The organism is Anaeromassilibacillus sp. An172 (genome assembly GCF_002160515.1).
Classification (GTDB): domain Bacteria; phylum Bacillota; class Clostridia; order Oscillospirales; family Acutalibacteraceae; genus Limousia; species Limousia pullorum.
Window position 1 is genome coordinate 115,344 of sequence record NZ_NFKS01000003.1, and the last position, 47,393, is coordinate 162,736.

General features: G+C 40.9%; 39 protein-coding genes and 1 pseudogene (1 of these 40 only partly in view). 36 read left to right on the forward strand and 4 right to left on the reverse strand.

Going from position 1 to position 47,393, the window contains the following annotated elements; translation table 11 throughout:
• Nucleotides 1-523: the 5' portion of a YebC/PmpR family DNA-binding transcriptional regulator gene (locus B5F08_RS02685; protein ID WP_087376281.1), read on the reverse strand. The gene continues 230 nt to the left of window position 1, outside the view; the window shows 523 of its 753 coding nt (coding positions 1-523); it begins with the start codon at nucleotides 521-523; the stop codon falls past the left edge of the window.
• A gap of 268 nt (nucleotides 524-791) precedes the next feature.
• Between B5F08_RS02685 and B5F08_RS02690 the strand changes: the two genes are divergently transcribed.
• The 14 genes from B5F08_RS02690 (at nucleotide 792) to B5F08_RS02755 (ending at nucleotide 14,524) form a co-directional block, all read left to right on the forward strand.
• Nucleotides 792-1,670, forward strand: coding sequence for a YicC/YloC family endoribonuclease (locus B5F08_RS02690; RefSeq protein WP_087376282.1), 879 nt, complete (start codon nucleotides 792-794; stop codon nucleotides 1,668-1,670).
• Nucleotides 1,671-1,681: 11 nt separating this feature from the next.
• Nucleotides 1,682-1,933 (forward strand): DUF370 domain-containing protein, encoded by a 252-nt coding sequence (locus tag B5F08_RS02695; RefSeq protein ID WP_087376283.1) that lies wholly within the window; start codon nucleotides 1,682-1,684, stop codon nucleotides 1,931-1,933.
• The gene (gene gmk / locus B5F08_RS02700) at nucleotides 1,926-2,504 is read left to right on the forward strand and encodes a guanylate kinase (RefSeq protein ID WP_242968219.1); all 579 of its coding nucleotides are present in this window, start codon (nucleotides 1,926-1,928) and stop codon (nucleotides 2,502-2,504) included. The genes B5F08_RS02695 and gmk overlap by 8 nt, the downstream gene beginning before the upstream one ends.
• Nucleotides 2,505-2,581: 77 nt before the next feature.
• Complete coding sequence (gene rpoZ, locus B5F08_RS02705; RefSeq protein ID WP_087376285.1) at nucleotides 2,582-2,788, forward strand: DNA-directed RNA polymerase subunit omega; 207 nt, start codon at nucleotides 2,582-2,584, stop codon at nucleotides 2,786-2,788.
• The gene (gene priA, locus B5F08_RS02710; RefSeq protein WP_087376286.1) at nucleotides 2,778-5,270 is read left to right on the forward strand and encodes a primosomal protein N'; all 2,493 of its coding nucleotides are present in this window, start codon (nucleotides 2,778-2,780) and stop codon (nucleotides 5,268-5,270) included. The genes rpoZ and priA overlap by 11 nt, the downstream gene beginning before the upstream one ends.
• A 58-nt stretch (nucleotides 5,271-5,328) precedes the next feature.
• Nucleotides 5,329-5,796, forward strand: a complete 468-nt coding sequence (gene def / locus B5F08_RS02715; protein WP_087376287.1) for a peptide deformylase — start codon at nucleotides 5,329-5,331, stop codon at nucleotides 5,794-5,796.
• Between the two features lie 41 nt (nucleotides 5,797-5,837).
• Complete coding sequence (gene fmt, locus B5F08_RS02720; protein WP_087376288.1) at nucleotides 5,838-6,764, forward strand: methionyl-tRNA formyltransferase; 927 nt, start codon at nucleotides 5,838-5,840, stop codon at nucleotides 6,762-6,764.
• An 18-nt stretch (nucleotides 6,765-6,782) separates the two neighbouring features.
• Nucleotides 6,783-7,481 carry a zinc metallopeptidase gene (locus B5F08_RS02725; protein ID WP_087376289.1) on the forward strand — a complete coding sequence of 233 codons (699 nt, stop codon included), beginning with the start codon at nucleotides 6,783-6,785 and terminating at the stop codon, nucleotides 7,479-7,481.
• On the forward strand, nucleotides 7,481-8,830 hold the full coding sequence (gene rsmB, locus B5F08_RS02730) for a 16S rRNA (cytosine(967)-C(5))-methyltransferase RsmB (protein ID WP_087376290.1): 1,350 nt from the start codon (nucleotides 7,481-7,483) through the stop codon (nucleotides 8,828-8,830). Before B5F08_RS02725 ends, rsmB begins: the two co-directional genes overlap by 1 nt.
• Before the next feature lie 4 nt (nucleotides 8,831-8,834).
• Entirely contained in the window at nucleotides 8,835-9,956 is a 1,122-nt protein-coding gene (gene rlmN, locus B5F08_RS02735) for a 23S rRNA (adenine(2503)-C(2))-methyltransferase RlmN (protein WP_087376291.1), read from the forward strand.
• 1 nt (nucleotide 9,957) lies between these two features.
• On the forward strand, nucleotides 9,958-10,689 hold the full coding sequence (locus B5F08_RS02740) for a Stp1/IreP family PP2C-type Ser/Thr phosphatase (protein WP_087376292.1): 732 nt from the start codon (nucleotides 9,958-9,960) through the stop codon (nucleotides 10,687-10,689).
• 14 nt (nucleotides 10,690-10,703) lie between these two features.
• Nucleotides 10,704-12,878, forward strand: coding sequence for a Stk1 family PASTA domain-containing Ser/Thr kinase (gene pknB / locus B5F08_RS02745; RefSeq protein ID WP_087376293.1), 2,175 nt, complete (start codon nucleotides 10,704-10,706; stop codon nucleotides 12,876-12,878).
• Nucleotides 12,879-12,973: 95 nt separating this feature from the next.
• Nucleotides 12,974-13,864 carry a ribosome small subunit-dependent GTPase A gene (rsgA, locus tag B5F08_RS02750; RefSeq protein ID WP_087376294.1) on the forward strand — a complete coding sequence of 297 codons (891 nt, stop codon included), beginning with the start codon at nucleotides 12,974-12,976 and terminating at the stop codon, nucleotides 13,862-13,864.
• 3 nt (nucleotides 13,865-13,867) lie between these two features.
• The gene (locus B5F08_RS02755) at nucleotides 13,868-14,524 is read left to right on the forward strand and encodes a thiamine diphosphokinase (RefSeq protein WP_087376295.1); all 657 of its coding nucleotides are present in this window, start codon (nucleotides 13,868-13,870) and stop codon (nucleotides 14,522-14,524) included.
• A gap of 45 nt (nucleotides 14,525-14,569) precedes the next feature.
• Here B5F08_RS02755 and B5F08_RS02760 read toward each other — a convergent pair whose 3' ends face one another.
• Nucleotides 14,570-15,739 carry a tRNA(Met) cytidine acetate ligase gene (locus B5F08_RS02760; protein WP_158096191.1) on the reverse strand — a complete coding sequence of 390 codons (1,170 nt, stop codon included), beginning with the start codon at nucleotides 15,737-15,739 and terminating at the stop codon, nucleotides 14,570-14,572.
• 148 nt (nucleotides 15,740-15,887) lie between these two features.
• Here B5F08_RS02760 and B5F08_RS02765 point away from each other — a divergent pair, with 148 nt between their 5' ends.
• The 11 genes and pseudogenes from B5F08_RS02765 (at nucleotide 15,888) to B5F08_RS02810 (ending at nucleotide 24,530) form a co-directional block, all read left to right on the forward strand.
• Nucleotides 15,888-17,102, forward strand: a complete 1,215-nt coding sequence (locus B5F08_RS02765; RefSeq protein WP_087376297.1) for an acetate/propionate family kinase — start codon at nucleotides 15,888-15,890, stop codon at nucleotides 17,100-17,102.
• Nucleotides 17,103-17,216: 114 nt separating this feature from the next.
• Nucleotides 17,217-17,357, forward strand: a complete 141-nt coding sequence (locus B5F08_RS13215; protein ID WP_158096192.1) for a hypothetical protein — start codon at nucleotides 17,217-17,219, stop codon at nucleotides 17,355-17,357.
• A 6-nt stretch (nucleotides 17,358-17,363) separates the two neighbouring features.
• The gene (locus B5F08_RS02770) at nucleotides 17,364-18,953 is read left to right on the forward strand and encodes a recombinase family protein (protein WP_087376298.1); all 1,590 of its coding nucleotides are present in this window, start codon (nucleotides 17,364-17,366) and stop codon (nucleotides 18,951-18,953) included.
• A 23-nt stretch (nucleotides 18,954-18,976) separates the two neighbouring features.
• Nucleotides 18,977-19,189, forward strand: a pseudogene (locus tag B5F08_RS02775) (manganese catalase family protein); the annotation flags it as partial.
• Nucleotides 19,190-19,401: 212 nt separating this feature from the next.
• Complete coding sequence (locus tag B5F08_RS02780) at nucleotides 19,402-19,929, forward strand: hypothetical protein (protein WP_087376300.1); 528 nt, start codon at nucleotides 19,402-19,404, stop codon at nucleotides 19,927-19,929.
• A gap of 5 nt (nucleotides 19,930-19,934) precedes the next feature.
• Nucleotides 19,935-21,206 carry an O-acetylhomoserine aminocarboxypropyltransferase/cysteine synthase family protein gene (locus tag B5F08_RS02785; protein WP_442856054.1) on the forward strand — a complete coding sequence of 424 codons (1,272 nt, stop codon included), beginning with the start codon at nucleotides 19,935-19,937 and terminating at the stop codon, nucleotides 21,204-21,206.
• Nucleotides 21,207-21,247: 41 nt separating this feature from the next.
• Complete coding sequence (locus B5F08_RS02790) at nucleotides 21,248-21,904, forward strand: nucleotide-binding protein (protein ID WP_087376302.1); 657 nt, start codon at nucleotides 21,248-21,250, stop codon at nucleotides 21,902-21,904.
• Between the two features lie 22 nt (nucleotides 21,905-21,926).
• Nucleotides 21,927-22,133 (forward strand): 4Fe-4S binding protein, encoded by a 207-nt coding sequence (locus tag B5F08_RS02795; RefSeq protein WP_087376303.1) that lies wholly within the window; start codon nucleotides 21,927-21,929, stop codon nucleotides 22,131-22,133.
• A gap of 47 nt (nucleotides 22,134-22,180) precedes the next feature.
• On the forward strand, nucleotides 22,181-23,242 hold the full coding sequence (locus tag B5F08_RS02800) for a 3-methyl-2-oxobutanoate dehydrogenase subunit VorB (protein WP_087376304.1): 1,062 nt from the start codon (nucleotides 22,181-22,183) through the stop codon (nucleotides 23,240-23,242).
• Nucleotides 23,242-23,997 (forward strand): thiamine pyrophosphate-dependent enzyme, encoded by a 756-nt coding sequence (locus B5F08_RS02805; RefSeq protein ID WP_087376305.1) that lies wholly within the window; start codon nucleotides 23,242-23,244, stop codon nucleotides 23,995-23,997. Before B5F08_RS02800 ends, B5F08_RS02805 begins: the two co-directional genes overlap by 1 nt.
• Entirely contained in the window at nucleotides 23,994-24,530 is a 537-nt protein-coding gene (locus B5F08_RS02810) for a 2-oxoacid:acceptor oxidoreductase family protein (RefSeq protein WP_087376306.1), read from the forward strand. Before B5F08_RS02805 ends, B5F08_RS02810 begins: the two co-directional genes overlap by 4 nt.
• Before the next feature lie 76 nt (nucleotides 24,531-24,606).
• Here the strand turns inward: B5F08_RS02810 and B5F08_RS02815 are convergent, their stop codons facing one another.
• Nucleotides 24,607-24,792 carry a DUF1540 domain-containing protein gene (locus B5F08_RS02815; RefSeq protein ID WP_087376307.1) on the reverse strand — a complete coding sequence of 62 codons (186 nt, stop codon included), beginning with the start codon at nucleotides 24,790-24,792 and terminating at the stop codon, nucleotides 24,607-24,609.
• A 214-nt stretch (nucleotides 24,793-25,006) separates the two neighbouring features.
• Between B5F08_RS02815 and B5F08_RS02820 the strand changes: the two genes are divergently transcribed.
• The 7 genes from B5F08_RS02820 to B5F08_RS02850 all read left to right on the forward strand — a co-directional run bounded on the left by B5F08_RS02820 (nucleotide 25,007) and on the right by B5F08_RS02850 (nucleotide 40,413).
• Nucleotides 25,007-25,339, forward strand: a complete 333-nt coding sequence (locus tag B5F08_RS02820) for a hypothetical protein (RefSeq protein ID WP_143256349.1) — start codon at nucleotides 25,007-25,009, stop codon at nucleotides 25,337-25,339.
• A 142-nt stretch (nucleotides 25,340-25,481) separates the two neighbouring features.
• Complete coding sequence (locus B5F08_RS02825; RefSeq protein ID WP_087376309.1) at nucleotides 25,482-26,810, forward strand: Mur ligase family protein; 1,329 nt, start codon at nucleotides 25,482-25,484, stop codon at nucleotides 26,808-26,810.
• 13 nt (nucleotides 26,811-26,823) lie between these two features.
• Nucleotides 26,824-27,630 (forward strand): hypothetical protein, encoded by an 807-nt coding sequence (locus tag B5F08_RS02830; RefSeq protein WP_158096193.1) that lies wholly within the window; start codon nucleotides 26,824-26,826, stop codon nucleotides 27,628-27,630.
• 26 nt (nucleotides 27,631-27,656) lie between these two features.
• Complete coding sequence (recD2, locus tag B5F08_RS02835; protein ID WP_242968220.1) at nucleotides 27,657-29,909, forward strand: SF1B family DNA helicase RecD2; 2,253 nt, start codon at nucleotides 27,657-27,659, stop codon at nucleotides 29,907-29,909.
• A gap of 234 nt (nucleotides 29,910-30,143) precedes the next feature.
• A complete protein-coding gene (locus B5F08_RS13615; protein WP_087376311.1) occupies nucleotides 30,144-31,490 on the forward strand; it encodes a YARHG domain-containing protein in 1,347 nt (448 codons plus the stop codon).
• 318 nt (nucleotides 31,491-31,808) lie between these two features.
• On the forward strand, nucleotides 31,809-35,780 hold the full coding sequence (locus B5F08_RS02845) for a discoidin domain-containing protein (RefSeq protein WP_158096194.1): 3,972 nt from the start codon (nucleotides 31,809-31,811) through the stop codon (nucleotides 35,778-35,780).
• Between the two features lie 184 nt (nucleotides 35,781-35,964).
• Entirely contained in the window at nucleotides 35,965-40,413 is a 4,449-nt protein-coding gene (locus B5F08_RS02850; protein ID WP_087376313.1) for a beta-N-acetylglucosaminidase domain-containing protein, read from the forward strand.
• Between the two features lie 117 nt (nucleotides 40,414-40,530).
• On the opposite strand, the gene B5F08_RS02855 is transcribed toward B5F08_RS02850, so the two are convergent.
• On the reverse strand, nucleotides 40,531-41,688 hold the full coding sequence (locus B5F08_RS02855; RefSeq protein WP_087376314.1) for an iron-containing alcohol dehydrogenase: 1,158 nt from the start codon (nucleotides 41,686-41,688) through the stop codon (nucleotides 40,531-40,533).
• Between the two features lie 257 nt (nucleotides 41,689-41,945).
• On the opposite strand from B5F08_RS02855, the gene B5F08_RS02860 reads away from it, so the two are divergent.
• The 4 genes from B5F08_RS02860 (at nucleotide 41,946) to B5F08_RS02875 (ending at nucleotide 47,224) form a co-directional block, all read left to right on the forward strand.
• Nucleotides 41,946-42,875, forward strand: coding sequence for a 4Fe-4S dicluster domain-containing protein (locus B5F08_RS02860; RefSeq protein WP_087376315.1), 930 nt, complete (start codon nucleotides 41,946-41,948; stop codon nucleotides 42,873-42,875).
• A gap of 244 nt (nucleotides 42,876-43,119) precedes the next feature.
• Nucleotides 43,120-43,560: a MarR family winged helix-turn-helix transcriptional regulator gene (locus B5F08_RS02865; RefSeq protein ID WP_087376316.1), complete on the forward strand. Its 441-nt coding sequence runs from the start codon at nucleotides 43,120-43,122 to the stop codon at nucleotides 43,558-43,560.
• Nucleotides 43,561-43,629: 69 nt separating this feature from the next.
• The gene (locus B5F08_RS02870; RefSeq protein WP_087376317.1) at nucleotides 43,630-45,360 is read left to right on the forward strand and encodes an ABC transporter ATP-binding protein; all 1,731 of its coding nucleotides are present in this window, start codon (nucleotides 43,630-43,632) and stop codon (nucleotides 45,358-45,360) included.
• Nucleotides 45,353-47,224 carry an ABC transporter ATP-binding protein gene (locus B5F08_RS02875; RefSeq protein ID WP_087376318.1) on the forward strand — a complete coding sequence of 624 codons (1,872 nt, stop codon included), beginning with the start codon at nucleotides 45,353-45,355 and terminating at the stop codon, nucleotides 47,222-47,224. Before B5F08_RS02870 ends, B5F08_RS02875 begins: the two co-directional genes overlap by 8 nt.
• The last annotated feature ends 169 nt before the right edge of the window (nucleotides 47,225-47,393 follow it).

The following is a 47,393-nucleotide window of genomic DNA, read 5'->3' on the forward strand; positions in this document are numbered from 1 at the left end:
TATAGATATCCTCGTCTGCTTCAAAATCAGCAGCGCCTGCTTCCAAAGCGTCCTCCATGAGTTTATCCTCTTCAACCTCGTTGTCCTCTTTGTCGAGAACCAAAACGCCCTTCTGCTCAAACATAAAGCTAACGCATCCAGGTGTACCCATGTTGCCGCCGAACTTATCGAAATAGTGTCTTACATCGCCGGCAGTTCTGTTTCTGTTGTCTGTAAGAGCCTCAACAATAACAGCGATACCGCTTGGGCCGTAGCCTTCGTATGTTACAGCCTCGTAGTTTGCGCCGCCTGCTTCACCTGCGGCTTTCTTAATAATTCTTTCGATGTTTTCGTTGGGCACGTTGTTTGCCTTTGCTTTTGCGATGCAGTCACGAAGCTTTGAGTTAGCGGCTGGATCTGCGCTTCCGCCGTCACGAACTGCAACGATAAGCTCTCTGCCTATCTTTGTAAAAATCTTTGCTCTAGCAGCGTCGTTTTTACCCTTTTTCTGCTTAATAGTACTCCATTTATTATGTCCGGACATTTATTACCATTCCCTTGTAAATAAAATTGTATTAAAAATTGCAATCTATTATACCATGAAATCACAGTTAATGCAAATGTTTTTTAATGTCGGTTTGTGTTAAACAGGGAAATATAAAGAAGATTTACAAATAAAAGGTTACAATTTTGTAACTTTTCTATTGTCAAAATAATATAGGGGTGATATAATTATCTGTGGAAAAGCTGAAAACGAAGGGAATATCAGCTTACCACAGAAATTATCATAGAGTAAGAAAGGAAAAATTATTATGGCAAGGTCAATGACCGGCTTCGGAAGATGTGAAGCCACCATAAACGGACGTGACATTGTGGTTGAAATTAAAAGTGTCAACCATAAGTATTTTGAGTTTTTTTGCAGAACCTCAAGAGGATATTCATTCCTTGAGGAAAGACTTAAATCAGAGATAAACAGTAAGATAAGCAGAGGAAAGCTGGATGTTTTTGTTTCGGTTTCCGTACCTGAGGATACACAGGCAAATGTTACCGTTAATCATAACTTGGCGGCAGGATATGTAAACGCTCTTAAAGAGCTTGCGCAGACATATGATTTGACATATGATATAACCGCTTCCATGCTTTCAAGATATCCGGATATTTTGACAGTTCATAAAACACCTGAGGATGAGGACGAAGTTTGGGCAGCAGTAAAGCCTGCTTTGGACGAGGCTCTCAACAGATACATAGAGATGAAAAAGTCAGAGGGTGAAAGACTTAAAGCTGACGTTTTGGGCAGAGCCGGGCATATTCTGGAAATCGTATCAAAAATAGAAGAGCGTTCTCCTCAAACCGTAAAAGAGTACGAAGCAAGACTAAAAGAAAAGATAAAGGATTTCCTCCAGGGAGCTACAGTAGACGAGCAGAGACTTTTGACAGAGGTTGCAATATTCTCGGATAAGGTTGCCGTGGCAGAGGAAACCGTAAGACTTAGAAGCCATTTTGAAGAGCTTAAAAATGCTTTGGACACAGACGGCGCAGTGGGCAGACGACTTGACTTTATAATTCAGGAAATGAACAGAGAGGCAAACACAATAGGCTCTAAGGTGTCTGACGCAGAGCTTGCCCACAGAGTTGTAGATATAAAGGTTGAAATAGAGAAGATAAGAGAGCAGATACAGAATCTTGAATAAGAGGGAAAATAATGAAACTTATAAATATAGGATTTGGCAATACAGTGTCATCTGCAAGGATTGTTGCGGTGGTTTCTCCTGACTCTGCGCCTATAAAAAGAATTGTACAGGACGCAAAAGCCAAGGGAACACTGATAGACGCTACCTACGGCAGAAGATGCAAAGCTGTTATTATAACCGACAGCGACCACATCATACTGTCAGCCATTTCCCCTGAAACTATTGGAAACAGAAATGAAGAAGGAGCTGAGCAGATTGACTAACAATACTGTAAACAAGGGAGTTTTGATTGTATTTACCGGAGCGTCAGGAGTCGGCAAGGGAACTGTAATGAAAAAAATTCTTGCAGCAGACCCAAACAACTGGCTTTCGGTTTCTATGACCACCAGAGCTCCGAGAGCCGGTGAAGTTGCCGGAGTTGACTACAACTATATTTCTGTTGAGGAGTTTAAAAGCATGATGGCAGAGGACGCTTTTTTGGAGTCCGCATGCTACTGCAAAAACTATTACGGAAGTCCAAAAGCTCCGGTTGAAGAAAATCTCAAAAACGGCAAGAATGTTTTTCTTGAGATTGAGGTTCAGGGATTTGAGCAGGTAAGAGAGCTTTATCCGGATTGTTTGAGCATTTTCCTGCTTCCTCCGTCAATAGAGGTTTTGGAGCAAAGACTCAGAGGAAGAGGCACAGAGAAAGAAGAAGTAATTCAGGATAGACTCAATACCGCTTTAAGAGAGATTTCAAGATCAAACGAGTATAAATACAATGTTGTAAACGACGACATAGACAGAGCAGTTGAGGAAATACTCAATATTGTAAAAAATGAACGTGCAAAGTGATATTTTAACATGAATTTCACAGCCACAACACAGAATAAGACTATACTATAATTTAAAGAATAAAAAGGAGAATAAGTATGCATAAGGTTTCAGTAGATGATATGTTCAGCGGAAAGAAGAGCAGATACGCATTGGTAATAGGTGTTGCAAAGAGAGCACGTGAGATTGCAACATATTTTAATGAAAATGAGATTGTAACAAAAGATAAGCCTGTGCTTTTGGCTATTGAGGACTTCAAACAGCACAGATACAATATTTTAGAGCCTGACACAGATGAGGAATAATAGAGAAGAGGATTACTCTCTTGTAGCGGCTGTTGCCGTTGAAAAGACAGTTTACCACTTTGATAAACTTTTTGATTACAGAGTGCCGAAAAAGCTTGAAAAGTCCATAGAAAAGGGCAGACGTGTCTATGTTCCCTTTGGAAAGGGAAACTGCCTGCGTCAGGCAATGGTTTTTTCGGTGGATAAAGCGAAAGCTTCCGATATGGAAAACTTAAAGGAAATAAGAAGGGTTTTAGATAAGACAGCGGTTTTAACCGATGAAATGCTGGAACTTGCCCTTTTTATAAAGGACAGATGCTTCTGTACAATTTTTGAAGGTGTAAAGGCAATGCTTCCGGCAGGCCTTATGTTCAAAATGAAGCTGTACTATAAGCTTTCGGAAAAAGGCGAAAAGCTTGTAAAATCGGAAAGCCTTGAAGATTTTTCACAGGAAGAAAAAAATATACTCCTTGCAATTTTTAAAAGCAAGGGACTTGAAAAGGAAAAAGTTGCCGATACTTTCGGAAAGGACGCCGAAGAGGTTTTTGAAAAGCTTTGCCGTGAGGGACTGGTTCTTGAAACAGAAAAAGCCAAAAGGAAAACCGCCGATGCCACCGTAAAGTGTATGGCGCTTACCGATGACGCATTTGATTATGAGGACTCACTTACCGAAAAACAGGAAGCGGTGTTTGAAATATTATCAATGTGCAAGGGCGCATCGGTAAAGGAAATTTGCTATTATACAGGGGTTACAACTGCGGTAGCCGACGCCCTTGTGAAAAAGGGCATAGCCTATTATTACGAGGAAGAGGTTTTCAGAACACCTAAAAAAGTGTCTGTAAACACCGGATTGCCGGAAAAGAAAATGACCCTGTCAGAGGAACAAAACAGAGTTTTTGAAAATATATACGGAAGATTTAAAGAGGATAAACCGTCGGTAACACTGCTTTTCGGAGTTACCGGTTCGGGAAAAACTTCGGTATATATTAAACTTATAGACAGCGTTCTGAAAGACGGAAAAACCGTAATTTTTATGGTTCCGGAAATTTCATTGACGCCTCAGTTTACCGAAAAGTTTGAAAAGCTTTTCGGCAGCGACGTGGCTGTTTTTCACAGCCGATTGTCATTAGGGGAAAGGCTTGACGAGTATAAAAGAGTGCTGAGAGGCGATGCAAAAATAGTTGTAGGCACAAGGTCTGCGGTTTTTGCGCCCCTTAGAAATATAGGTCTTATCATTATGGATGAGGAACACGAGCACACATATAAATCCGAAAGCACCCCAAGATACAACGCCTGTCAGGTTGCAAAATTTCGATGTACAAAGAACAACAGCCTGCTTCTGCTGGGTTCGGCAACGCCGTCGGTTGAAAGCTATTATCATGCACTAAACGGCACTTACTCATTGGAGATGCTGAAAGAGAGATACGGAACCTCGGTTTTGCCGGATGTTATGATTGAAGATATGAACCTTCAGACAGCAGAGGGAAATTTCGGAAACTTTTCTTCCGGACTTGCGCTGGAGATAGAAAAGAATCTTGAAAACGGAAAACAGTCCATACTGCTTTTAAACAGAAGAGGTCACAACACCTTTGTGGCGTGTACAAGGTGCAAAGAGGTTGTAACCTGTCCCAACTGTTCAATATCATTGACCTTTCACAGCGCCAACAACAGGCTTATGTGTCATTACTGCGGGTACTCAATACCCTATACCAACACATGCCCGTCCTGTCATCAGGATGGTTTGAGGTTTTCGGGTGCAGGAACTCAGCGTGTTGAACAGGAGCTGGCGGAGCTTTTTCCGTCGGCGAGAATTTTAAGACTTGATACAGATTCCACCATGGGAAAGTATTCCCACGAAAGAAAGCTATCGGCTTTCGCCGCTGGGGATTACGATATACTGGTTGGTACTCAGATGGTGGCTAAAGGTCTTGATTTTCCGAAGGTCACATTGGTGGGAGTAATAAATGCGGACACCATGCTTTATTCCGACGATTTCAGAAGCTATGAAAAGACCTTTTCCCTGCTGACCCAGGTGGTTGGAAGAAGCGGAAGAGGAGAGGAAAAGGGCAGAGCGGTTATACAGACATTTACTCCCGATAACCCCATAATTTACCTTGCTGCAGAGCAGAACTATGAGGCTTTTTATCAAAGCGAAATAGAGATACGCAGAGGTATGCTGTATCCGCCTTTTGCGGATATCTGTTATATAGGCTTTGTGGGATTAAACCATGACGCCGTAAGGCGGAAAGCTATGGAGTTTTCCAAGTCTTTGGCGGAAACCGCAAGACTTCGCTACAGTCATATTCCCATGAGAGTTTTAGGGCCGTCGCCATCTTCGGTGACAAAGGTAAACAACAAGTACAGATACAATATAATTATAAAATGCAGGGACAACAGGGAAACCAGAAGTCTGATAACCCTGATGCTCTGCGAATTTGGAAGAACCAACAACAGGGGAAAAGGCGTGAGAATTTTTGCCGACATGAATCCCCTGTCAATATAGAGTATGAAGAATAAGCAAATTGATTTTTGAAAGATTTTATTGGATTGGATGATGAAAAATGGCAATTAGAAATATAGTAAAAGAGGGCGACGAGGTACTGAGAAAAAAGTGCCGTCCCGTTGAAAAATTCGACCAGCACCTCTGGACTTTGCTTGACGATATGGCAGAAACCATGCACCAGGCAGGCGGCGTAGGCCTTGCAGCTCCTCAGGTAGGTATAATCAGAAGAGTTGTGGTAATTGATGTGGGCGATGGTGTTATCGAGCTTGTAAACCCAAAGATTATTATGAAAGCCGGCGAGCAGATTTCCGCAGAGGGCTGTCTTTCCTGCCCTGGTGAGTACGGAATTACAAGCCGCCCGATGTTTGTAACTGTTAAGGCTCAGGACAGATTCGGCAACGAGTTTACCAAAGAGGGCAAGGAACTTTTGGCAAAGGCATTTTGCCACGAGCTTGACCACCTTGACGGAATTATATTCAAGGATATAGTTCAAAGAATGTTAAGACCGGAAGAACTGGGCGACTGATTTACTGAAATTATAAAACAGTTTTGAAATGGAGATAATTTATGAAAGTAGTTTTTATGGGAACTCCGGACTTTGCCGTTCCATGCCTTGAAAGACTTGTAAGCGACGGTCATGATGTGGCGGCGGTATTTACTCAGCCGGACAAACCAAAGGGCAGAGGATATACATTGACGCCTCCTCCGGTAAAAGTGTGCGCCATGGAACACGGCATTGAGGTTTTCCAGCCAAAATCCATGAAAGACGGCGAAGCCCTTGAAATACTTAAAAAGATTGAACCTCAGCTCATTGCGGTTGTGGCTTTCGGAAAAATTCTTCCTAAAGAAATCCTCGATTTGCCGCCTTACGGCTGTATAAACGTACACGGTTCATTGCTTCCTAAATATAGAGGAGCTGCCCCAATACAGTGGTCGGTATTAAACGGAGATAAAATAACCGGAATTACCACAATGTATATGGACGTGGGACTTGATACAGGCGATATGCTTTTGAAGTCTGAAACCGAAATCGGAGAAAACGAAACCTCCGGAGAGCTTTACGACAGAATGAAAGTTATGGGCGCAGACCTTCTTTCCGAAACAATAAAGAAACTGGAAGATGGAACTGTAACAAGAACAAAGCAAAAGGACGAGGAAAGCTCATACGCTTCCATGCTTGATAAATCCATGTGCCGCATAGACTGGAATCAAAGTGCTGATAAAGTCCATAATAAAGTGAGAGGTCTTTCACCATGGCCTGTAGCTGTGGCTGAGCTTAACGGAAAAAAAGTAAAAATCCACAAAACACTGCTTAACAGCGTAAGCGGTAAAAAAGGTGACTGCGGAGAAATAATCTCCCTTAACCCATTTGTGGTGGCTTGTTCCGACGGTGCGGTTGAAATTCTCGAGCTTCAGCTTGAGGGCAAAAAGAGAATGAACAGCAAAGATTTTCTCATGGGTCACAGACTTAATGTAGGTGACAGATTTTCATAAACAAAAGGAGAATAGAAAATGCCTTTTTTATATTTTGACTGGACATATCTTGTGTTTGTAGTACCATGCCTTATAATTTCAATTATATGCAGTGCCAATGTACAGACAACCTACGCTAAATATTCTCAGAGAATGAACTCAAGAGGAATGACAGGAGCGCAGGCGGCTGAATATGTTTTGAGAAGCAACGGCGTAACCGGTGTTAGAATTGAAATGGTTGAGGGAAAGCTTTCCGACCATTTTGATCCGAGAACAAATGTTATAAGACTTTCAAGGGATGTATATATGAATTCATCTATCGCTTCTGTAGGTGTTGCCGCCCACGAGGCAGGTCATGCTGTTCAGCATGCGGTGGGATATTTTCCAAATAAATTGAGAAGCGCAATCCTTCCAGCTGCAAATATCGGCTCATCCTTGGGCTGGATTTTGGTAATTGTTGGATTGATTTTGCCGGTTCAGTATTCCTTTGTAGTGACATTGGGAATAATTTTCTACAGTGCGGCTGTATTGTTTACAATAGTGACTCTTCCTGTAGAGTTTAACGCATCTGCCAGAGCTTTGGCTTGTATTAAAAACACAAATCTCCTTTACGGCGAGGAATACAACGGAGCAAAAAGGGTTTTGCAGGCTGCTGCGATGACTTATGTTGCCTCAACACTCACATCTGTTCTCCAGCTTCTCAGACTTATTGTTATCGCCAATAACAGAAGGAGATAATGATGACGCAGAACAGTTCTATAAATCCCAGAACCTTGGCGTTTAATATACTTTATAAGGTGTCTGAGGATAAGGCTTATTCCAATATCGCTGTAAATACAATGCTGAAAGAAAGCGGACTTTCAGGACTTGACAGCGCCTTTGTTTCAGCAATAGTTTACGGTGTTTTGGAAAAACAGATTACAATAGATTATATAATCAGGCAGTATTCAAATCTGCCTATGAGAAAAATAGAGATAAAGACATTGATAATTCTCAGAATGGGAATTTATCAGATGCTTTTTATGGATAAGGTTCCCGACAGTGCGGCGGTCAACGAAAGCGTTAAAATCGCAAAAAAGAAAGGACTTATGAAGTCCTGCGGTTTTATAAACGCTGTGCTGAGAAATTTTGTGAGGGCAGATAAAAAATACAGTCTGCCACCTGAAAATGAAAGGGGAAAATATTTAAGCGTTAAGTATTCCTGTCCTGAGAGCCTTATAAGCCAATGGCTTGATGCTTACGGATACAACGTAACAGTTGATATGCTTAAATCCCTTGAGGGCAGACCGCCTGTGACTGTAAAAGTAAACACATTGAAAATTACTTTAGAGGAGCTTATAAAGATCTTTGAAGAAGAGAGCGTAAAAGCCGAAAGAAACTTAATTCCTCAAAGTCTCAATATTAAGTTTTCAGGTTCAATAGAAAATTTAAAATCCTTTAAAGAGGGATATTTCCATGTGCAGGATGGCGCAGGCACACTGTGCGCTTTGACGGCAAATCCTAAAAGGGGCGATGTGGTTTACGATATCTGCTCTGCTCCGGGAGGAAAAGCTTTTTCAATGGCAGAGATTATGGAAAACGAAGGTGAGCTTTATTGCTTTGACCTTTACGAGCATAAGCTCAGGCTTATTGAAAAGGGCGCAAAACGATTGGGACTTAATATAATAAAAACAGCTGTGAGAAACGGCGCAAATCCTCAGAATAAAGAGGAAAAACCGGCAGACGTAATTTTATGCGATGTGCCATGCAGCGGTACGGGTATTTTGAGAAGAAAGCCGGAAATAAGATATAAAGATAACCAGTATGATGAAAATTTAACTGATATACAATATAAGATACTTTCAGAAAGCGCAAAGCTTTTAAAAGAGGGCGGAAAGCTGGTTTATTCAACCTGCACCCTCAATCCTTTGGAGAATACCAATGTGGTAAAAAGATTTTTAGAAGAAAACAAGAATTTTTCAGGAAAAGCCTTAGAGCTTCCAAAGGATATAAAAAGAACGATAAAGGAAGAGGAGTACGAGATAACTTTGTTCCCACAGACAAACGGAACAGACGGATTTTATATTGCTCTTTTGCAGAAGGGATAAAGACATGATACAAAGGGAAGAACTACCGGTCATAGATAAAGCATCAGAAAAGACACATGAAGGATTTGTGCCGGCTTTTGACAAAGAAGGCAGGATTGATATTAAATCCTTAAATGAACAGGAGATTTTAGACCTGCTTTTAAAGCTGGGACAGCCCAAGTTTAGAGCCAAACAAATTTTTGGCTGGATAAACAAAGGTGTGGAAAATTTTGAAGAAATGCGAAATATTCCCCGCAGCCTTATAGACGAACTGAATAAAAAGTGCTATATTTCTGTTGCAGCTATTGAAAAAAAACAAGTTTCATTATATGATGGTACAGTAAAATACCTGTTTAGATTAAATGACGGTGAATATGTAGAGTCCGTCCTTATGAAATATCATCACGGATATTCCCTTTGTATTTCCACCCAGGTGGGATGTAAAATGGGGTGTACCTTCTGCGCCACAGGCAGAAGCGGCTTTACCAGAAGCCTTACACCCTCTGAAATGATTTGTCAAATAGAAAAAGCAGAAAAGGATTGTCAGATACGAGTTTCAAATATTGTTCTTATGGGAATGGGAGAACCTCTTGATAACTTTTATAATGTGGTGAGGTTTATTCAGCTTGTAACATCTGACGACGGACTTAATATAGGTGTCAGACATATATCTCTGTCAACCTGCGGACTTGTTCCGAGAATTTACGACCTTGCAGAATATAATTTTGGTCTTACATTGTCGGTGTCGCTCCATGCGCCGAACAATACTATAAGAAGTGCAACAATGCCGGTTAATAAAAAATATCCGGTTGAAGAATTACTTCAAGCATGCAGATATTATGCAGAAAAGACCAAAAGAAGAATCTCCTTTGAATACGCCATGATAAGCAAGGTCAACGACATGGACGAATGTGCCCACGAGCTGGGCAGAAAACTCAAAGGCATGCTTTGTCATGTAAACCTTATACCTGTAAATAACGTTGTAGAAACGGATTATAGAAAGAGCAACAAGGACAGACTGGAGTCATTTGTAAAAATTTTAGAAAAATACTCCGTGACTGCGACGGTTAGAAGAACTCTCGGCAGCGATATTGACGCTTCCTGCGGACAGCTGAGGGGAAAACATATAAGAAAAGGAGGAGTTTAGCTTGAATATATTCGGTAAAAGCGATATAGGTCTGGTGCGTCAGACAAATCAGGATTCTTTTTCCGTGGGGAAAATCAACGATGATATTGTTTGGGCGGTAGTCTGCGACGGAATGGGCGGAGCCAGCGGGGGAAATGTTGCAAGCTCCGAAGCGGCAAAAGCTATTATTGAGCGGATCAAAACACTTGATATACCGGAGAATATTATCAGCAACGAGGAGCTATCCTTGTTTATGACAGACGCTGTAAAACATGCAAACACAACAGTCTTTGAGATGGCTCAAAACAATGTTGAGTTAAGCGGTATGGGTACAACCTGTGAATTTGTATTTGTGATAAATCATAGGGTACATGTTGCCCATGTAGGTGACAGCCGCACATATCTTATAAGAAACAATCGTATAATTCAAATTACGGAGGATCACTCTTTTGTACAGGAGATGGTCAGACAGGGTCAGATAACTCAGGAAGAAGCAGAAAAGCATCCCAACAAAAACATCATTACCAGAGCGGTGGGCGTAGGCGCTGATGTAGATGTGGATTATATAGAAACTGAATTTGAACAGGGGGATAAAATACTTACCTGTACAGACGGTTTAAGCAATATGGTGTCTGCCGCTGAGATGCTCTCTATTATAACTGAAAACGACGGAAAAACAGCCGTCGGAAAGCTTGTGGAGAGAGCAGTGTCAGAGGGCGGCTATGACAATATAACCGTAACCGCTATATACTAAAGGAGGAAACAACTTTGGATAAATACACAGGCAAAAGGCTTGACGGAAGATATGAAATCCGTGAGCTGATAGGTGTGGGTGGAATGGCATACGTTTACCGCTGCTATGACATCATTGACGACAGAGAAGTTTCAATAAAAATATTAAAGGACGAATATCTGCACAATGCGGATTTCAGCAGAAGATTCAAAAATGAATCAAAAGCGATAGCAATGCTTTCGCATCCCAATATTGTAAAGGTTTATGACGTAAGCTTCGGCGATGTTATCCAGTATATCGTAATGGAGTACATCGACGGCATAACCCTTAAAGAGTACATTTCCCAGCAGGGAGTTGTGGATTGGAAAACCACAATACATCTTGTGTCACAGATTTTGAGCGCTTTGCAGCATGCCCACCAGCACGGAGTAATTCACCGTGATATAAAGCCTCAGAATATTATGCTTACAGAGGACGGAACAATTAAAGTTACGGACTTTGGAATTGCAAGATTATCTGACAACAACACACGTACAATGACTGACCAGGCAATAGGTTCTGTGCATTATATTGCACCGGAACAGGCAAGGGGAAGCGTCACAGACGGTCAGTCAGACATTTATTCAGTAGGCGTAATACTTTACGAAATGCTTACAGGAAAACTTCCTTTCGACGCCGAAAACGCCGTGTCTGTAGCTATAATGCAGATGCAGTCAACACCGAAAATGCCGAGAGAAATAAACCCCAATATCCCAAAGGGACTTGAGGAAATCACCTTAAAGGCTATGCAGAAAAATACCGGTCTTCGTTATAAAAGCGCCGCAGAAATGCTTCAGGCTTTAAAGACCTTTGAGGAAAATCCTGACATAACCTTTGAATACAGATGTTTTGTGGATAATCAGCCCACAAGATATGTTGAAAAAATTCCAAAAACACAGCCACAGCGTCCTCAGCCTAATCCTACAAATGCAGAAGAGGGCTACGGCGATGATTTTGACAATATGGATTTCGATAACAGAGGTCCTGAGGTTCAGAAGCGCCCGGCATCGACTGTAAAATCAGAAAATAAACCGCAGCGCCAGCCTGTTGCGACAGCTACAGCGGTTAAGGAACCAAAAAAGAACACAGGCAAGTTTATTGCTGTGGGCGTATCCATAGGCGTCGGTGTAGTGGCAGTTATAATATTACTTTTTGTTTTCCTTGGAAACATGGGCTCAAACAGCCAGCCGGAAGTTGAAGTTCCAAACTTTGTAGGTCAGCAGCTTGTGGACGTTCAGAGCAACCCGGATTATTCCTTTAACTTCAAGATTGAAAAACAATATGATGAGGATAAAGAGATGGGAGAAATCCTTGACCAGGACCCGAAAGCCGGTTCAATGAAAGTTAAGGCAGACGCTACAATTACTCTTTATGTAAACGGAAGCGATACACCTATAACCGTTCCTTCAATAATCGGAGATACGGAAGATGTTGCAAAACAGAAGGTTATAGACGCTAACCTCTATCCTCAGGTTTATTATATCGAAGATGAAACCGGAGAGGCAGGAAAAGTAAAGAGCACATATCCGAATGTAGGAGAAGAAGTTGAAATAGGCTCTGTAGTAAATATCTATGTTGTAAGAGAATCTACAGAAAACGATATTGAAGTTCCTAATGTTATAGGAATGACTTTGGAAGATGCTAAGAAAGAGCTTGATAAGAGAGGCTTGAAATATTCTGTTTCAACAGATAAAAACAGTGATAAGCCTAAGGATGAAGTTATTGACCAGTCACCGCTTGCAGGAGGAATGGTAGAAAAGGATTATGTTGTTAATCTTACAGTAAGTGAGGGAATACCTCAGAGCAAGTCATATGTGTTCTATGTAGACCTTCCGGCAGCAGAAACAAATCCTGTTGATATCAGAGTTGTAGTTGATGGAATTGTTGACACTACAAATTCAAGAAGCAACGTAATTCCTGCATACAACAGCACATTTACAATTGAGCTTGAGGGAACAGGCACATCAAGCGTTGTTGTAGAGATTGACGGCAAGAAGTACAGAGTTTACGAAGTAAATTTCGATGACCAGAGCGTGAGAAATACTGAGTCATATGATTATGTTCCTCAGCATACCGAACCTGCTGTAACGGATGAACCTACAACGGAACCTCCGACAACAGAACCGCCAACACAGGCAACAACAGAGCCAGGCGAGGAGCATGTCGAATAGTCTGTAAGGCAGTAGTTTGTAAATTTTAATTTAATCAGGATTCCGGCTGTAATAGATTTTACAGCCGGATTTTAATAATGATTTAAGGAGAAAATATGGAGAATACCAGAAAAACAGGAGTGCTGATTTCAGTTTTAGGCGGATTTTATTATGTTGAATCAGAAGATGAAATATACGAATGTAAGGCAAGGGGAGTTTTCAGAAAGAAAAATAATTCCCCTCTTGTAGGTGATAAGGTGGAGTTTTCCCTGCAAAAGGAGGGTTACTGCGCCATAGAAAACATTCTTCCCAGAAAAAACAGCCTTATAAGACCGCCTGTAGCCAATATAGATACATTGGTTATTGTGAGCTCGGCGGTTGACCCAAAGCCCAATACTTTTATTATTGATAAAATGACAGCGGCGGCTGTGAATAAGGGAATTGAGCCGGTTGTGGTTATCACAAAAACAGATTTGGCTGACTGTGAGGAAATTTTAAATATATACAGAAGCTCGGGTATAAAAACTATAGCCTTTTCAAAATTTGAGGGCGATGAGAAAAAGGAGATTTCAAACCTGTTTCCGGGAAAAATTGTTGCCTTTACAGGAAACAGCGGCGTGGGAAAATCCACATTGCTCAATACAATTTTCCCGGAGCTTGGACTTGAAACAGGTGATATAAGCAAAAAGCTGGGACGTGGAAGACATACTACACGTTCTTCAAGGCTTTATAAGGTAAACGGAGGCTATGCCGTCGATACACCGGGATTTTCAACCGTTGACCTGGAACGCTATGAGATTATAAAAAAAGACGAACTGCAATACTGTTTTCCTGAGTTTAAAGAGTATCTGGGAAGCTGTAAGTTTGTGTCCTGCGCCCATGTGTGCGAAAAGGGATGCAGTATTATTGAGGCGGTAAACGATGGTAAAATTCAGAAATCCCGTCACGATAGCTATGTGGCTATGTACAACGAGGTTAAAGACATTAAGGAATGGGAGAGAAAATAACTTATGGAAAATCTACATAAGAAAGACCGATGCATAATAGTCTGCGCTTCTCCCGACTGTGATAATTCTTATCTTGAAAAAGAAATAGATACCGAAAAAGATTTTATAATCTGTGCCGACGGCGGCATGAAGCATTTAAAAAATGCGGGATTAACTCCGGATGTATGGATAGGTGATTTTGACTCATGGCATGGCGAAGTAAAAAGCGATAAATCTCAAATTGTAAGGCTGAACCCGGAAAAGGACGATACCGACACAATTTCCTGTGTAAATAAAGCATATGAGCTGGGATTTAAGAAAATAGCTTTGCTTTGCGCCCTGGGCGGAAGAATAGACCACACATTTGCAAACCTTTCTGTTTTGCTGTACGGCTTAGAGCGTGATTTGGATGTTTCAATAATCACGCCTACAGAGGAAATAAAGGCTTTAAAAGAGGGCGAATATCTTATTGAAAATCAAAAAGGAAAAACCTTTTCCGTTTTTGCTTTTGGCTGTGATACTGCGGATGTGTCCTATGAGGGCGCAAAATACCCGTTAAATCACTATAGGATGAAAGCCGCTTACCCTATAGGAATATCAAATATTTTTACTGAAAATAAAGCTATAATAAAAATCCACAGCGGAACAGTACTTTATGTTAGAAATAAATATGAAATCTAAATGTAAAAAAGCGTGACATCATGGCGTGTCACGCTTTTACTTTTATCATATAACAATAAGTCCGTTTGTAAAGTCCCTGCCGGATTTTCCTTTTTCTTTTAATGCAAGCTCTCTGATATCGGTGGCAAGGATGTCCTTTTCCAAAACTCTTCTTGCCTCATGTTCAAGGGTTTTAATGGAGTCCGAGGGCTTTACAATTATTGGCAGAGTGGCTGTGTCCTTTGCCCTTGATAAAATTTTACGTCCTGTTTCGTTAAATCCCAAAACACGGATGTATGGGAGCGGCGTTCTTTGAATTTCCTTAGTTACTCCCAAAAGGAGATGAACCATAATTCTTCGAAGCCTTGCCATTGTGTAGCGTTTGGTTTTTACCTTTTCGATTATCTCCTGAACGCTTGAGCAGGTTCCTGCGGCGGCAAGTATTCTGTGTTCCAGACCCTCGGAAACATCCGGAAGAGAAGCCAAAAAGCTTGGTGTGGTTATCTTTAAAATATATCTTATAACCGTATCAAACATATCAAAAAATACAGGGTTTTCCGCCATTTCCATTTCCGGTGTAAAACGTGAATAATCCTCGGTGTCTTTGTTTTCAAAAACCATACTGCGGATTTTCGAGGCTGAGGCGATATTTCCTAAAATTTCAGGACTGTCGTGTTCAGCTCCTTTTCTTTTAAAGGCTATTGGAATTATGTCTGTGTGTTCCAAAGCCTTGCAGTACTCCACCCCTAAAATATTGTTTGGTGCGGCTAAAATTTTTCCGGTTTCCTCGCCGTAAAGCTCGTTAATTGATGTGGTCAAGGCTCTTGGATAGTAGTCACCCTTTTTCATGTGAAGTCTTACCTGTTCCTGAACCTGAGGGTCGGAGGTTGCCCTTGCGGCTCTTATTATGGCTTCAGTGTCACCGCATTCGCTTCCAAAACAGAGGTAATTAACACAGCCTAAAGCAGATGCCGCCATAACTCCGTTTTCCGAAAATATCTGAGCATTTGATACAGCGTAAGGAACAGGAAGTTCAATTACCAGGTCGCTTCCGTTTTCAAGGGCGGTTTTAGCTCTTGAAAATTTTGAAAGGAGAGCTACGTCGCCACGCTGGGTAAAGCTTCCGCTCATTATGGAAATAACTGCGTCGGCGTAATGTTCTTTTATTGCTGTGTTCAGATATTTGTGGCCGTTATGAAATGGGTTATATTCGCTGATTACTGCGGCTGTTTTCAAAATTCATTACCTCGATTCGATTTATTTCTTCAAATTTACCTGCTGAATATAAAAAGGTCTTGAAAAATTAAACTTATTGTATTACAATTATATTGTATTTTTATTATATATGAATTTTTTTATAAGTTCAACAGAGGAGGAGATTGCAGTGAAAATTCTTGTTATCAATGCAGGAAGTTCATCACTTAAATATCAGCTTATCGATATGGAAAACGAGCAGGTTATTGCTAAAGGTAACTGCGAAAGAATAGGCATGGACGGTTCTTTCATCGGACATAAAACCTTCGACGGCAGAAGCCGTACAGATACAGTTCCAATGCCAGACCACAGATCTGCTTTTATGCAGGTTAAAAAGGCTTTGACAGACCCTGAGGTTGGCGTAATCACAGATTTGCACGAGGTTTCCGCAGTAGGTCACAGAATAGTTCAGGGCGGTGCTTTGTTCAGCAAATCAGTTCTTGTTGATGAAAAGGTTATTAAGGGTATTGAAAGTCTTATTCCTTTGGCACCTCTCCACAATAAGGGTCATGTTCAGGCTATCAGAGCTTGCCGTGACGTTTTCGGACTTGACGTTCCTGAGGTTGTTGTTTTCGATACAGCTTTCCATTCAACAATGCCTCCAAAGGCATACATGTACGCTATCCCTTATGAGTATTATGAGAAGTATCAGGTTAGAAGATACGGCTTCCACGGTACATCCCATAGATATGTAAGCGGAGAGATGGCAAAAATTCTCGGCAGAGATATTAAAGAACTCAAGCTCATCACATGCCACATCGGCAACGGTTCTTCAATTACAGCTATTGACAAGGGCAAGGTTATAGATACATCGATGGGTCTTACACCTCTTGACGGATTTATGATGGGTTCACGTTCAGGTTCTCTTGACCCTTCTGTTGTAACTTTCATTGCAGAAAAAGAAAATCTCACTCCACAGGAAATGAACGAAATTCTCAATAAAAAGTCAGGTCTTTTGGGTATTTCAGGTGTTTCCAGCGATGACAGAGATGTTACATCTGCTGAAAAGAGCGGAAACAAGCATGCTCAGCTTGCTCATGAAATGCTCTATTATCAGATTGCAAAGACAATTGGCGGCTATTATGTAGCTCTCGGTGGCTGTGACGGTATCGTATTTACCGCAGGCCTCGGCGAGCATCAGTCTCCATTGAGAGCTGCTGTCTGCAATTATCTCAAATGCCTCGGCGTTTCTCTTGACGCTGCTGCAAATGACAGCGCAAAGAGCGGAGAGAACGTTTGCATCACAGACATCACATCAAAGATTCCTGTATATATCATTCCTACTAACGAGGAGCTTGTTATCGCAAGAGATACAAGAGATATTGTTGAGGGTTTGAAGAAATAATATAAACTACAATAAATAATATTTACATATCCCGTTTTATTTATCCCGTGATAGATAAAACGGGGTATTTTTTTTGGCTTACCTGCGTAAAATGTCTTGAAAGGAGAGATACTTATGAATCAAACAACAAAAAATAGGGAAGCCCAAGTGACAAATAAATATAAGTCAGAGGACGCAGTCCAGAGAAAAGAAAACCTGCTTTCAAAACTCAAGAAGATTTTGGAGCGTTCAAAAAAGAAAATATTTAAGGACTGAAAATAAATGAGCGGCGAAAAAGCGGCCGTTTATGTAAGGCTTTCCGAAGAGGATAGAGATAAGGAAAAGAATTTTCAGGAGAGCAGAAGTATAATAAATCAAAAATCACTGCTTTTTACATATGCCGAAGAAAACGGATTTCAGGTTGTGGGAGTGTACAGTGACGAGGATTACGCAGGCTCCGACAGAAATCGCCCTATGTTTAAAAAGCTTATAAAAGACGCCTCTTTGGGAAAGTTCAGCGTTGTGCTTTGTAAAAGCCAATCGAGATTTACAAGGGAAATGGAGCTTGTGGAAAAATACATCCATGGGCTCTTTCCCCTGTGGGGCGTGAGATTTATCGGCGTTGTGGACAGAGCGGATACCCTTGTGCCGGGAAATAAAAAAGCCAGACAGATTAACGGACTTGTCAACGAGTGGTATTTGGAGGATTTGTCCGAAAGCATAAAAAGCGTTTTAAATGATTTGAGAAGCAAGGGAAAGCATATAGGAGCTTTTGCCCCTTACGGCTATAAAAAAGATAAGGATAATAAAGGCCATCTTGTGCCGGACGAGCCGGCGGCAAGGGTGGTGAGAAAAATTTTTTCTATGTATGTTGAGGGTACAAGTAAAATAAATATAGCCAGATATTTAAACGATAAAAATATTCCCACGCCTGCACTCTATAAAAGACAGCAAAACCTAAACTGGAAAAATTCAGAAGCCGAAAACGGTTTTTATTGGCGTTACTACACTGTGTCGTCAATTTTGGAAAATCAAGTTTACACAGGCACAATGGTGCAGGGAAAGAAAAAGAGTCTAAGTTATAAATCATCAAAAACAGTAAAAACAGACCCAAAGGACTGGTTTGTAGTGGAGAATACCCATGAGCCTCTTATTGACAAAGAAACATGGGAAAAAGCCGAGAACATGAGAAAATCAAGTGCAAATCCTGCATACAAAACAAAAAACATGGATGTTTTTTCAGGAATAGTTTACTGCGGCTTCTGCGGAAAAAAGCTTAAAAAGTCGTATCACTGCCGTAACGGTATAAAAAAGGTTTACTACCGCTGTCCTATGAGATTGTTAGGAGAAAAATACTGTCACGGAACAAGCATATTGTCAGAAAAACTTAAAAAAACAGCGGTCAAGGAATTTATTGATATTTGTAATAGCCTTTTAGGAAAAGAATATACGGAACAGTTGGCAATCTCAGATAAAAGCTTTGAGCTTGAGCAAAAGGAAACCCTTGAAAACAAACTTAAAAGCATAATTTCCAATGAAAAAAAGCTTAAAAATATTTTCGCAAAAGCCTATGTGGATAAATATACGTGTGTTATAAGCGATGAAGAGTATTTAGCAGTAACCGAAAAGCTGAAATCCGAAAAATCTGCTCTTGAGGAAGAAAAAAGCACCTTGAAAAATCAGATAAAAACACTTGATGAAAATATTGAAAAACAAAAGGCTGAGGGAGGTCAAAACTCCTTTTTAAAAAAGCTTGAAACAAACCAAGAGTTTGCAGACGACATCTGCCGGGAATTTATAGAAAAAATTACCCTGTTGGGACATGAAGAAAATTCAAGAAAGGCGATAATAGAAATTATCTGGAATATTTAGGTGGTATTTTTAAAGTACCGCCAGAGCAGAAAGCGAGAACTACCTATGATAACATTCTCAGATTCTGCGACGACTATGATGTAAGGGACGCAATACGCTTTTTGAGAGAACGTGAGATTGTCCATTATCAGCGTTTCGGAGAAAACCTGAGAATACTCACAGATAAGCTTGACGAGCGCAACTTCTATGCATTTAACCCGTCTTTCGATAAATGTCCGGTAAAGAAACCTAAATAAAAGAGGAAAAACTTAATGAAGAATCGTCCGTAAAATTCGGGCGGTTTTTCTTTTTGTTGGACTTCAATGTATAAATATACGAATTTTGACAAATATATATTGCAATTTACCGAAAAATTTGTTATTATATATAAGCGTACATTTTTATTGTTGCAAGTTAGCATGTGTTTTGCCTCAAAATGGGGCGAAATGAGATTTGGGAGGTTGAACATATGAAAATATGTCCACGCTGTAAAAGACTTCACTCGGATACATATACAGAATGTACAGAGTGCGGAAAGCCTCTTAGAGGTATAGAAAGCGAGAACGAAGAAACATATCTTATTACGGCAGAGGGATTTGAAAGAGAACATATAAGAGCATCTTTACAGGATGCGGGGATTCCCTGTGTTCCGAGATTTAGAAATGATATGTATTCCTCTGATGAGGTGACGGGAAAGGGTACATCTCTTGCAGAGATAAATGTTCCGTTTTCGGCTTTTACCAAGGCTTACGACACATGCGTTATGATAGGCGCTATTGACCCGGAGAAACCGCTTACTTTCGATATGGACGAGGCGGAGAAAATGTGCCGGGAAATAGGGGAAAAGAATAAGGATAAGATTAAAGAGGAAATGAGTCCTTCAAAACGAACAACATATAAAGTTTTGGGCGCAGTCTTATTTTTGCTTTTAGTCGCAGTGGTTGTTTGGGGAACAGACTTCATCACCGCATGGATTAAGGGATTATTCGGAGGTTGAGTATTATGAAAATCGAAACAAAATGCATTCAGTCCGGCTGGCAGCCAAAAAACGGAGAACCAAGAGTTCTGCCGATTTACCAGAGCACAACTTTTAAATATGAAACCAGCGAGCAAATGGGACGTTTGTTTGACCTTGAGGAAAGCGGATATTTTTACACAAGACTTCAAAACCCTACCAATGATACGGTTGCCGCAAAGATTTGCGACCTTGAGGGCGGTGTAGCCGCAATGCTCACATCTTCAGGACAGGCGGCAAACTTTTATGCTGTAATGAATATCGCCGAAGCAGGCGACCACATTATCTGTTCTGCAACAGTTTACGGCGGAACCTATAACCTCTATGCCCACACAATAAGAAAGATGGGAATAGAAGCAACTTTTGTTGACCCTGACTGCACAGAGGAAGAATTGAACGCTGCATTTAAACCAAACACAAAGTGCGTTGTAGGTGAAACCATTGCAAACCCTGCACTTGTTGTTTTGGATATAGAAAAATTTGCAAAGGCTGCTCATGCTCACGGTGTTCCTCTTATTGTGGACAACACATTTGCAACACCGATAAATTGCAGACCTTTTGAGTGGGGCGCAGATATTGTAACCCATTCCACAACAAAATATATGGACGGCCACGCAACCTGCGTAGGTGGCGCTATTGTGGATTCAGGCAACTTTGACTGGGACGCTCATGCCGACAAATTCCCGGGACTTACAACTCCAGATGAAACATATCACGGCGTTGTATATACACAGAAATTCGGAAAGGGCGCATTTATCACAAAGGCTACAGCTCAGATGATGAGAGATTTGGGTTCAATCCAGTCTCCGATGAACGCTTTCCTTCTGAATTTGGGACTTGAAACACTTCACCTGAGAGTTCCAAGACATTGCAGCAATGCACTTGCAGTTGCAAAGTTCCTTGAGAACCACGAGAAGGTTGCATGGGTAAATTATCCTGACCTTGAAAGCAACAAGTACCATGAGCTTGCAAAGAAATATCTTCCTAACGGTTCCTGCGGCGTTGTAACCTTCGGCGTTAAGGGCGGCAGACAGGCAGCTTCCGAGATGATGGACAATTTGAAGCTTGGAGCTATCGTTACTCACGTTGCAGACGCAAGAACCTGCGTTCTTCATCCTGCAAGCCATACACACAGACAGATGAACGACCAGGAGCTTATCGAAGCAGGCGTACAGCCTGACCTTATCAGACTCAGCGTAGGTATTGAAAACGTTGACGATATTATCGAGGACTTGGCTCAGGCTCTTGAGAAGTGCTGATTTAAGATTTATATAAAAGATAAAACCAGAGGTAAGGGTTTATGAGTAAAATAATAATCATATATGGACATTACGGCTGCGGAAAGACAAACTTGTCCTTGAATTTGGCTATAGATTTGGCTTTAAAAGGCGAAAAGGTCACCATTGCAGATATGGACGTGGTAAACCCTTATTTTCGCAGCGGAGATTACAAAGATTTACTTGCAAAATACGGAATAGACATTGTTGCCAGCGACTTTTCCCATACAAATCTTGATTTGCCGTCAATTCCGGCTACAATGTATTCCATATTTGTAAGAGAGGGAACAGTGATTATCGATGTGGGAGGAGATGACGCAGGAGCCTACGCTCTGGGACGTTTTTCCTCGAAGATTAAGGAAGCAGGCTACGAGGCTTATTATGTGGTCAACGGCAAGAGAACGCTTACGACAACCCCGGAAGAGGCTGTGGAGATTTTAAGAGAAATCGAAAGCGCTTCATCATTGCCGGCAACCGGGGTGATAAACAACACCCACCTTCAGAACTTTACCACATCTGAAATAATTAAAGAGGGATATGAGTTTGCAAAGAAAACGGCAGAGCTTCTGTCTTTGCCCCTTGTTGCCACCACTTATCCCAAAGAGTATGTTAATGAAAATAAATTAGAGGCGGTGGGCAGGCTTGTTCCTGTAGAGGTGCTTGTAAAGCCTCCCTTTTGACCTTTTTAAGGAGATGTGAACAATGGCAAGAATTATCATCAATCAAGATGGCTGCAAAGGCTGCGAGATGTGCGTAAACGCATGTCCCAGACATATAATCGCCCTTGATAAAGAGAAGATAAACGCAAAGGGTTACCACCCGGCAAAGCTTCTCGATGAAGAAAAGTGCACCGGCTGCTGCTCCTGTGCAATGATGTGCCCGGACTGCATGATAGTTGTGGAGAGATAAGGGAACATCACCACTATATTTTTGGATTAAGAAAGGAAATGAGTTGAATGTCCGAAAGATTTCTTATGAAGGGCAACGAAGCGCTGGCAGAAGCCGCAATACGTGCGGGCTGTAAGCACTTTTTCGGATACCCAATAACACCTCAGACAGAGCTTGCGGCTTATATGTCAAAAAGAATGCCCAAAATAGGAGGAACATACCTCCAGGCAGAGTCAGAGCTTGCCGCAGCAAATATGGTTCTCGGCGCATCTGCCGCCGGTGTAAGAGCAATGACCTCTTCATCTTCACCGGGAATAAGCCTTAAAACAGAGGCTATTTCTTACATGGCAGGTTCAGATGTTCCTGCACTTATTATAAATGTTCAGAGAGGCGGCCCGGGTCTTGGCGGTATTCAGCCTTCACAGGCTGACTATTGGCAGGCAACAAAGGCAACCGGCCACGGCGATTTCCAGATTCTCGTTTTCGCCCCTGCAACAGTTCAGGAAATGGTTGACCTTGTAAGCGACGCCTTTGATATGGCTGATAAATACAGAATGCCTGCAATGATTTTGGCAGACGGTATGCTTGGCCAGATGATGGAGCCTGTTGAGTTTAAGGACGAGGGAGAAAAGGTTCTTCCTGAAAGACCTTGGGCTGCAAGCGGTCATCAGAACAAGAGAAAACACAATGTAGTAAACTCACTTTATCTCACACCTCAGGCACTTGAAAGCCTTGTTGTGGAGAGATTTGAAAGATATGAAAAGATTAAAGCCACAGAGCAGAGAGCTTCCGAGTATCTCACAGAGGACGCAGACATCATCCTTGTAGCTTTCGGCGCATCCGCCCGTGTTGCCCACAGTGCGGTAGATATGGCAAGAGCACAGGGCATAAAGGCAGGTCTTATCAGACCTATCACACTTTGGCCTTTCCCAACAGACTGCCTGAAGAAAGCCGCAAAGACAGCAAAGGGATTCCTGTCTGTAGAAATGAACATGGGACAGATGGTAGACGATGTAAAGCTTGCCATTGATTGTTCCCGTCCGGTAGAATTCTTTGGCAGAACAGGCGGAGTTATCCCAACGCCAAACGAAATTCTTGAGAAAATCATTAAATTCGGAGGTGAGCTGTAATGGCTGTTGTATTTGAAAGACCACACGCCCTTGCAGACGTTCCTATGCACTACTGCCCGGGCTGTACTCACGGTATAGTACATAGATTGGTTGCAGAGGTAATAGACGAACTGGGTGTAGAGGGTAAGGCTGTAGGCGTTGCCTCCGTTGGCTGCTCAGTTATGAGCTATGACTATTTTAACTGCGACATGGTTCAGGCTCCTCACGGAAGAGCTCCGGCTGTTGCCACAGGTATTAAGAGAGCAAAGCCTGAAAACGTAGTATTCACATATCAGGGCGACGGTGACCTTGCCGCAATCGGAACTGCCGAAACAATCCACAGTGCAACAAGAGGAGAGAACATAACTGTAATCTTCATTAACAATGCAATCTACGGAATGACCGGCGGTCAGATGGCACCTACAACACTTCCTAACATGGTTACACAGACCACACCATACGGACGTGACGTAAACACAGCAGGTTATCCTATAAGAGTATGTGAGATGCTTTCAACACTTGACGGTGTAGCACTTGCACAGAGAGTTACTGTTGACTGTGTTAAAAACGTAATCAACGCCAAAAAGGCTATCAAAAAGGCTTTCCAGAATCAGATAGAGGGAAAAGGTTTCTCAATAGTAGAGGTTGTTTCAACCTGTCCTACAAACTGGGGTATGTCTCCGTTCGAGGCAATTCAGTGGCTCAGAGATAATATGCTTCCTTACTATCCTTTGGGAGTTTATAAAGACGAAACAAAGGGGGACAGACTGAAATGAGCAGAGATTTCAACATGGTCCTTGCCGGATTCGGAGGACAGGGAATTTTGTTTGCCGGAAAGGTAATCGCTTACGGCGGACTTAACGACGGAAAAGAGATTTCATGGCTTCCTTCCTACGGTCCTGAAATGAGAGGCGGCACAGCAAACTGCAGCGTATGTATTTCAGACAAGACAATCGGTTCACCCCTTGTTTTAACTCCTGATGTTTTGATTGCTTTGAACCTCCCTTCCTTTGAAAAATTTATCGACACAGTAAAGCCGGGCGGAACAGTAATCATAGACAGCTTCCTTATCAATAAAAAGGTAGAGCGTGAAGATGTAAACGTATTTTATGTTCCGGCTACAAAGCTTGCCGAGGAAAACGGAATTAAAGGTCTTGCTAACATTATCCTTGTAGGTAAGCTCTTTAAAGAAACAGGCTTCTGCACAGAAGAGGCTCTTTATAAAGCTATCGAAAAGTGCGTTCCTGCAAGAAAAGCAAATATGCTTGAGTTTAATAAAAAAGCTATAGAAATAGGAATGAATTCCTGATTATAAAAATAACCGCTTTGACAGTTTTTTCTGCCAAAGCGGTTTTCTTATAGGTCTATAATCTCAAGGTTTGGGATTATTTCTGCTTCTTCATAACGAAGCTCTGACAGTCAACGCACTGGCACTGTGTAGGATTAGCCTCGTGTGTGCCGATTGTAACGCAGTTGAGTGTGCAGTAATTCTCTGATGGGTTGTGGTTTTCGCAGTTTGATACTGTGCATTTGATGCACTGGTTTGAGTGACAATTACAATTGTTGTTCATTTTTTTCACCTCTGAAATATTTAGCGGAAATCTATATCAATTTTCAAAGGTCAAAATCGCTTTCATTACCGCCGTTGTGAAAGGCGCTTTTGACTTTTGCGGACGCTTTGTCCGAATATATTATTGCACCGTTACAGATTTTTATTATAAAAAATTAAATGAAAATTTTAACATTATTTTGTTCAGCTGTATAAAATATGTAGAGGTGAATTTTATGGTATACATGTTTTTATACATCATAATAGGCGTGTTTGCGGTTGTGGGAATTGTAAATCTCATAACAGAACTGGTGCACTGGATTTTTGATTATAAAAAGGAAACAAAAACATTTCTTATGACTCCGGTTAAAGGCAAAAGACCCGATGCGGAATTTATGCTTAGAAGCCTTGCGTCAAAGGTTAAGTGGATGGGAAAATTCAGACCCACAAGGGTTATCTGCCTTGACTGCGGAGTGGATGAGGAAACAAAAAACATATGCCTTGCAGTGTGCAGGGAATATCCCTTTATGGAGTACATGACAAAAGAAGAATTTGAAGAAATATTGTAATTTTCTAAAATCTCAGAGCCTTCCTTACGGGGAAGGCTCAATTCTTAATTTTTTTGTGAAAATCTGTTCAAAAGCTTTTAAAAGTGATATAATAAATTTTAATGACTGTTAAAACAAATAAGTCTTATGGGAGCAGATTGTTATGAGAAAATTTTTAGCTATACTGGTTTGCAAACTTTCCAGATTTGCAGGCAAGCTGTTGGGAAAAGGCAGCAGTATGCCGGGAAAGCTTGCTCTTAAAGTTTGTCCGAATATATTGGGAAAAATATCCCTGCCTAAATACATAATTGCAGTTACAGGAAGCAACGGAAAAACTTCAACCGTTGAGATGATTGCTCATGTAATGGAGGACGCAGGACTGAATATCGCCTACAACAAAGAGGGTTCTAACCAGATTGAGGGCGTAACAACCTTTATTTTGAACAACTGTACAATGGGAGGAAAGTTCAAAAAGGATTATATACTTATTGAGTCGGACGAGAGATATGCAAAATACACCTTTAAGCATTTTTCACCAACACATTATGTTATAGTAAACCTGTATAGGGACCAGCTTACAAGAAACGGTCACCCTCTCTGGGTTTATGACGCTATAAAGGAAAGTATTCCGGAAAGCACAAAGCTTATCCTTAATGCCGATGACCCTCTTATAAGCACATTCGGAGAGGGAAGAAAAAATGTTGTATGGTATGGAATGGACAACCTTTCCACCGATACAAACGAGAGTACAGGTGTTTACGACGACGGAAAATACTGTCCTGTCTGCGGCGGAAAGCTCAGCTACGATTACAGACATTTTAATCATATAGGAAGCTTTAGCTGTGAAAAATGCGGATTTAAAAAGCATAACACGAACTATACAGTTACAGCCGCTGACCTTGAAGAAGGCGTTGTGGAGATAGACGGCAGCACAGAGATTGGTTTGGCATTTACCGGAATTTACAATGTTTATAATATTTTAGCGGCTTATGCGGCTTGCTGTACAGTTGGCATTGATAAAAATCAAATCAGTACAAGCCTTAATAACTTTGTCCTGAAAAACGGCAGAATAGTTAGATTTAAGCTGGGCGACAGAACAGGAGTTTTGCTGGCTTCAAAGCACGAAAACTCTATAAGCTACGAGCAGTCCTTAACCTATGCCGCCACAAGAAAAACTCCCGGGGATGTTGTGGTGATTGTGGACAGAATAAGCCGTAAATATTACACAGGCGACACAAGCTGGCTTTGGGATATAAATTTTGATATTTTAAATTCCGACAGTGTAAATAAAATCTATCTTATGGGACTTTATTGCAGTGACTTGGAGCTTCGTTTTTCATATACAAATATACCGAAAGAAAAAATCAAGGTGTTCAGCGACATTCACGCAGGTATCGAGGAACTGAGAAACGGCGGAAAAGAAGAAATCTATGTTGTTACATGTTTCTCTGACAAGGAAAAATTCCTTTCAGAAACCACTATGTTGCAGTAAGGGGGTATCAGAAATGGCAAAAGAAAAAATCAGAATTTTGCATCTCTACTATGGTATAATGAATCTGTACGGAGAATACGCAAACCTCCTTTCCCTGAAAAGATTTACAGAGGAAAAAACAGGTATTGAATGTGAGATAATATCATTGGAAAATATGTCTGAGGCTATGCCCCTGGACTATGATATGATATATGTGGGAGCAGGAACCGAAAAGGCTCAGAAAAGAGCTTTGGCGGATATAGTTCCCAATGCTCAGGAGCTTAAAAAAGCGGCAGACAGAGGAACAGTTATTTTGTTTACCGGAAACGCCTTTGAGATGCTGGGTAAAAGGATAAAAAGCGCAAAAGGTGAAGAATACCAGTGTCTTGGTTTCTTCGACTTTGAAACAGAGGAAACCGCTAAAAGAATTACAGGTGACGCAGTCTGTGAAAATGTATTTTCCGAGAAGCTTACATTTTGCAAAGAGCTTAAAGACCTGCTTGCAGATAATCTCACAATCGGTTTTGTAAATAAATGTACAAATATTAAATGGGAAGAAAATCATCAGCAGTCATTTAAAATGCTTTTAGGTGTTGGAGATGACAACACAAAGTCCTTTGACGGTGTTTTTGAGGGCAATATTTTCGGAACTCATTTGATAGGCCCTCTTATGATAAAAAATCCCCATATGCTTAAATTCTTTGCGTGGAAGATTTTGAAAAACAGAGAGGAAGAAAGCAAAGCTCAAAAGGTGCTGACAGCGGATACACCCCTTGAAAGCAAGGCCTATCTCATAAGCGTAAACGAGCTTAAAAACAGAATTTCTCAGGAGAATAACTGATATTAAAATAAAAAAGAGTGATATATTTGACAGAAGATATGTTTAGCCGTCCAAATGGTGAACAAAAGGGCGGTTCTTCAATGTATCAGGTTGAAGGTGAAGTAGAAACAATTATATATAGAAACGAGGACAACGGGTACACGGTAATAGAACTCAGCGGCGATGAAAATTTAACTGCTGTTGGAATAATGCCAATGATAAGCGTTGGCGAAGAGGTAAGACTGACAGGTGTTTTTAAAAATCATCCATCCTACGGCAGACAGCTTTCTGTGTCCGTCTGCGAAAGAAGTATGCCCTCAACAACAGCGGGAATTTTGAAATACCTTTCCTCGGGAGCTATAAAAGGAATAGGCCCGGCAAAGGCGGCGGTTATTGTAAGAGAGTTCGGAGAAAATACCCTTGAAATCCTTGAAAACGAACCTGAAAGGGTTGCAAAAATAAAGGGAATAACTCTGAAAGCCGCAAATGAAATAAGTGACAGAATAAAAGCCGCTTTCGGAATGAGAGAGCTTATAATTTATCTTGGAAAATTCGGGATTAACGGCGAAACGGCTGTTCTTGTGTGGAAAAAGCTGGGAAACAGAGCCATAACTGAGATAGAGGAGAACCCCTATATACTCTGTTCAGAGGGCATATATGTACCTTTTGAAGTGGCGGACAGAATTGCTGTTGATAAAAAATTTCCATCAGACAGCAGATACAGGGTTGCGGCTTCTATAGTGTATGTGCTGAACCACAACAGAAGAAACGGACATACCTGCCTGCCGGAAGAAAAGCTTGCGGCAACAGCGGCGTCCTTTATTTCCGTGGAAAAGGAAACCGCCCAGTCCGCTTTGGATGACATGGTTCAGCAGGGTGAAATCATAAGAACAATTATAAACGACGAAGCGTTTATCTATACCCCGTCCCTTTTCCAGAGTGAAACTTACATAGCCGCCAGAATAAACATGATAATGAGTTTTCCGATACCGCCGGCTCAGGATTTGGAAAGCAAAATAAAAGAGGTGGAAGAGTCTCAGGGTTTTGAATATGCAGAACTGCAAAAGACAGCCATAAGAACTGCCTTGCAGGGAGGTATGCTGATACTGACAGGAGGTCCGGGAACAGGAAAAACCACCACCTTAAACGGCATAATTAAGATTTTAAAATCAATAGGTGAAAAGGTTTCTTTGACTGCACCAACAGGACGAGCCGCCAGAAGAATGACAGAACTTACCGGATGTGAAGCGAAAACCATACACCGCCTTTTAGAGGTTGCCTGGAACGACGAGGACAGGCCCGTGTTCAAGAGAAATGAGCGCAACATGCTGAGCTGTGACACCCTTATAGTGGACGAGGTTTCAATGGTGGACGCAGTGCTTTTTGAAAGTGTAATGAGAGCCTTGCCAATGGGTTGCAGACTTATTCTTGTGGGAGATACCGACCAGCTTCCTTCAGTGGGAGCGGGAAATATACTTTCCGACCTGATAGAAAGCAAAGCTGTTCCCGTGGTTGCACTGACTGAAATATTCAGACAGTCTATGCAGAGCCTTATAGTTACCAACGCCCATAAGATTGTAAAGGGCGAAATGCCGGAGATTTCTGTTAAGGACAACGACTTTTTCTTTATGCCCTGTGAAAACAAATACAGGCTGAGGGAAACCGTAAGCGCATTGTGTGCTCAAAGACTTCCGTCAACCTACGGATTTTCACCATTTGATGATATTCAGGTTCTTTGTCCCGGAAGAAGGGGAGAGCTTGGAATACTTGAGCTTAACAAGGTTTTGCAGGCATCTTTAAATCCCCCCTCAAAGGAAAAAACAGAGATTGAGCTGGACGGAAGAATATTCCGTGTAGGTGACAAGGTTATGCAGACCAAAAACAACTACAATCTTTTGTGGGTAAAAGAAAACGGTGAAACAGGAGAGGGAATCTTTAACGGAGATGTGGGAAGGCTTGAAGAAATTCACAGACAGTCAGGTTCCTTTAAGATACGTTTTGACGATAAAACAGCGGTGTACGACAGGGAAACAATAGTGGATTTGGAACATGCCTATGCGATGACCGTTCATAAAAGTCAGGGTAACGAGTTTGAGGCGGTAATAATCCCGCTTTACAGAACCGCCCAGAAGCTAAAGTACAGAAATTTGCTTTACACAGCGGTGACAAGAGCAAAAAAGATTTTAATCTTAATAGGAAATACTTCCGAGCTTAAAGAAATGGTACAGAACAACAAAAAGACCAGAAGATATTCGGGACTTTCCTATTTCTTAAAGGAAATGAAAGCTTCGATGGAATGAAGCGATAACTGAATTTTATCTGAAAATTATTGTTTGGAACAAAAATATTACTCATTAAGGTTGACAATATAAGACAAATGTGTTATCAATTATATGTTAGCATGTATAAGTAGACTTTTTCTTTTGATTATTCCACAGCTTATATAAAGGTTTTCCAAAAACTGTAATAAGTTGTGTTTTTAGAACAGATTAAAAAGTAATTATATTGTGCGAGAACAGTACGAGGTGATAAAAATGAATTGTCCAAAGTGCGGAAAAATTCTCGAGCCCGGTGCGGTGATTTGCCCTAACTGCGGAGAAACGGTGGTTGAAAATATCGCCGAGGATAACGGAAGCAGTTTGAAGCGAAGCGTAGTTTCCGAGGATGTTTTGAGAAATTTTTCTGATCCGGAGCACGTCAGCGACGAGGATAATCATGTTTCTGATTATTTCTCAGATACAAATTCGTCGGATGATGAAAACCAGTATTTTAATCCGGATGATTATAAAAATGACGATGATTATCAGAGCTCTTTTTCAGCTTTTGATGATGATATGGAAGACGACGATCAATCAGATGAATCCGAGGACAGTGATGAAAGAGATGATCTCTACGAGGATGAGTATTCTCCAAGAGCTGTTGAGGATTACGATGTATTCAGCGACGACGATGATGACGACGATGAAGATGATGACGACGAAGACGATGAGGATTACGACTCAGCAGTAATTGTTGATAATAATTATCAGGACAATGACTCGGGTGCAAAGAGAACAAGAATTGTGCTTATTGCAGTGTTAATCCTTGCAATGCTTGTTGTTGTCTGCGGTGTTGTTTATCTTGTTTTCGGTGAAAAGCTTATGGCAGGACTTTCCACAGATGAAAGCAGTACTCCGGCTACATTTGAAACAGGAGAGAGCCAGAGCAGCGAAGCATTTATGTTCAGTGTTCCAGATCTCAAGGGAATGAAGTACAGCGACGCTGTTACAAGGGCAAGAGAATACGGTCTTGAAACAAAGATTGTATATGAAAAAAGCGAAACTGTTGAAAAGGGTCTTGTAATAGGACAATCTCCGTCAGCAGGAACAACAGGCAAGGTTGGCGATACAATAACAATTACAGTTTCTCTGGGTAAGGACGGCGAAGCTACAAGCGATACAACTGAAGCTACAACAGAGTCAACCCAGAACACAACTGAGAATACAACAAGCACACCGACAACAGAGCCTACAGAAGCTCCTACACAGAGACCGACTGAGCCTCCAACGGAAAAGCCAACAGAGCCTCCGACAGAACCGCCTACAGAAAAACCGACAGATCCGCCGTCTCCGGGAAATAACTACTACATACTTCCTGATTCTGCAACAAGACTGCTTACAACAAGTGATCTCTCCGGTTTGAGCATGGCTGAGCTTGAACTTGCAAGAAATGAGATCTATGCAAGACACGGAAGACTCTTTGACACAGATTATATTCAGGAATACTTCAATAGTCAGCAGTGGTACAGCGGAACCATAGCTCCGGATGACTTTGATTACGGAGTACTCAGCGATATTGAAGTTGCAAATGTTTGGTTCATATATAATTATGAGCACTCATAAGCACTAAACTGATTTTTCTGAAAAGTTAATCTAAAATTTACAACCGACTTGAATTTATATAATTATTATGATGCTATTATCAGTATCTTGGTTATATAAAGGCGAGTCGGTTTTATTTTTGCTTAAAAATGCTTTCGTATTTCTGTTAAAAACGCCGAAATTTGTTTTTTGTAATAGATGTTTTATAAATATATCTGTTTTTTTATAGATGGTGCCGAAATTTTTTCTTAAAAACTATTTAATTGTTATTAAAAATATTATATAATATTAACAAGGTGATTTTACCAAATTAAAAATAATGAAAAGGAGAAAATGGAGATGAAGAAAAAGTTACTTAGCATAGCTTTGTCAGTTATGATGGTTTTGTCTTCTGTAGGTATGGGCATTTCCGCATTGGCTGAAGAGCTTGCGGCACAGCCTGCTAATAACAATGTTTCAGCCAAAGCTTCCGGTGAACAGGAAGTTGAGACCGTTGAAATGGACACTTTAAAGTATATGACTTTAAATCCACAGGGTCTTGTTTCAAATATGGCTGACGGTTTTGTTGCAGTTACAGAGCAGGGAAACAGCGGAGGCGTTCATTTGAGAACGGCTAAAATCGGAGCTTCAATTACTATTGATTTTAATGGTTCCGGTTTTGAATTTTACGGCAAAAAGGGAAGCGGAGCAGGCGACCTTGAAATTTCTGTTGACGGCGGAGAAGCAGAGGTTGTAAGCGAGTATGTTTCCGGAAATCCGGAATTTGAAGCTTTACTTTACAAGGTTGATTTAGGTGATACAAACGAGGACCACAAAATTGTAATCACAACAAAGCAGGGCACAGTTGCAAATCCTAATTTCAACTTTGACTACTTCAAGGTTATCAGAGAAAAAGAAGAGCCTCCTGTAGTTATTGAAAAGGTTACTGAAAAAGTTGAGATGGAGGATACTTCCAATAAATATATGGTTTTAAATCCATCTGAGCTTGTAGGAAGCGAAGCTGAAATGACAAAGGGCTTTGTTGTTGCAAACGACCCGGGTAACAGCGGCGGCAAGTATCTTAGAACATCAAAAATAGGCGCTACAGTTACAATAACCTTTGAGGGCTGCGGTTTTGAGTTCTATACTAAACTTGGAAACGGCGCAGGTACACTGGGTGTTACTGTGGACGGAGAACCTGTTGAGGATATCTCAGAATATATCGACAGCTCAACTCCTCAGTTCCAGCAGAAGCTCTTGTCACTTGATTTCGGCGACGAGAACAAGGAACACACAATTGTGTTTACAACAAAAGAAACAAGCAAAAATAATTTTAATTTCGACTATTTCAATATTATAAGAGCCGAAGTTGTTCCGGGAGTTATTGTTTCACCTGGAGATACGACCTACTATCTTGATTCATCTGCACAGGACGGCGGCGACGGCAAGACAGAGGCTACAGCTTTTGAAAGTCTTGAGGATATCAATAACATCCAGTTTGCACCTGGCGACAAGATTCTCATCAAGAGAGGTTCAACATTTATCGGCCAGCTCTATCCAAAGGGCAGCGGTTCAGCAGAAAAACCAATTATTATTGACGTTTACGGTGAAGGCAACAAGCCTTTGATTGACGGCAATGGTTTGTATTCAGCAGTACCGTCTTACGGAGCAAACGGCCCGTTCGGCGAGAGCTGTTCAGCGGTTTACCTCTATAATCAGGAATACTGGGAGATAAATAACCTTGCAGTTAAAAACCACACATCAGCCGGCGACCATACATATGAGCTTAGCGGCATAAGAGTAGAAGCTTCCGGCGGTGGTGTTTACAATCATATTTATATTAAGAACTGTGAAATTTCCGATGTAAACGGAAGATCACAGCAGGATGATATCTGGACAGTAAGACCTCAGGGCGGCGGTACAGATTTCTACGGAGCAAGAACAACCCACAGAACCGGTGGTATCAACATTATAAGCTACACCAACAGAGAGAATAACGCTTCTGATAAAACCAATCCGGGAACAATTCTTGACGAAGAGCCTACAATATTCAACGATATTTTGATTGACGGAAACATAATCACAAACTGTGACGCAAACGGTATCACTACTACAAACGTAAAGGGAGAGCTTGACGACGAATCATACAGACATACAAATGTTGTTATCAGCAACAATGAAATTTCTGATGTATCACGTTCAGGTATTATAACTCTTTATACCAGCGGTGTTCTTGTTGAACACAATACTATCAGCAAATTCCAGCAGTATCCTGACGGCTGGGGCTGTGGTGCATGGTGCGACAGAGCAAATAACATGGTTTATCAGTACAACGAAGTTAAAAACGGTGTTGACGCATACGACGGCATGGCATTTAACTTTGACGATATGACACATGACGGTGTTATTCAGTACAACTATATCCATAATAATGCAGGCGGAAGCGTAATGCTTCATGTCAGAACAAATTCCTATAACAGAAATAATACAGTTAGATACAACGTGTGTGTAAATGACTGCCGTGACTATAATGTAAACGAAGCATTTATAGTTTGCACAGGTGAGGACTCTGTAACTCAGCTTGAAAACGCTCAGGTTTACAACAACACCTTTATAAGCTCAAAGGTATTGTATCCGGTAAGCCGTGGTAAGGAGATTGCATTTACAAATAATATTTTCTGCCTTACAAATCCTGAAATGGCAAATAAAGACGGCGCATACAATGCAATAGGCGAACTCACAACATTTAAAAACAACATTTTTGCAGGATATCATCCGGCAAGCGAGCCTAAGAATACAGGAAATAACTCCGGAAATATCTATCTTGGTATAGAAGATGTTTCAAAGCTTTTTGTAAATGCTGACAAGCTTACATCAGTTCAGGGAACAGAAGCAGCCGACACATTTGATGTTGCAAACCTTGCAAAGCTTCTTCCTAATTCACCTGCAATAGACGCAGGCCTTGAAATCAACGGAAGACCTGAAAAAGACTTTGCAGGAAATAATGTAAGTGGTACAGCGGATATAGGTGCTTTCGAGTATGTATCAACTGTAGATAAAACAGCAGTCAATGAGATTTATCAAACATTAAAGGTATTAAATCCTGACTATTACACAGAAGAAACCTATGCAGCAGTAGCTGAGGTTGTTTCTGAACTTGAAGCCGCTCTTATGAACGACAGCCTCACAGAGGAAGATGCAAAGGCTCTTGTAGAGAAAGCCGAAAACGCTTACAATGCATTGAAAGAAAAGGCAGGAGATACAGAAGCTCTGAAAGCAAAGATTGAAGAAGCCGCTTCTTACAGTGAAGATAACTTCAAGCCTGATACTTTTGCAGCTCTTGCAGAAGCTATGAACAATGCACAGAAAGCTTTGGACGGTTTAGAAGCACTTACCGCAAAGCAGGTTGACGAGCTTTCAACAGCCATCGATACAGCAATAGCAGGACTTATCAAGGTTGGTACACCTTCAATAATTCAGCAGGATACAATGACCGCATCATCTCCTCGTTCACATTCAGGAAATGAAGCTAAGTATGCTATAGACGGAAACACAAGCTCAATTTGGCATACAATCTGGTCAAGCTCAGAGGGTCAGATGCCTGTAATTTCCGAAAACGGAAGAGATAACTATATTACACTTGATTTGGGAGAAAATAAGTCCGTAACAAGACTTACATATCTGCCAAGACAGGATTCTTCCAAGAACGGAGATATTGCAGGATATAAGATTATGTACAGCACAACTGCTGACGGTGACGATTTCGTAGAAATTGCCAGCGGAACATGGGAAAACAACAAGACATTGAAGGTTGTTGATTTTGACCTTGTAAATGCAAGAAGAATAAGACTTGTTGCCACAAGCACATTGGGCGACTCAGCAAATACATTTATAAGCGCAACAGAAATCAATCTTTACTGCACAGATTACAGTGCACTTCAGGAAAAAACTTCCGAAGCTCAGAAGCTTTATGATGACGGCACAGGTATCTATACACAGGAGTCTTTGCAGGCTTTGAAAGCAGCTATTGACAAGGCAAATGAAGTCCTCGGCAATGCAGATGCAACACAGGAGGAAATCGACGCAGCTGAAATCGCAGTTGTAAAAGCAGTAAAGGGACTTGAAAAGATTGAGGATACCCATATTACCGGAGATGTAAACGGCGACGGTAAGGTGGGAGTTGAGGATGTAACATTTATTCAGGAGTATTTGGTATTGATCAGAGATGATATCAATTTTGAATATGCTGACCTTAACAACGACTCAAAGATAACTGTTATTGATGCTACAATAGTTCAGCTCATAATTTCCGGTGATTACAATGGTCAATAAAGAAGATATGATGTGAATTTCCGGAAATAAATTGACAATTCATATGGATTTCGTGTAAAATAAATACAGGTGTACAGTGTTTTGCTGTACACCTGTAAATCGTATTTTAGAAAGTTTAGTCCACATAAATAAAATATAATTTACTGTGGATTTCGCTTAATAAAAAATATGAAAGGAGTACAAAATGAGAACACAAATTAAAAAAGCAGTGGGCATCATAATTGCCGCTATGATTGTTATATCATCATGCCTTGCAGCGTCTGCCTATACTGCGCCTGTACAGGATGGAGTTGAAAGCATCCTTGCGGACGGATATTCAACAGATCCCAACAGATATGAGATCTATCCTTTGCCGCAGTCAATTGTCTATGACAATGAGGAAACACCAACTTCATTTGAAATTACAAAAGAGGTCAATGTAGTTTATGACAACGACACTGACGCAGCAACAAAGGCCTTCCTTAATGAAGTACTTGATAAGTACGGCATTAAAGCAACAGAAGGAACACAGACAGTTTCCGATAAGACAAATATCCTTGTCGGAGTAAAGGACAGCGGAGGTGCTGCTGACACATATGTAAAGGAAAATATCACAATCAAAAACGAAACACTTTTTGATAACTATAATCCTTATGTTCTCAGCGCAAAAGAAGGAACAATAGCAATTCTCGGCGGCGATACAGACAGCGCATACTATGGTATCGCAACATTGCAGATGATGTTCTCATCATTTGCAGGAGAGAAGTTCCTTACCGCTCAGATTGAGGACTATGCAAATGTGCTCTACAGAGGTTTCATTGAGGGTATGTATGCAATCTGGAACGACGAGGGCAGAGAAAGCCTTATGCGTTTTGCAAGAGATTACAAGATGAATACATACATCTATGCCTCAAAGAGCGACCCTTATCACACAAGCCTTTGCTATGAGCTTTATCCTGAGGATCAGATAAATGCGATTGCAGAGCTTGCAAAAATCGGTGAAGAAACAAAATGCTATTATGCATGGTCTGCACATATTGCAGGTTTCTTCTCAGGACTTAATGTAAACGATACAGAAGCTTACGAGGCAAGATATGCAAAGCTCCTTGCTAAATTCCAGCAGCTTTATGATGCAGGTGTAAGAAGATTTGCTATTCTTAACGATGACTTCCCTGCAGGACAGGTTTCTGACGTTGTTACACTAATCAACAGACTTATGGATGAATTTATCAAGCCAAACGGCTGTGAGATGATAGCTTACTGCCCTAACGGATATAACAAAGCATGGCTTGGAAGCAGCAATGAACTTGATATCCTCAACGGACTTGATGATTCAATAATGCTTTTCTGGACAGGTGACGATGTAAACTCACCTATGACTCAGGAAACAATTGACTATGCTCAGACCAAGTTTGACGGAGATATCTGCTTCTGGCTTAACTACCCTGTAAACGAGCATGGTAAATCCGGTATGTTCCTTGGAGATATCACTCATTATGCACGTGATAATGTAAAGATGAAGGGCGCAGTTTCAAATCCATGCCTTTATCCTGAGGCAAGTAAGGTTGCCCTCTATCAGCTTGCGGCTCTCTGGTGGAACAATACAAACTACAGCGAACACGCAGAAGAAATATGGCTCAGCTCCTATAAATATCTCCAGCCGGAGGTTTACTCTGCTTTTACAACAGTAGGAAGAAATATTTCCAACGCACCAGGTTCAGGAAGAGTTCCTCAGGGATTCCCTGAAAGCGAATATATCAAGGAAGCTTTGGAGAGCGTTGAAGCAAAGATTTTAAACGGCGACGATATCACCAACGATAATGAAGTGAAGGAACTGCTGACAGAATTTGAAAATATTATAAATGCAGTTGATACTATGAAGACAAGCTGTGACAATCAGTCACTTATTGACGAGCTTACCCCTTGGTTTAATTCTTTGCAGAATGTTACAGCAGCTGCTAAGAGCGTTGTAGAAGGCGTTATAGCTTTTCAGTCAGGTGATACAGGAACTGCATGGGATATGTTCTCACAGGCGGTTGAGCAGTATGACAAATATGACAGCTTTACCTACCTTAACGGCGACGGCAATTACAGCACAGCTTTGGCAGGAAGCAAGAGAATAGAGCCATTCGTATCAGAGGTACTTCCTGTTCTCGAAAAGGCAGTTATGGATGTTGTTGACCCTGACGGCTCATGTACAGGAAACGATGATATCGGCTTTATGGGCGTAATCGGCGGAAATAAAGTTGAGGCAAACGCAAATACAGACAAGCTTTTTGACGGCGATGACAGCACAGTAATGTCATTCAATACAGTTCAGAAAGCAAACGACTATATCGGCTGGAATTTCGGAGCTGTTACAAAGGTAACATCAGTTAGAATTCTCAACGGTTCTTCAAGCACAGACCACGATAAGATTTATCAGGCTGTTCTTGAGTATTCAACCGATGGAAACAGCTGGACAGAAATCAAGCAAATGAACTGTGAAGAAGAGTTCGTTGCTGATAATCTCAATGTTGAGGCTAAATACATCCGCCTCAGAATTACAGGATTTGACAATCCTGCGAACCCATCCAAGAAGGATTACTGGCTCCATGTAAGAGCTTTTGATATCGAATTTGATGACAATAGAATCTATACAAATATTGAAAACACACAGAACCTTGCAGTTACACAGAACGGAGACGACTACACATTGACAGGTATTTCAGGTATTACACTTGAAAAAGGTCAGTATGTGGGAATAGCTCTTCCTAAGGCTGTAATCGGAGCAAACTTAGCTCTCTCTGAGACTGCAAGTGCTTTGAATGCAAACGGACTTTCATTGGTATACTCAGCAAACGGCGACGTATGGAAAGATGCAGAGTCTATAAGCGGAGCTGTTGTGAAATATGCAGTTATCAGAAATGACGGAACAGAGCCTGTTACAGTTAATGCACAGAGCCTTGTTCTTACAATTTCATCCGATGAAATTTCTGGAAAAATGATAGAAAACTCCCTTAGCAACGCTCTTAAAGAGGGAAGCTGGGATAACGTATTTGACGGCGACTATTCAACATATGCCTGGACAAATGAAGGACAGGTAAAGGGTCAGTATTTCATATTCGACTTGGGCAAGGAGATGCCGGTTAACGAAGTTAAAATGGTATTCTCAGACAATCCTGTAAAGCCAAGACTTTATAATGCTGAACTCCAGATTGCCTCTGAACTTGAAGGCGAATGGACTACAATTAAGACATTCAATAATGACCTTGTAAACGACTATGCCCTTGAAGGCAATTACAGAATAGCATATGCAGACGGTAACGGAAAGACAGCCAGATATGTGAAAATTCTGGTAGGCGATGTTCCGGCAGAGGCAGGAAATCCATTCTTGAGAATTCATGAAATTGATATCAACTATGATACTCCTAAGGCTGTTCCGGGAATTACAGGTACAGTTCAGGGCGATTACACTGCAATAGCTGATAAGGACCTTACAACACTCTTTACAGCTTCTGCACCTGCAAATCAGGACGACTACATTCTTTATGAGCTTACAGATTCAATCTATGTAAACAGACTCGTTGTGCTTCAGACAGAGGATTGCGTTGGCAAGGTAAGAGCAATCGCAATTGACAAGGACGGAGCAGAACACGATTTGGGTGTACTCAATGAGAAAGTAAACACACTTAATATTGATTACGGCGCATCTAAAGAGGAAAACAATGTAGCAAGTCTGAAACTCGTTTATGACCAGGGCGCAGTTCCTGCTATATATGAGATTGTTTCCGTATATTCAGATCCTGAAGAGCCACAGCCGGAGCCTATAACAAATATCGCTCTCAAAAAGACTGTAGAGGTTTCAGGAAATGAAGTTGAAGGTCAGTGGGGCCCTGAGCTTGCAGTTGACGGAATTGACAACACAGATGTTTCAAGATGGTCTGCTGCTATAATGAACAACAAGGACGGTTCAGCTCAGATTCCACAGTGGTATACCATTGATTTGGGAGAGGGCAAAAAGGCTGTAGATGTTGAAAGCATTGTAATTAAATTCTATAAGAAGGTTTGGTCTACAGACTATATTATCGAAACAAGTGCCGACGGCAAATCCTGGACAAAGGTTGCTGAAAAGACAAGAGATAACGGCGGCGATTTGGATATTATCGATACCTTTACAAGTGAGTCCGGCAGCGGTGAGCTTCAGAGATATGTAAGATTTACATTCAATAAGGTAAATGAAAATGCAGCCGGCTGGTCAGTTTCCGTAAGAGAATTTGAAATTTACGGAAGACTTGCAGATGCTGATAAAGAGCCTGTTGAAATCATGGGCGATATCAACAAGAACGGTAATTTGGATATAGGTGATGCGACTATTCTCCAGAGTTACCTTGCAAGACAGATTGATATAAATGACCCTGCTTTTGACTTCTCACATGCAGACCTGAGCAACGACGGAAAACTTACTGTGCTGGATGCAACACTTATTCAGATAGCTGTTGCAAAGGGTGAAACACCTGTTGTTCCAACAGATCCGACAGAAGAAACTACAGAACCTACAGAGCCAACAACAGACCCAACAGAAGAAACTACAGAATCTACAGAACCAACAACAGATCCTACAGAGGAAACCACAGACGAAGACTATGAGCTTCCTTTTGTTCCTGCTGACTGATTTTCTTAGTTTATAAAACGAAGAAGGCTGCGGCAATATGCCGCAGCCTTTGATATTTAAAGCAAAACGGCTGAGAGTTGAATTCCCAGCTGTTTTTTATTTAAGTATAAATCTTAATTACAAAGCCATTTCGTATATCTTTTTAACATCTTCAGCGGTTAAGGCAACAAAAGCATCCTCAAGACCGGCGCTTGCCTTTTTAGCCATAACATCAAGAAGCTTGTCGTCAATGCCAACCTCGTGGAGAGTTGAAGGCATACCGAGAGCATTGAAGTATTCTCTTGTCTTTTTAATTGCTTCCTTGGCGATATCGTACTTGTCCATGTTTTTATCAATATCCCAAACATTAACGCCGTACTGAGCAAACTTGTCAACGGTTTTGTCGCTTAAAACATATTCCATCCAGTAAGGTGTCAAAATTGCAAGACCTGCGCCGTGAGTTATATCGTAATATGCGCTGAGCTCGTGCTCCATTGGGTGAATTGTCCATGCAACAGGCTTACCCCAGGTAAGAGTGTCGTTGATTGCCCAGCTGCTTGACCACATAAGGTTTGCTCTTGCTTCGTAGTTGTCAGGCTCATCGATTGCTATTACACCGAAATGGATAACTGTTTTCAGCAAGGCTTCTGCCATTCTGTCCTGCATATATCCCTCACCGTTGGAGAAATATATTTCAAGAATGTGTGAGATAATGTCGGAAGTGCCGGCTCCTGTCTGGAACTTATTTACAGTAAATGTGTATGTAGGGTCAAGGATTGAAGCTACAGGACGCATTTTAGGATGACCTAAACCGATTTTGTCGTTGGTTTCCATATTTGAGATAACAGCGAATGTGTCCATTTCGGAACCGGTAGCGGATAAGGTCAAAACGCTTATAACCGGAGTAACATCTGTTATCTTGGAGGGGTCAACAACGATATCCCATGGGTCGCCGCCATAATGTGCGCTGGCTGCAATTACCTTAGCACAGTCAATAGTTGAACCGCCGCCGATAGGAATTACAACATCAATGTTTTCCTGTTTGCAGATATCTGCGCCTTTTTTAACTGTTGTAACTCTTGGGTTTGGCTCAACGCCGGAAAGCTCGAGGCAGTCAACTCCTGCTTCTGCAAGATATTTCTTAGCATCGTCAAGGATGCCGTTTCTCTTTACGCTTCCGCCGCCGTAAACGATGAGAGCTTTTTTACCATACTTTTTGGCTATAGAGCCGATATTTTTAATCTGACCTTTTCCAAACCATATTTCGGTTGGAATAGAATAGGTAAAGTTTATCATTATAATTCTCTCCTTTAATATAAGATTACAATAATTATACTATTTAATTGGTGGTCTGTAAATGATATTTTGTTGAAAATTGATATTTTAATAGCGAATTTTTTTAAGAAATTATAAAAACTAAAGTGCGTCTAACACTATTATGTATTATTATGGAAATATAATAAATTATTATTTTATTTTATGAAACAGATGTGGTATAATATAATCAAAGGAAAATGTATGGTATCTGTCAATTTTAAGGAGGCTTCATCACAATGGATAACAAAACAAACATCAAGCAGGAAGATATAACCAGAGTTAAAGCGATGGGTTTTCTGTGGAACAAAGGTACAGAATGTTTTAACGGACGTGTTATCACACGCAACGGAAAGATTACAGCAGAAGAGTGCAAATGCATATCTGAGGCTGCTGAGAAGTTCGGCAACGGCAATATAGCCATGACAACAAGACTTACTATGGAAGTACAGGGTATTCCATATGAGAAGATTGATGATTTCAGAGCCTTTGTAGCACAGGCAGGTCTTGAAACAGGTGGCACAGGTGATAAGGTTCGTCCTGTTGTAAGCTGTAAGGGTACTACATGTCATTTCGGTCTTATTGACACATATGCAATTTCTGAAGAAATTCACAAAAGATTTTTCAAAGGTTACGGCAATGTGAAGCTTCCTCATAAATTTAAAATAGCAGTTGGCGGATGTCCAAACAACTGTGTAAAGCCTGACCTTAACGATATTGGCATTGTAGGTCAGCGTATACGTCATTTTAATACAGAAAAATGCCGTGGATGTAAAAAATGTATGATAGCTCAGGCATGTCCTATGGGAGCAATTAAAGTTGAAAACGGAGTTGCAGTGACAGATAAGAGCATATGCAACAACTGCGGCAGATGTATCACAAAGTGTCCTTTCCACGCAAACGACGAATATGAAACAGCATACCGCATATACATCGGAGGCCGCTGGGGCAAGAAAACAGCAATGGGCAGATCTTTGAGCGTTTTGCTTAAGAGTGAGGAAGAGGTATACAATGTAGTTGAAAGCGCATTGCTTTTCTTTAAAGAAAACGGAAACAAAAAAGAGAGATTTGCAGACCTTGTTACAAGAATGGGATTTGAAAACGTTGAGAAACAGCTTTTGAGCGGAGAGCTGCTCAAGAGAAAAGAGGAAATAATTGCAAAGGAATAAAATGAATAATTTGCAGTTAAGTCCTGCATATTTTACACAAAAAAGATAATAGAATGTTAAGTGACGCTGGAAAGTTATTTTCCGGCGTCTTTGTGTTTTTGTGAAAAATATGTATAGAAAAGGTGAATGTTGAAAGAACTTATGTCAGTTTGTTGCCAAAGCTGAAAGTGGCATGTTTTTTGTTGACAACACTTTTATTTTAAACTATAATATTGTTAGCATGATAACTATTTAGGAGGCGGCTATGAATAGCAAAACACATCTTGGCCTTGAAATCAAAGTACTGTCTAATTTACTTAAAAGAAAGGTTCACTGTTTCTTGCCTCAGATAAATGCACAGCTTACTGACAGCGAACGTCAGGTGATAGGATTTTTGTATCATAATAAGGACAAAGACATTTTTCAGAGAGATGTGGAATTAAAATTTGTAATCAGAAGGTCAACAGCATCCAGAATGCTAAAAGGACTTGAAGAGAAAAATTTTATAACCAGAGAACCTGTTAAGGGTGATGCTAGACTGAAAAAAATATGTCTGACACCTATGGCTCAGACGATGCAGGCAAATGTCCTTAATAGACTTGACGATTTTGAAGATTTGCTGAGCAGAGGAATATCAGAGGAAGAAATGAACGTATTTTTTACTGTTGCAGAAAAAATAAAAAAGAACCTTGAAGAGGTACAGTGATTTCAGATGTAGACGTTTATTGCCGAACATGCGATTTTTGAAACGAACATTTGTAAGGAGGTAACAAAGATGATAAAAAGATTGGCGTCGAGCATAAGAGAGTATAAGAAAGACTCGATTTTAACGCCTGTTTTTGTATCATGTGAGGTGTTGATGGAGGTTATAATACCCTTGCTTATGGCAAACCTCATTGACAAAGGCATCGAAGTCGGAGATATGAATTATATCTTCTGGATGGGCCTTGTGCTTATTGTGCTTACAGTAGCAGCGCTTGTATTCGGTGCATTATCCGGTAAATGCGCAGCTAAAGCATCCGCAGGTTTTGCGGCAAATTTAAGAAAAGACATGTATTACAACGTGCAGAATTTTTCTTTCTCAAACATTGACAATTTTTCCACAGCGGGTATTGTCACAAGGCTTACAACTGACGTTACAAATGTTCAGAACGCCTACATGATGCTTATACGTTCAGCAGTTCGATGCCCGCTTATGCTTGTTTTTGCGCTTATAATGACATTTACAATAAACGCAAAATTTGCAGGAATGTTCTTTTTGGTAATAATAGTGCTGGGCATAGGACTTATAGCCATATTCAAGTCAGCTCACCCGATATTCGAGAGAGTATTCAAGACTTATGATGTACTGAACACTGTAGTTCAGGAAAACGTTACAGGTATCAGAGTTGTAAAGTCCTTTGTAAGGGAAGACTATGAAAAGAAAAAAATGGGAAAAGTTTCCGATAAGATTTTCAAGGACTTTACAAAGGCTGAGAGAATAGTAACACTCAACGCACCGCTTATGATGTTCTGCGTTTACGGATGTATGCTTCTTATAGCATGGTTCGGCGCAAACTTTGTAGTAGGCGGAGAGATGACAACAGGTAACATCACCAGCCTTTTCACCTATGTAATGCAAATTCTTATGAGTATGATGTTCCTTTCAATGGTTGCCGTTATGATAATCATGGCAAGAGCATCAGCAGAAAGAATTGTTGAAGTATTAGAAGAGGTAAGCGACCTTCAGAACTGTGAAAACCCAATTACAGAAATCCCTGATGGTTCAGTTGTTTTTGATAATGTAAACTTCAGCTATAAAAAGAACAGAAAGTTTTGTTTAAGCGATGTAAACCTTGAAATTAAATCAGGTGAAACAATCGGAATAATCGGAGGAACAGGTTCTTCAAAAACATCACTTGTACAGCTTATTCCAAGACTTTATGACGCAACAGAAGGCGTGGTAAAAGTCGGCGGTATAGATGTAAGAAAGTATGATATTGAAAGCCTCAGAAACGAAGTTTCAATGGTTCTTCAGAAGAACGTGCTTTTCTCCGGAACTATAAAGGAGAACCTCAGATGGGGTAATGAAAATGCCACAGATGAGGAGATAGTGAGAGTATGTAAGCTTGCCCAGGCTGATGACTTTGTATCAGCTTTCCCACAGGGATATGATACATATATAGAGCAGGGCGGTTCTAACGTGTCCGGCGGACAGAAGCAGAGATTGTGTATAGCAAGAGCGTTGCTTAAAAAGCCGAAGATACTTATTCTTGACGACTCCACCAGTGCAGTTGATACCAAGACAGACGCCCTTATCAGAAAGGCTATGCGTGAGGAGATACCTAACACAACAAAATTCATAATTGCACAGAGAATTTCCTCTGTTGAGGACGCAGATAAAATCATTGTAATGGACGGAGGAAAGGTAACTGCCTTTGGCCCGCATAAGCAGCTTTTAAAAACAAGCGAAATCTATCGTGAAGTTTACGAATCTCAGACGAGAGGAGGCGGCGATGATGAGTAAAAAGAAAAAAGTATCAAGAAAGCATACAGCCGGCAGACTTTTGGGCTATGTATTCAAAGGTTATAAGCTGAGATTTTTCGTGGTAACAATTTGTATTCTTGTCAGCGCAATAGTAACTGTTGTAGGTTCACTGTTTATACAGAAACTCATCGATGATTTTATAACACCTTTGTCCCAGTCGCCAAACCCTGATTTTTCAGGCTTGTTGAAAGCGGTTGGAATAATGGCTGTAATTTACGCCTCAGGTGTACTTTCCACTTTCCTTTATAACAGAATGATGGTTAGTATTTCACAGGGCGTTTTGAAAGATATAAGAATGGAAATGTTCTCAAAGATGCAGAGCCTTCCAATCAGATATTTTGATACCCACACCCATGGCGACATAATGAGCCATTACACAAACGATACAGACGCACTCAGACAGATGCTTTCACAGAGTATCCCCCAGATACTTTCAGCAAGCGTATCAGTTATATTTGTATTCTTTACAATGATTTTCACAAACTGGGCGCTTACTTTGGTTGTTATATTGGGCTGTGTAATAATGTTCGCAACAATCAAGTTTATTACAGGAAAGAGCTCCCGTTACTTTGTAAAGCAGCAGATATCCCTCGGCGATATCAACGGTTATATCGAAGAGATGATAGGCGGACAGAAGGTTGTAAAGGTTTTCTGTCACGAGGAAAAAGCCAAGGAAGCCTTTGATAAACACAATGACGAATTGAGAAAGAATGCAGATAACGCAAACAAATATGCAAATATTTTGATGCCTATAATGCAGAACCTGGGAAACCTCCAGTATGTGCTTATAGCTATTGTAGGCGGTCTTTTGGCAGTAAACGGACTTGCAGGAATGACACTGGGAACAATCGCAGCATTCCTCCAGCTTTCAAAAAGCTTTACCCAGCCTCTGGGTCAGTGCTCACAGCAGCTCAATGCTGTTATTATGGCTCTTGCCGGAGCACAGAGAATTTTCGAGCTTATGGACGAAGAGCCTGAGCAGGACGAGGGATATGTAACACTTGTAAACTCTCAGTATGTTGACGGCAAGCTTACAGAGGCTGACCACCGTACAGGTTCATGGGCTTGGAAACATCCACACGGCGACGGAACAGTTACATACACACCGCTCACAGGTGATGTAAGAATGTTTGACGTTGACTTTGGATATGTTCCTGAAAAGACAGTTCTTCACAACGTAACACTGTACGCAAAGCCGGGACAAAAGGTTGCTTTTGTTGGTTCTACAGGTGCCGGAAAGACAACTATCACAAACCTCATCAACAGATTTTATGATATTGCAGACGGTAAAATCAGATACGATGATATCAATATCAATAAGATTAAAAAGAGCGACCTTAGAAAATCTTTGGGTATCGTATTGCAGGATACAAACCTGTTTACCGGAACCGTAAAAGAAAACATCAGATACGGAAAGCTCGATGCAACAAATGAAGAGATAATAAGAGCGGCAAAGATAGCCAATGCTCACGACTTCATTACAAGACTTCCGGAAGGTTATGATACAATGCTCACAGGCAACGGCGCAAACCTTTCACAGGGTCAGCGTCAGCTTATAGCAATAGCACGTGCCGCAGTAGCAGACCCGCCTGTTATGATACTTGACGAAGCTACATCAAGTATTGATACAAGAACAGAGGCATTGGTACAGAAAGGTATGGATAGACTTATGGAGGGCAGAACAGTATTTGTTATTGCCCACAGGCTTTCAACTGTAAGAAATTCCGATGCTATTATGGTTCTTGAACACGGCAGAATTATAGAGCGTGGCAGCCATGACGAGCTTATTGCAAAGCGTGGAAAGTATTATCAGCTTTACACAGGTGCTTTTGAGCTTGAGTAAAAACTTACAAAAATACAAAATTATAATAGGTTAATTTATGTAATAAATGCCAAATTTTAACCGTGAACCTTACAATTTTGTAAGGTTCACGGTTTTGCTGTTTTTTTATGATATAATCACTATAAGGTCAGTAAAGTTATAAATAAGGAAAAATTATTATATCCTTTAT

Excerpts from the sequence above, each read along its gene's own strand:
- B5F08_RS02690 (WP_087376282.1), top strand. The coding sequence starts at position 792 with ATGGCAAGGTCAATGACCGGCTTCGGAAGATGTGAAGCCACCATAAAC.
- B5F08_RS02695 (WP_087376283.1), top strand. The coding sequence starts at position 1,682 with ATGAAACTTATAAATATAGGATTTGGCAATACAGTGTCATCTGCAAGG.
- rpoZ (WP_087376285.1), top strand. The coding sequence starts at position 2,582 with ATGCATAAGGTTTCAGTAGATGATATGTTCAGCGGAAAGAAGAGCAGA.
- priA (WP_087376286.1), top strand. The coding sequence starts at position 2,778 with ATGAGGAATAATAGAGAAGAGGATTACTCTCTTGTAGCGGCTGTTGCC.
- def (WP_087376287.1), top strand. The coding sequence starts at position 5,329 with ATGGCAATTAGAAATATAGTAAAAGAGGGCGACGAGGTACTGAGAAAA.
- fmt (WP_087376288.1), top strand. The coding sequence starts at position 5,838 with ATGAAAGTAGTTTTTATGGGAACTCCGGACTTTGCCGTTCCATGCCTT.
- B5F08_RS02725 (WP_087376289.1), top strand. The coding sequence starts at position 6,783 with ATGCCTTTTTTATATTTTGACTGGACATATCTTGTGTTTGTAGTACCA.
- rsmB (WP_087376290.1), top strand. The coding sequence starts at position 7,481 with ATGATGACGCAGAACAGTTCTATAAATCCCAGAACCTTGGCGTTTAAT.
- rlmN (WP_087376291.1), top strand. The coding sequence starts at position 8,835 with ATGATACAAAGGGAAGAACTACCGGTCATAGATAAAGCATCAGAAAAG.
- rsgA (WP_087376294.1), top strand. The coding sequence starts at position 12,974 with ATGGAGAATACCAGAAAAACAGGAGTGCTGATTTCAGTTTTAGGCGGA.
- B5F08_RS02755 (WP_087376295.1), top strand. The coding sequence starts at position 13,868 with ATGGAAAATCTACATAAGAAAGACCGATGCATAATAGTCTGCGCTTCT.
- B5F08_RS13215 (WP_158096192.1), top strand. The coding sequence starts at position 17,217 with ATGAATCAAACAACAAAAAATAGGGAAGCCCAAGTGACAAATAAATAT.
- B5F08_RS02770 (WP_087376298.1), top strand. The coding sequence starts at position 17,364 with ATGAGCGGCGAAAAAGCGGCCGTTTATGTAAGGCTTTCCGAAGAGGAT.
- B5F08_RS02780 (WP_087376300.1), top strand. The coding sequence starts at position 19,402 with ATGAAAATATGTCCACGCTGTAAAAGACTTCACTCGGATACATATACA.
- B5F08_RS02785 (WP_442856054.1), top strand. The coding sequence starts at position 19,935 with ATGAAAATCGAAACAAAATGCATTCAGTCCGGCTGGCAGCCAAAAAAC.
- B5F08_RS02790 (WP_087376302.1), top strand. The coding sequence starts at position 21,248 with ATGAGTAAAATAATAATCATATATGGACATTACGGCTGCGGAAAGACA.
- B5F08_RS02795 (WP_087376303.1), top strand. The coding sequence starts at position 21,927 with ATGGCAAGAATTATCATCAATCAAGATGGCTGCAAAGGCTGCGAGATG.
- B5F08_RS02800 (WP_087376304.1), top strand. The coding sequence starts at position 22,181 with ATGTCCGAAAGATTTCTTATGAAGGGCAACGAAGCGCTGGCAGAAGCC.
- B5F08_RS02805 (WP_087376305.1), top strand. The coding sequence starts at position 23,242 with ATGGCTGTTGTATTTGAAAGACCACACGCCCTTGCAGACGTTCCTATG.
- B5F08_RS02810 (WP_087376306.1), top strand. The coding sequence starts at position 23,994 with ATGAGCAGAGATTTCAACATGGTCCTTGCCGGATTCGGAGGACAGGGA.
- B5F08_RS02815 (WP_087376307.1), bottom strand. The coding sequence starts at position 24,792 with ATGAACAACAATTGTAATTGTCACTCAAACCAGTGCATCAAATGCACA.
- B5F08_RS02820 (WP_143256349.1), top strand. The coding sequence starts at position 25,007 with ATGGTATACATGTTTTTATACATCATAATAGGCGTGTTTGCGGTTGTG.
- B5F08_RS02825 (WP_087376309.1), top strand. The coding sequence starts at position 25,482 with ATGAGAAAATTTTTAGCTATACTGGTTTGCAAACTTTCCAGATTTGCA.
- B5F08_RS02830 (WP_158096193.1), top strand. The coding sequence starts at position 26,824 with ATGGCAAAAGAAAAAATCAGAATTTTGCATCTCTACTATGGTATAATG.
- B5F08_RS13615 (WP_087376311.1), top strand. The coding sequence starts at position 30,144 with ATGAATTGTCCAAAGTGCGGAAAAATTCTCGAGCCCGGTGCGGTGATT.
- B5F08_RS02845 (WP_158096194.1), top strand. The coding sequence starts at position 31,809 with ATGAAGAAAAAGTTACTTAGCATAGCTTTGTCAGTTATGATGGTTTTG.
- B5F08_RS02850 (WP_087376313.1), top strand. The coding sequence starts at position 35,965 with ATGAGAACACAAATTAAAAAAGCAGTGGGCATCATAATTGCCGCTATG.
- B5F08_RS02855 (WP_087376314.1), bottom strand. The coding sequence starts at position 41,688 with ATGATAAACTTTACCTATTCTATTCCAACCGAAATATGGTTTGGAAAA.
- B5F08_RS02860 (WP_087376315.1), top strand. The coding sequence starts at position 41,946 with ATGGATAACAAAACAAACATCAAGCAGGAAGATATAACCAGAGTTAAA.
- B5F08_RS02865 (WP_087376316.1), top strand. The coding sequence starts at position 43,120 with ATGAATAGCAAAACACATCTTGGCCTTGAAATCAAAGTACTGTCTAAT.
- B5F08_RS02870 (WP_087376317.1), top strand. The coding sequence starts at position 43,630 with ATGATAAAAAGATTGGCGTCGAGCATAAGAGAGTATAAGAAAGACTCG.
- B5F08_RS02875 (WP_087376318.1), top strand. The coding sequence starts at position 45,353 with ATGAGTAAAAAGAAAAAAGTATCAAGAAAGCATACAGCCGGCAGACTT.